Source organism: Pseudomonas sp. 22072 (genome assembly GCF_052046095.1).
Taxonomy (GTDB): Bacteria; Pseudomonadota; Gammaproteobacteria; order Pseudomonadales; family Pseudomonadaceae; genus Aquipseudomonas; species Aquipseudomonas paracarnis.
The window spans coordinates 1-49,811 of the sequence record NZ_JBQEQE010000032.1; the positions used below are offsets into that span (position 1 = coordinate 1).

Sequence of the window (49,811 nt, forward strand, 5' to 3'; positions counted from 1 at the left end):
AGTCCAGCGGGAGCATGCTCCCTCGCCACAGGGCAGCGCTTCTGCTTGACTGAATGGCATTAGGCAGTTGAACGTCGGCGCTGCCTCAGGGGTCTTTGAACTAACCCCTCCAGAGCGTCCGCTGCCGCATGGCAAAAACCCACGATTTCGCCAAACAATGGTTCGCCGCCAAAGGCTGGAAACCGTTCGCCTTTCAGAAAGAGGTATGGGCCGCGGTCAAGGCCGGCCAGTCGGGGTTACTGCATGCCAGCACTGGGGCGGGGAAAACCTATGCCCTCTGGTTTGCCGCCCTCAACCGTTTCGCCATCACCCGCCCGCCCGCCACAGGCAAACGCAAACCACCTGCCGAGCCGCTGACCGTGCTGTGGATCACGCCAATGCGCGCCTTGGCCGCCGACTCCGCACGCGCCCTGCAAGCCCCACTGGAGGCGTTGCAGATTCCCTGGAGCGTGGGCCTGCGCACCGGTGACACCAGCAGCAGTGAACGCGCGCGCCAGACCCGTCGCCAACCCACCGCCCTGGTCACCACCCCGGAAAGCCTGACGTTGATGCTGGCCCGTGCCGACAGTGAAACCAGCCTGGCGCACCTGCGCATGGTCATCGTGGATGAATGGCACGAACTGATCGGCAATAAGCGCGGCGTGCAGTTGCAACTGGCACTGGCACGCTTGCGGCGCTGGCATCCTGAATTGATGGTGTGGGGTATTTCCGCGACGCTGGGTAATCAGGCCCACGCTTTGGAGGTACTGGTTCCACAGGGCGGCGGCATCAATGTACAGGGGCAAACGGCCAAGGCACTGAAGGTCGACACCTTGCTGCCGCCCGTCACCGAGCGCTTTCCCTGGGCCGGGCATATCGGCTTGAAGATGTTGCCGCAAGTGGTCGCCGAGGTAGAGGCCAGCAGCAGTTGCCTGGTATTTACCAACACCCGGGCCCAATCGGAAATCTGGTATCAGGCGATTCTCGACGCCCGACCGGACTGGGCCGGATTAATTGCACTGCACCACGGCTCGCTATCGCGGGAGACCCGGGACTGGGTGGAGCGAGCGTTGAAAGACGGGCAACTCAAGGCGGTGGTGTGCACGTCCAGCCTGGACCTGGGCGTGGACTTCTTGCCGGTGGAACGGGTGCTGCAAATCGGCTCCGCCAAGGGCATAGCGCGGTTGATGCAACGCGCCGGGCGTTCCGGCCACGCGCCAGGGCGGCCCTCACGGGTAACGCTGGTGCCAACCCACAGCCTGGAGCTGGTGGAAGCCGCAGCCGCCCAGGATGCGATCGCCCAACGGCGCATCGAAGCGCGGGAATCACCTTACAAGCCGCTGGATGTGCTGGTCCAACACTTGGTCAGCATGGCCTTGGGCGGCGGGTTTACTCCGGCGGCACTGTTGGACGAAGTGCGCGGCGCCTGGGCCTATCGCGACCTCACCGAAGCGGATTGGGCCTGGGCCCTGGGGTTTGTGCGCCATGGTGGCCTGTCACTCACCGCTTATCCGGATTACCGCCGGGTGGAGCCCGATGAGCACGGCATCTGGCGTGTTCCGGATGCCCGCCTGGCACGCCGCCACCGCATGAGCGTCGGCACCATCGTCAGTGATGCCAGTATCCAGCTCAAGTTCTGGAGCAAGGGCGGCGGCGGCAAGAACCTGGGCAGTGTCGAGGAAGGGTTTATTGCAAGGCTCAAGCCGGGGGATGGGTTTCTGTTCGCCGGGCGCTTGCTGGAACTGGTGCGTGTGGAAAACATGACCGCCTATGTGCGCCGCAGCAACGCGAAAAAAGCCGCCGTGCCACGCTGGAATGGCGGGCGCATGCCCCTTTCCAACGAACTGGCCCAGGCGGTGGTCGAGCGTTTTGATACCGCCGCGCATGGGCACTTCGACGGCCCAGAGATGAAGGCGGTGCAACCGTTGCTGCACACCCAATTGCGCTGGTCCGGGCTGCCGACCCGCGAGCATTTGCTGGCTGAAACCCTGCGGTCGCGGGAGGGCTGGCACTTGTTTTTGTATCCGTTCGCTGGCCGCCAGGTACACCTGGGCTTGGCCAGTTTGCTGGCGTGGCGGGTCAGCCAGCAGCAGCCGCTGACCTTTTCGATTGCGGTGAATGATTATGGCCTGGAGCTGTTGAGCGCCACCGAGGTGCAGTGGCCCCAATTGTTGAATACTCGGTTGCTGAGCCCCCAAGGCCTGCTGGCTGACGTAATTGCCAGCCTCAATGCCGGTGAACTGGCCCTGCGCCGCTTTCGCGAGATTGCGCGAATCGCCGGGCTGGTATTTGCCGGGTATCCCGGCGCGCCAAAAAGCACGCGACAAGTGCAGGCTTCCAGTGGTTTGTTCTTTGAAGTGTTCAAGCAATATGACCCACAAAATCTGCTGCTGGCCCAGGCAGGAGAAGAAGTTCTGCGGGACGAGCTGGATATTCGCCGGCTGGAACAGACGCTGAATCATCTGTCGACATTGAAGCTGGACTTGCACAGGATCCAGCGGCCCACGCCCCTGGCCTTTCCGCTGCTGGTAGAACGGATGCGCGAAAGCATGAGCTCGGAAAAACTCTCGGAGCGCATCGCGCGGATGGTCAAGGACCTGGAAAAAGTCGCCGATAAAGGGCAAGGCTGATGCATTACCCACTGACGGTTGAAGGCGAAGAACTCTGGCTATTGCCGGACAAGGCCGTGTATTGGCCCGCACGCCGATGCCTGCTGATTGCCGATGCGCATTTTGGCAAGGCTTCGGCCTATCGCAGCCTGGGACAACCGGTGCCACAGGGCACGACTACGGCCAACCTGGAACGCCTGGACAGGCTCGTATCGGCCCTACCGTGCGCGCAGTTGATCTTTCTCGGTGATTTCCTCCACGGTCCCGGCTCTCACGCCAGCGGCACCCTGAACGCAATCAGGGCCTGGCGTGAGCGCAATCGCACATTGGCCTTGACCTTGATTCGCGGCAATCACGACAAAAGCGCCGGCGACCCACCGTTGGATCTGGGCATCGAGGTGATCCCCGAGCCCCTGCTGATGGGCCCTTTCGCCTTGCAACATGAGCCAGACGCCCACGCCAGCCATCATGTAGTGGCGGGGCATGTGCATCCGGTGTACCACCTGCGCGGCAAAGGGCGCCAGCGGCTACGCCTGCCATGCTTCCAGATCGGCACTCAGGTTAGCCTGCTGCCAGCCTTCGGCGCGTTTACAGGGGGTTATGCCGTGGAGCAGGCCCAGGACCAGCGAATCTTTGTGATTGGCGATCACCAGGTCTGGCCGATTCAATGAATCGAAACAAGCCTGCTCAGGTTTCAGGCAACGGGCGCGGGTGGCGGCTCGTCCGGTAAGGTCGGCTCACCCGGCTCGGTAGGCTGCGGGTAATCAGGTTCGGGTTGACCAGGGATGCCCCCCGCGTGCGCGGGGTTGGCCATCAAGGACCAGGCCAGAACACCAATCTGGTTGGGTTCAAGCCGGGCGAGTTCTGCGCTGATTCGCGGGTCGATCTTCATAGGGTACTCCTCAAGTATGGCCCGGCGCGTTTCACACGCGCCGAAGCAGTACACCTAGATAGAGTCACTTTCTGCAGACAAATTCCCTTTACCCGTAGGCGCTTTCGATCAAGCGCGTGGGAGAGTGACGCCGCGTTGGCCCTGATACTTGCCCGCACGGTCTTTGTAGGACACTTCACAGGCCTCATCGGACTGCAGGAACAGCATCTGTGCCACGCCTTCGTTGGCGTAGATTTTCGCCGGCAAGGTGGTGGTGTTGGAGAATTCCAGGGTGACGTGGCCTTCCCACTCAGGCTCAAGCGGCGTGACATTGACGATAATGCCGCAGCGGGCATAGGTGCTTTTACCCAGGCAGATGGTCAGCACGTCGCGAGGAATACGGAAGAACTCCACGGTGCGCGCCAGGGCGAAGGAGTTGGGCGGGATGATGCACACGTCGCTCTTGACGTCGACGAAGCTCTTTTCGTCGAAGTTTTTCGGATCGACGATCGCCGAATTGATGTTGGTGAACACCTTGAATTCATCGGCGCAACGCACGTCGTAGCCATAGCTGGAAACGCCGTACGAAATCACGCGCTCGTCGCCTTCGCCACGAATCTGGCGTTCGACGAACGGCTCGATCATGCCGTGTTCCTGCGCCATGCGGCGAATCCACTTGTCCGATTTGATGCTCATGGCGGTGTCCTGAATAGCGAGGCGAAAAAAATCTGTGGGCCATCTTACCGGGGCCAGCCTTGGGGTTCAAAGGCCACAAGGGTTTTCTTGATCAAAGCCCTGCGCGCTATAAGCCTCAGCCAACACGGCCGGGGGCGGGATTGCCGTGAGGGATGTCTGTAAATACCACCGCCAGTCACGAAAATAGAGAAACCTTCGGAAATACCATTGGCACGTTCCGGAAAAAGGGTTAAGGTGGCGCCACTGTGCTGCTTGTGTCACTGAGAATCTCTACACGATATGTTGAATTTCGATCCAACCATCTCCAAGAATTTTTCCTGCTCTTTGCACTCAGTCTCGGCCAGGGCTTTTCCTGAGTCGCAGTTAACTTTGTCCAAGGAGATACACCATGTCTAATCGCCAAACTGGTACCGTTAAGTGGTTCAACGATGAAAAAGGCTTCGGCTTCATCACTCCACAATCCGGTGACGACCTGTTCGTTCACTTCAAAGCTATCCAATCCGACGGCTTCAAAAGCCTGAAAGAAGGCCAACAGGTTTCTTTCATCGCTACCCGCGGTCAGAAAGGCATGCAAGCTGAAGAAGTTCAAGTTATCTAACTTGTACTGACTTAGTCGAAAAAACCCCGCCCTTAAAAGCGGGGTTTTTTTATGCCTGATCGTTCCCGCGCTCTGCGTGGGAACGCCTCTTGTGACGCTCGGCGTCGCGCTTTGGGACGCCGAGCGTCCAGAGCTGCATTCCCACGCAGAGCATGGGAACGATCAGGGCACAGCAAAACGCCCGGTGCATTCACATGCATCGGGCGTTTTGTGATCGCTGCCCTACCAATCGTTATTGGAACAACGACTCACTCGACAAGCCATTCTTCTCCAGGATCTCGCGCAAGCGCTTGAGGCCCTCTACCTGGATCTGCCGCACCCGCTCACGGGTCAGGCCGATCTCCAGGCCTACATCCTCCAGGGTGCTGCTCTCATGGCCGCGCAGGCCGAAGCGGCGAATCACCACTTCACGCTGCTTGTCCGTGAGCTCTGAGAGCCACTGGTCAATACTTTGGGAAAGATCATCGTCTTGCAGCAGCTCGCAAGGGTCTGTCGGACGATCATCGGTCAGGGTGTCCAGCAGGGTCTTATCCGAATCCGGACCCAGCGAGACATCGACCGAAGAGACACGCTCGTTAAGGCCCAGCATGCGCTTGACCTCCCCTACCGGTTTTTCCAGGAGGTTGGCGATCTCTTCAGGCGAAGGTTCATGATCGAGTTTTTGCGTCAGCTCACGCGCCGCCCGCAGGTAGACGTTGAGCTCCTTGACCACATGGATCGGCAACCGGATCGTGCGGGTCTGATTCATGATCGCCCGTTCGATGGTCTGGCGAATCCACCAGGTGGCATAGGTGGAGAAACGGAAGCCCCGCTCAGGGTCGAACTTCTCCACAGCCCGGATCAAGCCCAGGTTACCCTCCTCGATCAGGTCCAACAGGGAAAGCCCACGATTGACGTAGCGTCGGGCGATCTTCACCACCAGGCGCAGGTTGCTTTCAATCATGCGCTTACGCCCAGCCGGATCGCCCTTCTGCGACAGACGCGCAAAATGGACTTCTTCTTCGGGGGTCAACAGAGGGGAAAAGCCGATTTCATTGAGGTACAGCTGGGTCGCATCGAGCGCCCGCGTGTAATCAACGTACTTGTGCTGCTTCAAAGCGGCAGCATTTTTGGATTTGGTGCGAACTGAAGGTGGTGATACCCCTTCATTATCTGACATCGTTTCCAAATCGATGCCGGTCTCCATAAGGAGAACCTCATCGTCGATGTCAAACTCCGGCACTTCTTTACTGAGAGCCATTGTTATAGTCCTTTGGTGAGTTCGACCTCAAGCTCAAGCGACGCCTCTATCCTTGGCAACGCTGGAGCCTGTTCCTTCTACGTGAGGGAACAGGCTGTGCAACACATCAACGACGGGGCAGGAATTGCAGCGGATCTACAGGCTTCCCTTGGCGGCGAATCTCAAAGTGCAGTTTCACCCGGTCTGTGCCCGTTGACCCCATTTCGGCAATCGTCTGTCCGACCTTGACCTGCTGCCCCTCCCGAACCAACAACCTGCGGTTATGACCGTAGGCACTGACGTAGGTATCGCTGTGTTTGATGATGACCAGCTCGCCGTAGCCCCGCAAACCACTCCCGGCGTACACCACTGTCCCATCAGACGCAGCTAAAACAGGCTGTCCCAAATCCCCGGCGATATCAATGCCTTTATTCAAACTACCGTTTGAAGAGAATTTTCCAATCAACACTCCGTTTGAAGGCCATCCCCATCCGGTCGGCGCAGGCCCGGCAGGTGGCAACGGCGCGGGTGCCGGCTTGCTCGCAACCGTAGGCGCGGCGCTGCCTGCAGGCCGAGTGATGATGGTGGTCTTGCTCGAGGACGATGGCGAAGAACCCGACTTTGTCACAACTGCCGTAGGTGCAGAACCTGAGCGACCATCGAAACGAATGGTCTGCCCGGGATGGATCGTATACGGCACAGGAATGTTGTTACGGGCGGCCAGCGCCTTGTAGTCCCAGCCATAACGGAAGGCAATCGAGAACAGTGTGTCGCCTTTGCGCACCACGTATTGGCCGGTGGTGACCGTAGGTCTCTGGGGGGTTGCGTTGGTACGGTCAACGACCCGCGCACCGCCGGATGGCGTGCTCGAGCAGGCTGCCAATAAGGAACTCAAGACAAGGCCAAGCACCAGTCGCTGAAAGCTTGTTTTACTCATTCGCTGCGCAGGACCTGTGAGACTCACCCGCCGCTCCCTTTGTGGTGGCTGAACGTTAACGCCTGGATCAGGCTTGAAATATGACGCAAGTATAACTGGGCATTGGCTTTTTACTGGCACCTGACTGAAAGGAAAAATTCATCATGTTTAATCGTGGCTGCCAGGTGTGTTGATTCAATAGACCCCGCCGTAAGACACATCCCCGTCTACAGAATTCACTGCGCGCGAATAAATGATCAGGCCAGCGGGCCGTTGAGCAAGGGGACGAAACGCACAGCACCGAGTACATGCCGGGAAAAGCCTTCGTCTTCGCGGATAATAAGCATCAACTGTTGCACTTCGCCGGAGCCCACCGGGATGACCAAACGCCCGCCAGGCGCCAATTGATCCAGCAAGGCTTGCGGCACATCGGTGGCGACGGCGGTGACGATGATACCGTTGTAGGGCGCCAGCGCCGGCCAGCCCTCCCAACCATCGCCCCAGCGGAATACCACGTTGCGCAGGTTCAGCTCCACCAAACGCTCTTTGGCCCGGTCCTGTAGCACCTTGATGCGCTCGACCGAAAACACCCGCTCTACCAATTGCGACAGCACGGCCGTCTGGTAGCCGGAGCCGGTACCAATCTCCAGCACCTTGTCCAACGGCCCCGCCGCCAGCAGCAGCTCGCTCATGCGCGCGACCATGTAGGGCTGGGAGATGGTCTGGTTGTGGCCGATGGGCAACGCTGTGTCTTCATAGGCGCGATGTGCCAGCGCCTCATCGACAAACAGGTGCCGCGGCGTGCGCCGGATCACTTCCAGCACCTGCGCGTTGGACAAGCCTTCTTCATACAGACGCTGGATCAACCGCTCCCGGGTGCGCTGGGAGGTCATCCCAATCCCACGGCGCAACAGATCGTCTTGTTCACGAGCCATCAACGCAGTCCCTCCAGCCAGCCATCAAGGCCACTGAAGGCATCACTGAAGGTGCGATCAAACAGCAGAGGAGTAACGGAGACATAGCCTTGCATCACCGCATGAAAGTCCGTGCCTTCGCCGCCATCTTCGGCGTCGCCGGCGGCGGCGATCCAATACCCTTCCTTGCCGCGAGGGTCGACCACCTTCAAGGGCGCCGCCGCACGGGCGCGATGGCCCAGGCGCGTGAGTTGGATACCGCGAATATGGTCGAGGGGCAAGTTGGGGATATTGACGTTGAGCACCGTACGCGGCGGCAGGTCCAGGGAAGCATGGGCCTCCACCAACTTGCGCGCGTAGTAGGCCGCCGTCGCCAGGTTATCCAGTTGCCGCGAAGCAAAGGAAAAGGCAAAGCCGGTGCGGCCCAGGAAGCGCCCTTCAAGGGCCGCCGCCACGGTGCCGGAATACAGCACGTCATCGCCCAGGTTGGCGCCCAGGTTGATCCCCGAGACCACCAGGTCTGGCTGGTGCTCCAGCAAACTGTTGATTGCCAGGTGCACGCAGTCGGTGGGGGTGCCGTTAACGCTGATAAAGCCATTGGCCAGGACCCGCGGGTGCAGCGGACGGTCGAGCGTCAGCGAACTGCTGGCGCCGCTCTTGTCCTGGTCGGGGGCAACCACCACGCACTCGGCGTAATCCTGCAGCGCAGCATGAAGCGCAGCAAGACCGGGTGCGGTGGCACCGTCATCGTTTGATATCAGAATACGCATGGGCTGTCCGTCTGCCCCACCGGCACCAGATCAACAAGCTCGCGCACCAAGACAGTGGCGAAGCATCCGGCCGGCAGGACGAATTCCAATTGCAGAATGTCAGGCCCGGGATAATGCCACGTCAACCCGCCAATGGGCAGTCGCAGAATGCGACGTTCCTGGCTCATTCCCGCCTTCACCAACCAATCACGTAGGTCTGCTTCTCCAGCGGCGACAGATTGTTCCAACTCGTATGTAAGACCTTTCGCCGGCGAATCGCCTTCGCCCCACTGCGGGCCGGTGGGATGCAGGTCCAGGATCGCAAGCCGCGGGTCACTGCACTCAGCTTCCCCGGCCGGAAAAAAACTGCGACTGTCGGTAAACGCCAGCAGATCGCCAACTTGGGCACGCTGCCATGAACCGTCGGCGACGCGGGCCGCCAACACTTGGTTGAACAGGTAACTGCGAGCCGTGGACAGCAAGCGCGAGCGCACGTTGCGCTGCTCGGGCAGGGCCTTGCGGGCAGCCCACTCGCGAGCATCCACCACATTGCCGCCGTTGTGGCCAAAACGCTGGGTGCCGAAATAATTGGGGATGCCGTGCCGGGCAATCAACTGCAGACGTGCGTCGATGGCAGCGGTGTCGCCGGCCAGTTGGGTCAGGCGCAAGGTGAAACCATTGGCCGAATGGGCCCCACGCTGCAACTTGCGCTTGTGACGGGCGGTTTTAAGGATCTTGAGGGTGTCGTTTTCTGCGCCGCTCATGTCCGGGTCGGCCTTGCCGGGCAACTGCACGCTGAACCACTGGCGGGTCAGGGCCTGACGATCCTTGAGCCCGGCATAGCTGACGGTGCGCAATGGCACCCCAGCAGCCTTGGCGATACGCCGTGCGGCTTCCTCAGTGTTCAAACCGCGCTTTTCCACCCACAGCCACAGGTGCTCGCCATCGCCGGTCAGCGGGAGGTCCAGCACCTCATCAACCTGGAAGTCTTCGGCCGTGGCCTTCAGTACCGCGCTGCCCAGGGCCTCGCCATAGGCCCGCGGGCCCAGCAGTTGCAGGTCGTTCATGCGCGCAGCAACAAGGCGACGGAGTGCACCGCAATGCCCTCTTCACGACCGGTAAACCCGAGCTTTTCGGTGGTAGTGGCTTTCACGTTGACTTGATCCAATTCAATTTGCAGGTCTGCGGCGATCACTGCGCGCATCGCTTCAATATGGGGGGCCATTTTCGGCGCCTGGGCGACGATGGTGTTATCGACGTTGCCGACCTTCCAGCCCTTGGCATGGATCAGGCCGACCACATGGCGCAGCAACACACGACTGTCCGCCCCTTTGAAGGTGGGGTCGGTGTCCGGAAAGTGCTTGCCGATATCGCCTAATGCAGCCGCGCCGAGCAAGGCATCGCTCAAGGCGTGCAGGACCACGTCGCCGTCGGAATGAGCCAGCAACCCATGGTGGTGTGCAATGCGCACGCCGCCCAGGGTGATGAAATCGCCTTCAGCGAAACGGTGCACATCGTAGCCGTGGCCAATACGCATAAAAAAACGCCCCGATTTAATTCAGGGCGTGATTCTACCTACTTTTGCCTCAGATTAACCGAGCAAAGCACGCCCATGATGACGCAAATGGTCTTCGATGAAGCTGGCGATGAAAAAGTAGCTGTGGTCGTAGCCAGGCTGCAGGCGCAGTTCCAGCGGATGGTTGGCTGCCTTGGCCGCCTGCAGCAGGGCTTCAGGCTTTAGCTGAACGGCGAGGAAATCGTCGCGATCGCCCTGGTCCACCAACAGCGGCAGCTTTTCCGAGGCTTCGCTGATCAGCACGCACGCATCCCATTCACGCCACTTAGAGCGCTCTTCACCCAAATAACGGGAAAAGGCTTTCTGACCCCAAGGACAGTCCATCGGATTGTTGATCGGCGAAAATGCCGACACCGACAGGTAACGTCCAGGGTTGCGCAGCGCACAGACCAGCGCACCGTGACCGCCCATGGAGTGGCCGCTGATGCCGCGCTTATCCGACGCAGGGAAATGCGCTTCCACCAAGGCCGGTAACTCCTGTACCACGTAGTCATGCATCCGATAGTGCTTGGCCCAGGGTTCCTGGGTGGCATTGAGGTAGAAGCCGGCGCCGAGGCCGAAGTCCCAGGCATTGTCCGGGTCGCCCGGCACGCCGGGGCCACGGGGGCTGGTGTCCGGCGCGACGATAATCAAGCCCAACTCGGCGGCCATGCGCTGGGCGCCGGCTTTCTGCATGAAGTTCTCATCGGTACAGGTCAGACCGGACAGCCAATACAGCACCGGTAATTTACCGCCCTGCTCTGCTTGCGGCGGCAGATAGACCGCGAAGGTCATGTCGCAACCGAGCACATCCGAATGATGCTTGTAGCGTTTATGCCAGCCGCCGAAGCTCTTCTGGCATGACAGGTTTTCCAGACTCATGGCCGACCTCAGAAGTGAATGACGGTACGAATGCTCTTGCCTTCATGCATCAGGTCAAACGCTTTGTTGATATCTTCCAGGCCCATGGTGTGGGTGATGAAGGTGTCCAGCGGGATTTCACCGGACTGAGCCATTTCCACGTAGCTTGGCAATTCGGTACGACCGCGCACGCCACCAAACGCCGACCCACGCCAGACGCGCCCGGTGACCAGTTGGAATGGGCGAGTGGCAATTTCCTGGCCAGCACCGGCCACACCGATGATCACCGACTCGCCCCAGCCTTTGTGGCAGCACTCAAGAGCCGCACGCATCAGTTGTACGTTGCCGATGCACTCGAAGGAAAAGTCCACGCCGCCGTCGGTCAAATCCACGATCACATCCTGGATTGGGCGGTCGTAGTCTTTCGGGTTGATGCAGTCGGTAGCACCCAGTTGCTTGGCGATTTCGAACTTGGCTGGGTTGATATCGATGGCGATGATGCGCCCGGCCTTGGCCTTGACTGCACCGATAATCGCCGACAGGCCAATACCGCCCAGGCCGAAGACGGCCACGGTGTCGCCCGGCTTGACCTTGGCGGTGTTGATCACCGCACCGATGCCGGTGGTGACACCGCAACCGAGCAGGCAGACTTTTTCCAGCGGCGCTTCTTTAGGAATCTTGGCCACGGAGATTTCCGGCAGCACGGTGTACTCGGAGAACGTCGAGGTGCCCATGTAGTGGAAAATCGGCTGGCCCTTGTAGGAGAAACGCGTGGTGCCATCCGGCATCAAGCCCTTGCCCTGCGTGGCGCGAATGGCCTGGCACAGGTTGGTCTTGCCACTCAGACAGAACTTGCACTTGCCGCATTCCGGGGTGTACAGGGGGATCACGTGATCGCCCACAGCCACCGAAGTTACGCCCTCGCCGATGGCTTCCACCACTGCGCCGCCTTCATGGCCGAGGATCGACGGAAAAATGCCTTCCGGGTCGGCGCCCGACAAGGTGTAGGCGTCGGTATGGCACACGCCGGACGCAACTACCCGCAGCAGCACCTCGCCAGCCTTGGGCATGGCGACATCCACTTCAACAATCTCAAGGGGCTTCTTGGCTTCGAAGGCTACGGCGGCACGGGACTTGATCATCCGGGTTTCTCCATCGGGTTAAAAACTGAGGCCGTGAGTGTAAAACATCGCCCATTGATGAATAATCCGGACCAAAGCAAAACATTATTGCCGTACAGGGACAATCAGCATGCTGGAGAACCGCTGGGAAGGCATTGACGAGTTTGTCGCGGTGGCCGAATGCAGCCAGTTCACGGCGGCGGCCGAACGGTTAGGGGTGTCTTCATCCCATGTCAGCCGGCAAGTGGCGCGTCTTGAAGAACGCCTGCAAACCCGATTGCTGTACCGCAGTACGCGCAAGGTGACCTTGACCGAAGCCGGTCAGACCTTCCTGCAGCACTGCCAACGCCTGCAGGACGGTCGCGAGGAAGCGTTGCGGGCGGTGGGCGACCTGACCAGCGAACCCAAGGGCATGTTGCGCATGACCTGCGCCGTGGCCTATGGCGAACGTTTTATCGTGCCGCTGGTGACGCGGTTCATGGCGCACTATCCGCAACTGCGCGTGGACATCGAGTTGACCAACCGCTCGCTGGACCTGGTCCATGAAGGCCTCGACCTGGCCATCCGCCTGGGACGCCTGCAAGACTCGCGCATGGTCGCCAGCCGTCTTGCGCCTCGGCGCATGTACCTGTGCGCCTCCCCCTCCTACCTCGAACGGTACGGTCGGCCACACAGCTTGTCGGAGTTGAGCCGGCATAACTGTCTGATTGGCAGCTCGGATATCTGGCAAATGGCCCAGGATGGGCGGGAATTTTCCCAGCGTGTGCAAGGCAATTGGCGCTGCAACAGTGGGCAAGCGGTGTTGGATGCCGCGTTGCAAGGCATGGGCTTGTGCCAGTTGCCGGATTACTACGTGCTGGAGCATCTGCACAGCGGGGCGTTGGTGTCGCTGCTGCAGGCTCATCAACCGCCGAATACCGCCGTGTGGGCGCTGTATCCGCAGCAGCGGCATTTGTCGCCGAAGGTGAGGAAGCTGGTGGATTTCTTGAAGGTGGGATTGGCGCAGAGGCCGGAGTACAAGCATTGAATTGAGGTGGTCTGCACCGGCCTCATCGCGGGCAAGCCCGGCTCCCACAGTTGGACGTGTTGTTTGATGTGGCAGCGATCAAATGTGGGAGCTGGCTTGCCTGCGATGAAGCAGATTCGGTCTGACGGGTTACCGCCGGTTAGCCCAGCGCAACTTCAACCACTCCAGGTCTTCCGGCCGAGTCACCTTGATATTGTCCGAACGCCCTTCGATCAGGCGCGGTGCCTGCCCAGACCATTCCATGGCCGACGCTTCATCGGTGATCACCGCATCGGCCACCAGGCTGTCGGCCAAGGCGCGATGCAAGGCGCCCAGGCGGAACATCTGCGGCGTGTAAGCCTGCCAGATCAGGCGGCGATCAATGGTGTCCACCACACGGCCATGCTTGTCGACACGCTTGAGGGTGTCGCGTGCCGGTACCGCCAGCAGGCCGCCTACCGGATCGTCAGCCAGTTCCGCCAACAATTTGTCGAGGTCATCACGGCTCAGGTTAGGCCGCGCAGCGTCATGCACCAACACCCAGTCGTCATCACTTGCGCCCAGGGCGTTGAGTTGCAGCAGCGCATTGAGTACCGAGCCGGAACGTTCCGAGCCCCCGTCGGTACGCTGGATACGCGGGTCATTGGCGCATGCCAAGGTGGGCCAATAAGGATCGTCAATTGCAAGACTGACCACCAGGCCCTTGAGGCATGGATGGTCGAGAAAACAGCCGAGGCTGTGTTCGAGAATAGTGCGCCCGCCCAATTGCAGGTACTGCTTGGGACGGTCCGCAGCCATACGGGCACCGACGCCCGCGGCAGGAATCACGGCCCAGAAGGCCGGTAAATCGTGGCTCATTGGGCCAACTGGTAGAGGGTCTCGCCCTCCTTGACCATGCCCAACTCATGACGAGCCCGCTCTTCAACGGTCTCCGTGCCTTTTTTCAGCTCAAGCACTTCAGCGTCGAGGACACGGTTGCGCTCCAGCAGGCGTTCGTTTTCGGCACGCTGGTCGGCAATTTGCTGGGTCAACTCTTCCACCTGCGCAAAGCTGCCATTACCGACCCATAGGCGGTACTGCAGGCCAGCCAGCAACAAGAGCAAGACGAGGAACAACCAATTGGGACTGCGCATCGAAATCCGGGTATCCATTGAATAAAGACAGTCATGCAAACCTTTTGCAGCAACTGATAGCACAAAGCCTGGAAAACCCAGGCTTGCGCTTGCCAGTCAGCAGATTAGCGCCGAAATTCACATTTTCGTGAGATTTCCAACGCAATCCGCCGACTTTTTACCATTTACTGCTTAGCCGCGAAACTCGCCGCGACCGTTGTACTTGGCCTTACCTGCCAATTGCTCTTCGATGCGCAGCAATTGGTTGTACTTGGAGACGCGATCGGAACGGCACAGGGAACCGGTCTTGATCTGGCCCGCCGCAGTACCCACGGCCAGGTCGGCAATGGTGGAATCTTCGGTTTCGCCGGAGCGATGGGAGATCACGGCGGTGTAGCCCGCGGCCTTGGCCATCTGGATGGCTTCCAGGGTTTCGGTCAGGGTGCCGATCTGGTTGAACTTGATCAGGATCGAGTTGGCGATCTTCTTGTCGATGCCTTCTTTCAGGATCTTGGTGTTGGTCACGAACAGGTCGTCACCCACCAGCTGGATTTTTTCGCCGATCTTGTCGGTGAGGATTTTCCAGCCATCCCAGTCGGACTCGTCCAAGCCGTCTTCGATCGAGATGATCGGGTAGCGCTGGGTCAAGCCTTTGAGGTATTCAGCGAAGCCTTCGGAGTCGAACACCTGGCCTTCGCCGGACAGGTTGTACTTGCCGTCTTCATAGAATTCGCTGGCGGCGCAGTCCAGGGCCAGGGTCACGTCGGTGCCCAGCGTGTAGCCAGCGTTGGCCACAGCTTCGGAGATGACTTTCAGTGCATCTTCGTTGGAGGCCAGGTTCGGCGCGAAACCACCTTCGTCTCCCACGGCAGTGCTCAGGCCACGGGCCTTCAGTACAGCCTTGAGGTGATGGAAAATCTCGGTGCCCATGCGCAGGCCTTCGGAGAAGGACTTGGCGCCCACTGGCTGCACCATGAATTCCTGGATGTCGACGTTGTTATCCGCGTGCTCGCCACCGTTGATGATGTTCATCATCGGCACCGGCATCGAGTAGACGCCCGGAGTGCCATTCAGGTTGGCAATGTGTGCGTACAACGGCAGGTCCTGGTCCTGGGCTGCTGCCTTGGCGGCGGCCAGGGATACCGCGAGGATGGCGTTGGCGCCGAGGCTGCCTTTGTTTTCAGTGCCGTCGAGCTTGATCATCGCGTGGTCCAGGGCTTTCTGGTCCAGCGGGTCCTTGCCCAGCAACAGGTCACGAATCGGACCGTTGATGTTGGCTACAGCCTTGAGTACACCCTTGCCCAGGTAACGGCTCTTGTCGCCATCACGCAGTTCCAGCGCTTCGCGCGAACCGGTGGAAGCACCGGACGGCGCGCAGGCGCTGCCGATGATGCCGTTATCGAGAAGCACGTCGGCTTCGACGGTGGGGTTGCCACGGGAGTCGAGAACTTCACGACCTTTGATGTCGACGATTTTTGCCATTGTTGTAAACACTCCAAAGTTGACGAAAACGACGCAGCTGAAGGAAATCTTTTGACCGACCGCAAGGGTGGAACAACGGGGCAGGCTTGCAGACGACAAGGCTCAGGCCCGGGGGCCTGAGCGTAAAGCGTGGGAAATTCTACCGGAGAAATGCCAGTTACGCGGTCTCTACCGTCGGAAAACTCTTGACCAGCTCGTCCAACTGCTTGAGTTGGGCCAGGAATGGCTCCAGCTTGTCCAGGCGCAGCGCGCATGGGCCATCACATTTGGCGTTGTCTGGGTCCGGGTGAGCTTCAAGGAACAGGCCCGCCAGGGACTGGCTCATGCCCGCCTTGGCCAGGTCCGTCACCTGGGCACGTCGCCCGCCAGCGGAGTCCGAGCGACCACCGGGCATTTGCAGCGCGTGGGTCACGTCGAAGAACACTGGGTATTCGAACTGTTTCATGATGCCGAAACCGAGCATGTCCACCACGAGGTTGTTATAGCCGAAGCTCGAACCCCGCTCGCAAAGGATCAACTGGTCGTTACCGGCTTCCACGCATTTGCTCAGGATGTGTTTCATCTCCTGAGGAGCGAGGAATTGGGCTTTCTTGATGTTGATCACCGCGCCGGTCTTGGCCATGGCGACTACGAGGTCGGTCTGGCGCGACAGGAAGGCCGGCAACTGGATGATGTCGCACACCTCGGCGACCACGGCAGCCTGCTCAGGCTCGTGGACGTCGGTTATGATCGGCACGCCGAAGGCTTGCTTGATGTCCTGGAAGATCCGCATGCCTTCTTCAAGGCCCGGGCCGCGATAGGAGGTCACGGACGAACGGTTGGCCTTGTCGAAGCTGGCCTTGAAGACGTAAGGGATACCCAGTTTCTGGGTGACCCGCACGTACTCCTCACACACTTGCATCGCCATGTCACGGCTTTCCAGCACGTTCATGCCGCCGAACAGCACCATGGGCTTGTCGTTGGCAATCTCGATGTCGCCTACGCGAATGATCTTCTGGGCCATCAGGTTTACGCCTTCTTCTGATGTTGCGTCAGTGCTGCTTTGACGAAACCACTGAACAACGGGTGACCGTCGCGCGGCGTCGAGGTGAACTCCGGGTGGAACTGGCAAGCCACGAACCACGGATGATCCGGTGCCTCGACCACTTCAACCAGCTTGCCATCACCGGAGCGGCCGGAGATTTTCAGGCCAGCTTCTTTGATCTGCGGCAGCAGGTTGTTGTTCACTTCATAGCGGTGGCGGTGACGCTCGACGATCACATCCTTGCCGTAGCAGTCGTGTACCAGCGAGCCAGCTTCCAGCAGGCAATCCTGTGCGCCCAGGCGCATGGTGCCGCCCAGGTCGGACGTTTCGGTACGGGTTTCAACGGCGCCGGTGGCGTCTTCCCACTCGGTGATCAGGCCCACGACCGGATGGCCGCTGGTGTGATCGAACTCGGTGGAGTTGGCGTCTTTCCAGCCCAGCACGTTACGGGCGAACTCGATAACAGCCACTTGCATGCCCAGGCAGATACCCAGGTACGGCACCTTGTTTTCACGGGCGTACTGCACTGCGGTGATCTTGCCTTCCACGCCACGCAGGCCGAAACCGCCGGGAACGAGGATAGCGTCAACACCTTCGAGCAGCGCGGTGCCCTGGTTCTCGATGTCTTCGGAATCGATGTAGCGCAGGTTGACCTTGGTACGGTTGCTGATACCGGCGTGGCTCATCGCTTCGATCAGCGACTTGTACGCGTCCAGCAGTTCCATGTACTTGCCGACCATGGCGATGGTGACTTCATGCTCAGGGTTGAGCTTGGCGTCGACAACCGCTTCCCACTCGGACAGGTCGGCGCCGCCGCACTGCAGGCCGAAACGCTCGACCACAAAATCATCCAGCCCCTGGGAATGCAGGATGCCCGGGATCTTGTAGATGGTGTCGGCGTCTTCCAGGGCAATCACCGCACGTTCTTCAACGTTGGTGAACTGCGCGATCTTGCGGCGCGAGGAAATGTCGATCGGGTGATCGGAGCGGCATACCAGCACATCCGGCTGCAGGCCGATGGAACGCAGTTCCTTGACCGAATGCTGGGTAGGCTTGGTTTTGGTTTCGCCGGCAGTGGCGATGTACGGCACGAGTGTCAGGTGCATCAGCATCGCGCGCTTGGCGCCGACTTCGAAACGCAACTGGCGGATGGCTTCGAGGAACGGTTGGGACTCGATGTCACCCACGGTGCCACCGATCTCGACCATCGCCACGTCGGCATCGCCTGCACCCTTGATAATGCGGCGCTTGATTTCGTCGGTGATGTGCGGGATCACCTGGATGGTTGCACCCAGGTAGTCACCACGGCGCTCTTTGCGCAGCACGTGCTCGTAGACACGGCCGGTGGTGAAGTTGTTGTTCTGGGTCATGGTCGTGCGGATGAACCGCTCGTAGTGGCCCAGGTCCAGGTCGGTCTCGGCGCCGTCGTGGGTGACGAACACTTCACCGTGCTGGAACGGGCTCATGGTGCCCGGGTCAACGTTGATGTACGGGTCCAGCTTGAGCATGGTGACCTTAAGTCCCCGCGCCTCCAGGATGGCCGCCAATGAAGCGGAGGCAATGCCTTTCCCCAATGAAGAAACAACACCGCCCGTGACGAATATGTAGCGCGTCATGAAAAACCCTAGAAGTCTGCGTTAAAGCGGTCCGAGCCGCCGGGGAAAGCGAAGGAAGGCCGAAGCCCCCGATCACCTGCATTAATCACAGTGCACCTTTCAAAAAAACCGCCGCGTTGTGACAGACCAGCAATGAAGCACCGGTACGTTGATCGCTACACATTTTTTGGAATCGCCCAGCAAAGACTGCTTGGTAATCGGCAACGACTGCGATTCAGGCGAATCCACAGAAGTTGTATCAAGAAGGGAGCGTAGTCTACCGGAAAGGCGCTATCAGCTCAAACCTTGATCGCAGGTCTGTGGCAACCAATCCAATTGCACCTCACCCACCGACCTGGACCATGCCCCCGCAACGCTTGGCACAGCCAGCAATTGCTCGCCCCGATAGACCAGCGGCAATCTGCCACGGGCGAAGCCCGGCATGCCGCTTTCATTCAGCAGACGCTTGAGATCCCGCCGGCCTCGGCCCGCTACGTCGATGATTTCGCCACCCTGGCGATAACGCACCTCCAGCGGGCCTTCGGGGGCCTTGCCGATAAACCTCAGTTGACCATTGCCCGTTAACTCTAGTGGATCTTGCGGATCGGGCCAGCTCACCGATGCGTCGGAAAACTCCGACCAGGTCGAGGGCAACCACCAGATGCGTTCAACGCTACGCTGCATTTGGCCGTCGGCCAGGCGCCACAGAGGCTGTGCGTCGCTCTTGGCATCGCGCAGAGCATGCCAACCGGCCCAGTGGTCGCTGTCGGGTAAACGGGTCAGTGGCGTGAGCCAATGCCGCAGGGCGTTACGCTGGCGGGCATCGGATAGCTCGCGCAATGGTTCAAGCGCCAGGGACGGCAGAGGCAACCAGGGAAACGCAGAAGGCTGATCGGCGCGCTGCAGGTCCATCATCGCCAATTCGTCGAGCAGCCCTTGAGCCTCAGCCATGTGTTCAGCCGTGCGAGCCAGGTGGGTGATCGCCTGTGGCCAGCGTTTCGTCAGCGCGGGAAGTACGTGGTGACGCAGGTAATTGCGGGAAAACCGTGGATCAACGTTGGAGGGGTCGTCGATCCACTGCAACTGATGCTGATGGGCGTAGGCTTCCAGGTCGCTACGGGAAAATGCCAGCAACGGCCGCACCAAGCACCCCTGCGCCAAGGGGCGATGCTCAGGCATAGCCGCCAGCCCTCTTACACCGGCGCCACGCAGCAGGCGAAACAGCAGGGTTTCGGCTTGATCGTCGCGATGCTGGCCAGTGAAAAGCACCTCCCCCCCCCCTAGGACCTGCATGAACGCTTGGTAGCGCGCCTCGCGGGCCGCACGCTCAAGGCTCGCACCCTGACTGACCTGCACGCGCATGACGCGCAAAGGTACGCCCAGGCTGTCGCAGACCGATTGGCAATGAGAGGGCCAAGCATCGGCAGCAGCTTGCAGGCCATGGTGGACATGGACGGCGCTGACAGGAGGCAGATTTTCGATTTTGGCCAATGAGGCCAGGAGGTGCAGCAGAACGGTGGAGTCGAGACCGCCGGAGAATGCGATATGCCAGGCCGGCGCGTTGCGCCAGTCGGCCAGGGTGTGCAGGAGTGTGGCCGGCAGGGTTGGTTTCATCACACGTCACCGCCGCAAAGCTTGAATACGTTCGTCAGCATACACAAAGCAAATGTGGGAGCCGGGCTTGCCCGCGATGCAGGCACCTCGGTGTATCAGTGATACCAAGGTGATGCTATCGCAGGCAAGCCAGCTCCCACACAAGCCGGCTACTACATTGGGTACAGCGTCGGCTTAGAGGCCGTAGCTCATCAGGCGCTCATAACGACGAGCCAGCAGCGCTTCGTTATCCAGCTTCTTGAGCATCGCCAGTTGCGACCCCAACTCGGCACGGATGGTCGCAGCGGCGGCAGCCGGGTCACGGTGGGCGCCGCCCAGTGGCTCGGCGATGACCTTGTCCACGATACCCAGGCCTTTGAGGCGATCGGCGGTGATGCCCATGGCTTCGGCAGCGTCCGGCGCCTTTTCGGCGGTTTTCCACAGGATCGAGGCACAACCTTCCGGCGAGATCACCGCGTAGGTCGAGTACTGCAACATGTTCAATTGGTCGCAGACACCAATGGCCAGGGCACCGCCGGAACCACCTTCACCGATCACGGTGGCAATGATCGGAGTTTTCAGGCGCGCCATGACGCGCAGGTTCCAGGCAATCGCTTCGCTCTGGTTGCGCTCTTCGGCGTCGATACCCGGGTAGGCACCCGGCGTGTCGATGAAGGTCAGGATCGGCATCTTGAAGCGCTCGGCCATTTCCATCAGGCGGCACGCCTTGCGATAGCCTTCCGGGCGCGGCATACCGAAGTTGCGGCGTACTTTCTCGCGCACTTCACGGCCCTTCTGGTGACCGATCACCATCACCGGCTGGTCGTCCAGGCGAGCGATGCCGCCCACGATGGCTGCGTCGTCGGAGAAGTGACGGTCGCCGTGCAACTCGTCGAACTCGGTGAAGATGTGTTCGATGTAGTCCAGGGTGTAGGGACGGCGCGGATGGCGAGCCAGGCGCGCGATCTGCCAGCTGGTCAGCTTGCCGAAGATGTCTTCGGTGAGCGTGCTGCTCTTGTCTTGCAGGCGAGCGATTTCATCACCGATGTTTAGCGAATTGTCATTGCCGACCAGGCGCAGCTCTTCGATCTTGGCTTGCAGGTCAGCGATCGGCTGTTCGAAATCAAGAAAATTCGGGTTCATAAGCGTCCGTCTTGGGTCGACGGCCAAGGGGTGCCTGGCCAGCCGGTTGTCTATTCGCGCCCTACCTTAAGGGAGAGGCGCGTTTAGGTCGAGATTAAATGTTTAGTCGAGATCAGATCTATCTGACCGTCAACGGTATTGGAGGAAGACGTTGTCTCGCCCGAACTGGTCACGCAAAGCTTGAATCAAGCCATCAGCGGGATCAATTCGCCACGTCTCACCAAACTGCAACATGGCCTTGGCATCGCTGCCGGTGTACTCCATGGTCACCGGGCATGCGCCACGATGGCGTTTTAGCAGGTCACCCAACCAGCGTAGCTGATCGCCCTTAAGCGCTTCGGTCTTGACCTTCAGGCGCAGGCTTTCGGCCAGGTTGGTGCGGGCGTCTTCCATGCTCATCACGCGCTTGATGCGCAGGCGCAGGCCACCGGAGAAGTCATCATTGCTGACCTCCCCTTCCACCACCACCATGGCGTCGGTCTGCAACAGCGATTGGGCGGAGTGAAACGCGTCGGCAAACAATGACGCTTCGATACGGCCCGAGCGGTCATCGAGGGTGATGAAGCCCATCTTGTCGCCCTTCTTATTTTTCATCACCCGCAGGGCGATGATCATACCGGCGACGGTCTGGGTATCCCGCGCCGGTTTCAGGTCGATGATGCGCTGGCGGGCAAAACGGCGGATTTCGCCTTCGTACTCGTCAATCGGGTGGCCAGTGAGGTACAGGCCCAAGGTGTCTTTTTCACCCTTGAGGCGCTCCTTCAGAGTCAGCTCCTTGGCCTTGCGGTGATTCGCGTAGACATCCGCATCTTCTTCGACGAACAGCCCGCCAAACAGGTCGGCGTGGCCGCTGTCATGGGTACGGGCGGTCTGTTCGGCGGCCTTGATCGCCTCTTCCATGGCGGTCAGCAGCACCGCCCGGTTACGATCGATATTGGCCTGGTAAGCCTTCGGCTCATCATGAAAATACGGGCCAAGACGGTCGAGTGCGCCGCTGCGGATCAGGCCATCGAGGGTACGCTTGTTGATGCGTTTGAGGTCAACGCGTGCGCAAAAGTCGAACAGGTCCTTGAACGGCCCGTCCTGACGCGCTTCGGTAATGGCCTCGACCGGGCCTTCGCCCACGCCTTTGATCGCGCCGAGGCCATAGATGATGCGGCCTTCGTCGTTCACCGTGAACTTGAACTCCGAAGCGTTCACGTCCGGCGCGTCGAGGCGCAGCTTCATGGTGCGCACTTCCTCGATCAAGGTCACGACCTTGTCGGTGTTGTGCATATCCGCCGAAAGTACCGCCGCCATGAACGGTGCCGGGTAGTGAGCTTTCAGCCAGGCGGTCTGGTACGACACTAGGCCATAGGCTGCGGAGTGGGATTTGTTGAAGCCATAACCGGCGAACTTTTCTACCAGGTCGAAGATGTTACCGGCCAGGTCGGCATCGATGTTGTTGGTCGCGCAACCTTCAATGAAACCGCCGCGCTGCTTGGCCATTTCCTCGGGCTTTTTCTTACCCATGGCGCGACGTAGCATGTCCGCACCGCCGAGGGTGTAGCCGGCCATCACTTGGGCGATCTGCATCACCTGTTCCTGGTACAGGATGATGCCGTAGGTCGGCGCCAGTACGGGCTTGAGGCCTTCATACTGATAGTCGGAATGCGGGTAAGCCAGCTCGGCCCGGCCGTGTTTACGGTTGATGAAGTCATCCACCATGCCCGATTGCAGCGGGCCCGGACGGAACAGGGCCACCAGTGCGATCAAGTCTTCCAGGCAGTCGGGCTTGAGCTTTTTGATCAGTTCCTTCATGCCCCGGGATTCAAGCTGGAACACTGCGGTGGTTTCGGCTTTTTGCAGCAGGCTGTACGTCGGCTTGTCGTCCAGCGGGATAAACGCGATATCCAGCGGTTCTTCGCCGACCTTGGCACGGTCGCGGTTGATGGTCTTGAGTGCCCAGTCGATGATCGTCAGAGTCCGCAGGCCGAGGAAGTCGAACTTCACCAAGCCGGCGGCCTCCACATCGTCCTTGTCGAACTGGGTGACCAGTCCGTCGCCTTCTTCATCGCAATAGATCGGCGAAAAGTCGGTGAGCTTGGTCGGCGCAATAACCACACCACCGGCGTGTTTACCGACGTTACGCACCACGCCCTCGAGCTTGCGCGCCATGTCCCAGATTTCGGCGGCTTCTTCATCGACCTTGATGAAGTCGCGCAGGATTTCTTCCTGCTCGTAGGCTTTTTCCAGGGTCATGCCGACTTCGAACGGGATCATCTTCGACAGGCGGTCCGCCAAACCGTAGGACTTGCCCTGCACCCGCGCCACGTCGCGGATTACCGCTTTGGCGGCCATGGAGCCGAAGGTGATGATCTGACTTACCGCGTTGCGACCGTATTTTTCGGCCACGTACTCAATCACGCGGTCACGGCCATCCATGCAGAAGTCGACGTCGAAGTCGGGCATGGAAACCCGTTCCGGGTTCAGGAACCGTTCGAACAGCAGGTCATATTCAAGCGGGTCAAGGTCGGTGATCTTCTGTACGTAGGCCACCAGCGAGCCAGCACCTGACCCCCGACCAGGGCCTACCGGTACACCGTTGTTTTTGGCCCACTGGATAAAGTCCATTACGATCAGGAAGTAACCGGGGAACCCCATCTGGATAATGATATCCAGCTCGAAATTCAACCGATCGACATACACCTGGCGCTTGGCTTCGTAGTCCTCGGTGGTGTCCTTGGGCAGCAGGACGCTGAGGCGTTCCTCCAGGCCATCGAACGACACTTTGCGAAAGTATTCGTCGATGGTCATGCCATCGGGAATCGGGAAGTTGGGCAGGAAGTGTTTGCCCAGCTTCACTTCGATGTTGCAGCGCTTGGCGATCTCGACGGAGTTTTCCAGGGCCTCGGGCAAGTCGCTGAACAGCTCCGCCATTTCCTCGGCGCTTTTGAGGTACTGCTCTTCGCTGTAGTTCTTCGAGCGGCGCGGGTCATCCAAGGCACGGCCTTCGCCGATGCACACGCGGGTCTCGTGGGCTTCGAAATCTTCTTTCTTGATAAAGCGCACATCATTGGTCGCCACCAGCGGCGCACCCAGCTTATCGGCCAGGGCTACGGCAGCGTGCAGATGCTCTTCATCGTTGGGGCGGTTGGTGCGCTGGACTTCCAGGTAGAACCGGCCTGGGAACACCTGCATCCACTCACGCGCCAGCACTTCGGCTTCCTGAGGGTTGCCGCCCAGCAGCGCGATACCGATTTCGCCCTCTTTGGCCGCCGAGAGCATGATCAGACCTTCGCTGGCTTCGGCCACCCACTCGCGCTCGATGATGATCGAGCCGTTGCGCTGACCATCGATAAAGCCACGGGAGATCAGTTCGGTGAGGTTGCGATAACCCACGCCGTTCATCGCCAGCAGGCTGATGCGGCTCAGGGGGTTATCCGGGTCTTTGTTGGACAGCCACAGATCGGCGCCGCAGATCGGCTTGATGCCGGCGCCCATGGCGTTCTTGTAGAACTTGACCAGGGAACACATGTTGTTCTGGTCGGTAACCGCAACCGCAGGCATGTTCATGCCCACCAGGGTTTTGACCAGCGGTTTGATCCGTACCAGGCCGTCGACCAGGGAGTACTCAGTGTGCAGGCGTAGATGAACGAATGAAGCCGGCATAGTGATCCTGTCTTGATACATGAAAACAACAAGGCCCGGATTGTACCGGGCCTGGGTAAAAACATCAGCCTTGCTGCTATACCTCGATCAGACTTTCACGGGCCTCATAAGCCTGGCGCACCGGGGCAAACGAGCGGCGATGGATCGGGGTGGGGCCGAGCCGAGCCAGAGCTTCCAGATGAACGGGGGTCGGGTAGCCTTTATGGCCTCCAATGCCGTAGCCGGGATAGATCAATTCGAACGCGGCCATTTCACGGTCGCGGCTGACCTTGGCCAGGATCGAGGCGGCGGCAATGGCGGGAACCTTGCTATCGCCCTTGACCACCGCTTCGGACGGCATTGTCAGTTTGGGGCAGCGGTTACCGTCGATCATCGCCATTTTCGGGGTGATGTGCAGCCCTTCCACAGCGCGCTGCATCGCCAGCATGGTGGCGTGCAGGATATTCAGCTCGTCGATTTCTTCGACTTCAGCCCGGGCGATATGCCAGCTCAGGGCTTTCTCACAGATCTCGTCATAGAGCTTTTCGCGACGGGCTTCGGTGAGCTTCTTCGAATCGTTGAGCCCCAGGATCGGGCGGTTCGGATCAAGGATCACCGCCGCCGTGACCACTGCGCCACACAGCGGGCCGCGCCCGACTTCGTCAACACCCGCCACCAGTTCGTGGGCTTGGGCGACGAGACTGAAATCCAGGCCCATTTGCATGGTCATAAGGCTTCCTGTTTATGGCCGATCAGGGTCAACACGGCGTCGGCCGCCTGGTTCGAGGCATCACGGCGTAACGTGCGGTGAATATCGTCGAAACCACGGGTCTGCTCTTCGCCGCCGTCAATCAAGGGTAGTAGGGTTTGCGCAAGCGCTTCGGGCGTTGCATCGTCCTGCAACAACTCCGGCACCAGCAGGCGCTGGGCCAGCAGGTTGGGCAAGGAAATGTAAGGGCTCTTGACCATGCGCTTGAGGATCCAGAAGGTCAGTGGCGCCAGGCGATAGGCCACGACCATCGGCCGCTTGTACAGCAGGGCCTCAAGTGTGGCAGTGCCCGAGGCGATCAACACCGCATCGCAGGCTGCCAGGGCCAGGTGGGACTGGCCATCGAGCAGGGTCAACGGCAGGTTGCGGCCTTCCAGCAGGGTTTCGATCTGTGCACGACGTTGTGGACTGGCGCAAGGCAGCACAAAGCGGATTCCCGGCTTTTGCGCCTGAAGACGTTCGGCAGCATCAAAAAACAACGCCCCCAAACGCCCCACCTCACCGCCACGACTGCCTGGCATCAACGCTACCAACGGGCCATCGGGCAAGCCCAGCTCGGCGCGCGCAGCCGCACGATCAGCCTGCAAGGGAATGGCGTCAGCCAGGGTGTGGCCGACAAACCGCACCGGCACGCCCTTCTCCTCGTAGAACCGGGCTTCGAATGGAAGCAAGGTCAACATCAGGTCGCAGCCTTCGCGGATTTTCAACACACGCTTCTGGCGCCACGCCCACACGGATGGGCTGACGTAGTGCACGGTCTTGATCCCGGCCTGGCGCAACTTGAGTTCGATATTGAGCGTGAAGTCCGGCGCATCGATGCCGATAAAGACGTCAGGTTTTTCTTCGATCAGCGTCTTGATCAGCAGCTTGCGGCGAGCCAGCAGCTCACGCAGGCGCCCCAAGACTTCCACCAGTCCCATGACCGACAGGCGCTCCATGGGGAAATAGGAGGTCAGGCCTTCGGCCTGCATCAACGGGCCGCCGACCCCGATAAATTCCACCGCCGGATGCTGGGCCTTGAGCGCGCGCATCAAGCCAGAACCCAGGATATCGCCGGAAGCTTCACCGGCCACGAGCGCAATACGCAGAGTGGCCATGATCAGCGGGTGATGCCGCGAGTCGAGGTCTGGATAGAATCACGGAATACCGCGACTTCCGGGAACTGCGTGGCAGGCTCGGCCAACTCGGCCAGGGCCTGCTCCACGGTCAACCCTTGGCGGTAAACCGTCTTGTAGGCACGGCGCAGGGCGTGGATGGCTTCTTCGCTGAAACCACGACGACGCATGCCTTCAAAATTCATGCTGCGGGCTTCGGCAGGATTGCCGAACACCGTCACGAATGCCGGGACATCCTTGCCGATGGCGGTGCCCATACCGGAAAAGCTGTGGGCGCCGATATGGCAGTATTGATGTACCAGGGTGAAGCCGGAAAGGATCGCCCAGTCATCAACGTGCACATGGCCTGCCAACGCAGTGTTGTTGACCAGGATGCAATGATTGCCGATCACGCTGTCATGGCCGATGTGCGCATAGGCCATGACCAGGTTGTGATCACCCAAGGTGGTTTCGGCGCGATCTTGCACGGTGCCACGGTGAATGGTGACGCCTTCACGGATAATATTGTGGTCACCGATTACCAGGCGTGTTTCTTCACCCTTGTACTTCATGTCCGGGGTGTCTTCGCCTACCGAGGAAAACTGGTAGATGCGATTGTGTTTGCCAATGCGGGTCGGACCCTTGAGGATCACGTGCGGCCCGATGACAGTCCCCTCGCCGATTTCCACACCTGCGCCGACGATCGACCAAGGGCCGACCTCAACGTCGGCGGCCAGTACGGCCGACGGATCGATGATTGCGCGAGGGTCAATCAAACTCATAGTTTGCGTTCCGCACAGATGATCTCGGCAGAGCACACCGGCTTGCCATCTACCGAGGCCTGGCATTCGAACTTCCAGATCTGGCGTTTGCAACTGATGAACTTGGCTTCCAGGATCAACTGGTCACCCGGGGTGACCGGGTTGCGAAAACGCAGCTTGTCCGAACCCACGAAATAGTAAAGCGTGCCGTCAGCAGGCTTGAGGTCGAGCATTTTGAAACCAAGGATACCGGCAGCCTGGGCCATGGCTTCGATGATCAACACACCTGGCATGATTGGATGCGCAGGAAAGTGACCATTGAAGAATGGTTCGTTGATGCTGACATTCTTGTAGGCACGAATGCGCTTTTCCTCGACATTGAGGTCCACTACGCGGTCCACCAGCAGGAACGGGTAACGGTGAGGCAGGTATTCGCGAATCTCGTTGATGTCCATCATTTCGGGGGGAAGCCTGTAATAAAGATTGGGGGCGGGCGCACCAGGCGCACGCCCCGCTAGCAAATCAAGGAGGCCGTCTAGCGGCTGCGCACACTTGATATGGAAATGGTATCAGCCTTCTGATGAAGCATTACCGCCAGGGGTCACGTCCCCGACACGCTTTTCAAGCTGTTTGATACGTCGTGCCATGTCGTCGATCTTCCTCAAACGCGCGGCACTCTTGCGCCATTCGGCCGCAGGTTGCATCGCGGTACCGGACGAGTAGGCCCCTGGCTCTGTGATCGAGTGGGTCACCATAGTCATGCCGGTGATGAAGACGTTGTCGCAAATATCGATATGTCCCACCAGCCCAACGCCACCGGCGAGCATGCAATGCTTGCCGATCTTGGTGCTGCCGGAAATACCCACGCAGGCCGCCATGGCGGTGTGATCGCCAATCTGCACGTTGTGGGCGATCTGGATCTGGTTATCGAGCTTCACACCGTTGCCGATCACGGTATCAGCCAAGGCCCCGCGATCCACGGCGGTGTTCACGCCGATCTCCACATCATCGCCGATCAATACGCCACCGACCTGGGCGATCTTGTGCCAGACACCTTTGGAGTTGGCAAAGCCAAAGCCTTCGCCGCCGATAACAGCACCGGACTGAATGACCACACGCTGACCAATACGCACATCGTGGTAGAGGGTCACGCGGGGGGCCAGCCAACCATCGGCACCAATTTCACAGCGTGCACCGATAAAGCAGTGGGCACCCACGGTGACACCAGCACCAATACGCGCCCCGCTTTCGATCACGGCGAATGCACCGATGCTGGCGGCAGGATCAACCTGGGCATCATCGGCGATCACGGCAGACGGGTGAATACCGCCGGCCGCCTTCGGCTTGGGATCGAACAGGTGCGACGCCTTGGCGTACGACAGGTACGGATCGGCCACCACCAGCGCATCCCCGGTAAACCCTTCGGCGTCGGCGGCCTTCAGCAACACGGCTGCGGCCTGGCAGTCGACCAGGTATTTACGGTATTGAGGATTTGCGAGGAAGCTCAACTGAGCTGGGCCAGCCTCCTGCAAGGTGGCTAGCCCAGTGATTTCTTTCTCCTTGGAGCCACGCAAGGTGGCTCCCAGGAACTCGGCCAACTCGCCGAGCTTGATAGTCGCTGTCATGGTTTACTTCAGCTGGTTCATGCGCTCGATCACCTGGCGGGTGATGTCGTATTGAGGCTTGACGTCGATCACGGCGCCACGCTCGAACACCAGGTCAAAGGCACCCTTCTTGATGACTTCTTCCACAGCGCTGTCCAATTTCGGCTTGAGCTGCTTGAGCATTTCGCGGTCGGCCACAGCCTTGGCTTCGTTCAGCTCCTTGGATTGGAACTGGTAGTCACGGGCCTTTTGCTTGAATTCAAGCTCCAGACGCTCGCGCTCGCCTTGCTGCATCTTGTCGCCACCGGCTACCAGGCGGTCCTGGATGCCCTTGGCGCTGCTTTCCAGCGTCTTGAGCTTGGTCAGCTGCGGACCGAATTTCTTCTCGGCATCCACGGCGTATCGCTTGGCCGCATCGGACTCCAGCAGGGCCATCTGATAGTTCAGGACCGCGATTTTCATTTCGGCGAAGGCCGGGGTGGTGACCAGCACAGTGGCCAGCAAGACCAATTGAGTCAACTTACGCACGATGTACTCCTACAGAATCCGTTGTCGTTATCTTAGGTCAGACGCTTAGAACGTCTGGCCGAGGGAGAATTGGAAAATCTGGGTTTCAGCGTTATCCGGTTTCTTGATCGGCATGGCCAGAGCAAAGCTCAACGGGCCCAGCGCAGTCACCCAGGTCACACCCACGCCCACGGAGCTCGCCAGGTTGCTGAGGCTCACGTCGTTGCATTGAGTATTGGACTTCAAGCCACTTGGGTTTTTGATCTGTTCGCACTTGGAGTCGAACACGTTACCCACGTCCCAGAAGACCGAAGTACGCAGCGAACGCTGGTCCTTGACGAACGGCAGCGGGAACAGAATCTCCGCACCACCCTGGATCAGCACGTTACCACCGAATGGCAGCGGGTCGTTGTCCGAGTCAGCGACAGTGCCCTGGTTACCGGTCTGAGCAAAACCGCGGCTCGGCGTACCACGCGGACCCAGAGTGCTGTCCTTGAAGCCACGTACCGAGTTGAAACCACCTGCATAGTAGTTTTCATAGAACGGCAAGCCATTGGTCGAACCATAACCGTCGCCATAGCCCAACTCTGTGTGCAGGCGCATGGTGTAGTTATCGCTCAACGGCTGGAACAACTGGCCGCGGTAGTCGAGCTTGAAGAACGACAGGTCGCTGCCCGGCGTAGTGACTTCCGCGGTCAGGCTCTGGGAGTGGCCGCGGGTTGCCAGTACGCCTTTGTTCAGGGTCGACTCGGACCAGCCGGCAGACGCCTTGAAGTTCAGGAACTTGTCGCCTTCACGACGGGTGAAGTCGAAGATTTCGTCCACGGTATAAATACCGGTCTTGATCTCATCCTGCTGGGCGGTAAGGCCGAAGGTCAGGCGCGAAGTCTCGCTGATCGGGTAACCCACGTTGACACCGGCACCCAGGCTGTCGATCGCATAGCTTGCAACGTCAACATCGAGGTCTTTGTAGTCGGTGGTGCGGTAGAAGGCGTTGTAGCCCAGGCTCACACCGTCTGCAGTCCAGTAGGGGTCGGTATAGCCGAAGTTGTATCGGCTCTGGTATTCGCTGCGGGTCAGGCCGATGGACACACGGTTACCGGTACCCAGGAAGTTGTTCTGCGTGATGGAACCACCCAGGATCAAACCGGCACTCTGGGCGAAACCGACGCTGGCGGTGATCGAACCCGAGGCTTGTTCTTCCACGGCGTAGTTCACGTCAACCTGGTCATCCACACCCGGTACGGCCGGGGTTTCGACGTTGACTTCCTTGAAGAAGCCCAGGCGCTCGAGACGGGTCTTGGACTGGTCGATCAGGTAGGTCGAAGCCCAGCCACCTTCCATCTGACGCATTTCACGACGCAGCACTTCGTCCGCGGACTTGGTGTTGCCGCGGAAGTTGATACGGTTGACGTAGGCACGCTTGCCCGGATCGACGACGAAGGTGATGTCCACGGTGTGGTCTTCATCATTCGGGGTCGGCACGCCGTTGACGTTGGCGAAGGTATAGCCTTCGTTACCCAGGCGGCGGGTGATCAGTTCTGAGGTGGTGGTCATCAGCTTGCGCGAGAACACCTGGTCCTTCTGCACGAGCAGCAGGGACTTGACCTGGTCTTCAGGCACTTTCAGGTCGCCGCTGAGCTTGACGTCACGAACCTTGTACTTCTCGCCTTCGTTGACGTTGACGGTGATATAGACGTGCTTCTTGTCCGGGGTGATGGACACCTGGGTCGAAGCGATGTCCATGTTGATGTAGCCACGGTCCAGGTAGTAGGAGCGCAGGCGTTCCAGGTCACCGGAGAGTTTTTCACGGGCGTACTTGTCATCGTTCTTGAAGAACGACAACCAGTTGGTGGTCTTGAGTTCGAACAGGTCGACCAGGTCTTCATCAGGGAACTTGGTGTTGCCCACGACGTTGATGTGCTGGATGGCGGCCACGGTGCCTTCGTTGATGTTGACCTTCAGGCCCACACGGTTACGAGGCTGGGGGATCACTTCGGTTTCCACGGTCGCGGAGTAGCGGCCCTGGGCAACGTACTGGCGTTGCAACTCGTTACGCACACCCTCAAGGGTTGCGCGCTGGAAGATCTCGCCCTCGGCCAGGCCCGATTGCTTCAGGCCCTTCATCAGGTCTTCAGTGGAGATGGCCTTGTTACCTTCGATCGCGATACTGGCGACGGAAGGTCGCTCGACGACCGTGATGACCAGGACGTTGCCTTCGCGACCCAGTTGGATATCTTGAAAGAACCCGGTTTTGAACAGCGCACGAGTGGATTCCACCAGGCGACGATCATCCGCCTGTTCCCCGACGTTCAACGGCAAGGCACCAAAGACGCTACCCGCGGAGACCCGCTGGAGGCCATTGACGCGAATATCGGAGATGGTGAAGGACTCGGCGTGAACTTCGGCGATCATCAATACGGTGAGAACCGCAGTTAGCAGCAGACGTTTCATGAAGTCCTTTCTTATTCCAACTGGCAATAAACAAACTGCCGCAAAATGCGGCAGATTCGCAATTCAGCGAAGCGTTACAGACGTCCCAGATCGTTGACCAGGGCTAACAACATCACCCCGACCACCAAACTGATACCAATCTGTATCCCCCAACCCTGCACCCGATCCGACAAGGGGCGACCACGCACCCACTCGACCAGATAAAACAGCAGATGCCCCCCATCCAATACTGGAATGGGCAGCAAATTCAGAACCCCAAGGCTAATACTCAGATAAGCCAGGAAATTCAGGAAATCCGCGACACCCGACTGGGCAGAAGCGCCCGCCACTTTAGCAATGGTTATCGGTCCACTCAAGTTTTTTACCGAGAGCTCACCGAACAACATTTTCTTGAGGGATTCGAGGGTCAGCACGCTCATGGTCCAGGTGCGTTTCGCGCCCTCTGCAATCGCTGCCAAAGGCCCGTAGCTGACCTCTCGCACCATCGATGGCGGCCATTCGACACCTTTGACCCCTGCCCCCAGGTAGCCCCCGGCCGCCTTGGCTTCGCCTCGCACCGACAGGGTCACGGGGACGTCGATTTGAGCACCGTCGCGCTCAACTTTCAGCACAATTTTGGTATCAGGGCGCACACGCACCAGGTCGACCACCTGCTGCCAGTCATCCAGCGCCTGGCCATCAAGGGCCAACAGGCGATCACCGGTTTTCAGGCCAGCAGCCTGGGCCGGCCCTTTTGGATCCAGCTCGGCCAGCACCGGCGGCAAAGCCGGACGCCAAGGGCGGATCCCCAGGGATTTGATCGGATCGGGCTCATCGGCGCCCTTGAGCCAATGGTCCAGCGCCAATGCCCGCGGGGTTTCAGCGCTGGAGTCCTGGTTACGCACCACCACATTGACGGTGCCGCTTTCACCCAGGCGACGCACCAACTGCAAGTTGACCGCGCCCCAACCTGTGGTGGGTTCGCCATCAATGGATACAATTTCCTGCCCTGCCGTCAGGCCCGCCTTGGCCGCGATGCTGTCGGCTTCGACCGCGCCAATGACCGGGCGCACCTGCTGGCTGCCCAGCATGGCCAAGACCCAGAAGAACACCATCGCCAACAGGAAGTTGGCGATCGGTCCCGCCGCGACAATCGCAATACGCTGACGAACGGTCTTGCGATTGAAGGATTGGTCCAACTGGTCCGCAGGCACTTCGCCTTCGCGCTCATCGAGCATCTTGACGTAGCCGCCCAACGGGATAGCAGCAATGACAAACTCAGTGCCTCGGCGATCATGCCAGCGCAACAACGGCATGCCGAAACCGACGGAAAAGCGCAATACCTTGACGCCGCAACGACGCGCCACCCAGAAGTGGCCGAATTCGTGGAAGGTCACCAACACACCCAGAGCAACCAGGGTGCCGACAATCATGTAGAGCGCACTCATCTAATTTCTCCGCATTTCAATCCAATGCCTGAAGACTCAAACCTGCCCGCGGCCTAACCCGCATTGCGATCCAACCATTGCCCGGCCAGGGCTCGGGCCTTGTTGTCGGCCTCGAACACCGCCTCCAGGTCATTCACTGCCACTACCGGCTCAAGCGCCAGGACGTCCTCGATGATACTCGCGATCTGCGGAAAGCGGATGCGCCGCTCAAGAAACGCCGCCACGGCAACTTCGTTGGCCGCGTTAAGCATCGCCGGGGCACTGTTACCCGCCTCGGCCGCTTGCCGCGCCAGGCGCAAACAAGGGAAACGCTGCTCGTCCGGGGCTTCGAAGTCCAGGCGCGCGATTGCAAACAAGTCCAACGGTGCTACGCCGGAATCAATCCGCTCAGGCCACGCCAAGGCGTTGGCGATCGGTGTGCGCATGTCCGGGTTACCCAATTGCGCCAACACCGAACCATCCACGTAATCGACCAGGGAATGGATCACACTTTGTGGGTGAATGACCACCTCAACCTGGTCAGGCCGCGCATCGAACAGCCAGCATGCCTCGATCAACTCCAGGCCCTTGTTCATCATGCTCGCCGAATCCACGGAGATTTTGCGCCCCATGGACCAGTTCGGGTGAGCGCATGCCTGATCGGGAGACACATGGTCCAGCTCGGCCGACGGAGTCTGGCGGAATGGGCCACCCGATGCCGTCAGCAGAATCCGGCGCACGCCGACCTGGCTCAAGCCGCGGGCAAAATCACCGGGCATGCACTGGAAGATGGCGTTGTGCTCGCTGTCCAGAGGCAGCAGCACCGCTCCGCTCTTACGCACCGCTTGCATAAAGAGTGCGCCGGACATGACCAAGGCTTCTTTGTTGGCCAGCAGGATTTTCTTGCCAGCATCGACTGCCGCCAAGGTCGGGCGCAAACCTGCCGCACCGACAATCGCCGCCACCACCGTATCCACGTCCGCATCGGCCGAGACCTGGCATAAGCCTGCCTCGCCAACCAATACCTGAGTAGCCAGCCCGGCAGCCCGCAGATCATCCTGCAGATTGCGAGCCGCAGCAGCTTCCGGCACCACGGCAAAGCGCGGCGAGTGACGCACGCACAAGGCCAGCAACTCGCGCAAACGCGTGAAGCCGGTCAGGGCGAAAACCTGATAGCGATCGGGGTGACGCGCGATGACATCCAGGGTACTGAGCCCGACCGAGCCGGTCGCACCCAGCACCGTAACCTGCTGCAGGCGGCTCACGAAGCGATCATCCACAACAGCACGGCAAAAATAGGCAGCGCGGCGGTGAGGCTGTCGATACGGTCAAGCACACCGCCATGGCCTGGCAGCAGGTTACTGCTGTCCTTGATGCCCGCCTGGCGTTTGAACATGCTCTCGGTAAGGTCGCCCACCACCGAGATGAAGACGACAATAGCCGTCCCCAGCAAGGCCAGAAGCACTTCCTTTACTGACCAGTCACGCACCACACCGACCACCAGGGTGATCAGCAGCGTCAAGGCCAAGCCGCCGTATACGCCTTCCCAGCTCTTGCCGGGACTTACGGCCGGGGCCAGCTTGCGTTTGCCAAAAGCTCTACCCGAGAAGTAGGCACCAATGTCGGCGCCCCATACCAACACCATCACAGCCAGGATCAATTCGTTGCCCAGCGGGTAACGCTTTATCTCCACCAGCCCTTGCCAGGCCGGCAAGAGGATCGCCAGGCCAATCACCAGCTTGCAGGCCACGCTGGACCACTGGCTACTGGTGCGCGGATAGGTGAGCACCAGGAAAGTCGCCAACGCCCACCACAACACTGCAGCCCCCAGCACCCAGGGCGCGATGTCCGGCAGGATGTACATGAAGAACAACAACAGCGCGACCAAGGCGGCATAGGCCATACGCGGCAACTGGTTGACAAAGCCTGCCAGGCGCGCCCACTCCCACGCACCAAGGGTCACAACCAGGCCGATGAACAGCGCAAAGCCGGAACCGTCGAGCAGGAAAAAACCGCACAAGGCAATCGGCAGCAGGATCAGCGCCGTGATGATTCGTTGTTTAAGCATTTAAACCCGGGCTCCAGCTTCGATCTGCTCGCTCGTTTTACCGAAGCGACGCTGACGGGAAGCGAAATCAGCCAGTGCATTACGCATGGCTTCGTGTTTGAAGTCCGGCCAGAACAGGTCGGAGAAGTACAGCTCGGTGTAGGCCAGCTGCCACAGCAGGAAATTGCTGATGCGATGCTCGCCACCGGTGCGAATGCACAAGTCCGGCAACGGCAGGTCGCCGGTCACCAGGCAGGTTTGCAACAGTTGGGGCGTGATGTCGTCCGGGCGCAGATGGCCGGCCTGCACTTCGCGGGCCAGCCGCTGCGCAGCCTGGGCAATATCCCACTGGCCACCGTAGTTGGCTGCGATCTGCAACACAAAACGGTTACTACCGGCAGTGATGGCCTCGGCTTCGCGCATGGCAGCTTGCAGCTCCGGATGGAACCGCGAGCGATCACCGATGATACGCAGACTGATGTTGTTGTCGTTGAGGCGCTTGGCCTCACGACGCAGAGCCTTGAAGAACAGGTCCATCAAGGCACTGACTTCATCGGCGGGTCGCTGCCAGTTCTCACTTGAGAACGCGAACAAGGTCAATACTTCGACCTTGGCCTCGGCGCACACCTCAATCACCGCCCTTACCGCGTCAACACCCGCTTTATGCCCGGCAACACCCGGCATAAAGCGTTTTTTCGCCCAGCGATTATTCCCATCCATGATGATCGCGACATGGCGCGGCACCACGGAGGGCACAGTCTGCTTGGTCTTTTCCATGAAGGCGTCCTGACCCCTTATACGGCCATCAGGTCCTTTTCTTTTTCTTCGGTCGCCTTGGTGATCTGGGCTTCGGCGTCCTTGGTCAGCTTGTCGATATCAGCGACGGCGCGGCGCTCTTCGTCTTCGCTGATTTCCTTGTCCTTGACCAGCTTCTTCAGATCGCCCAGTGCATCGCGGCGGATGTTACGCACTGCAACGCGCGCATCTTCAGCAGCACTGCGCGCCTGCTTGGTGAAGCCCTTGCGGGTTTCTTCGGTCAGGGCTGGCATGGAGATCAGCAGCAACTCGCCCAAGTTGGTCGGGTTGAGGTTCAGGCCGGCACTCTGGATAGCCTTGTCGACGGCGGCGAGCATGTTGCGCTCGAAGGCAACAACTTGCAGGGTACGCGAATCCTTCACGGTCACGTTGGCCACGCCGCTCAGCGGGGTGTCGGAACCGTAGTAAGGCACCATCACGCTGCCCAGGATGCTTGGGTGCGCCTTGCCAGTACGGATCTGGCCAAAGGCATGACTCAAGGATTCCAGGGATTTCTGCATACGCGCCTGGGCGTCTTTCTTGATTTCGTTGATCATTGTTGGCCTTCCTCGATCAGAGTCCCTTCTGCGCCGCCATGTACGATATTCAGCAGGGCGCCGGGCTTGTTCATGTTAAATACGCGCAGCGGCATCTTGTGGTCGCGGCACAGGCAGATAGCGGTCAGGTCCATGACACCCAGCTTGCGATCCAGCACTTCATCGTAGGTCAGATGATCGAACTTCTCGGCATGCGGGTCTTTGAATGGGTCTGCAGTGTATACGCCATCCACCTTGGTCGCCTTCAACACCACGTCGGCATCGATTTCGATAGCACGCAGGCATGCGGCCGAGTCGGTAGTGAAGAACGGGTTACCTGTGCCAGCAGCAAAGATCACCACTTCCTTGGAGTTCAGGTGGCGCATGGCTTTGCGGCGATCATAGTGATCGGTCACGCCAACCATGGAAATTGCCGACATCACGATGGCCGAGATGTTGGCGCGCTCCAGGGCGTCGCGCATGGCGAGGGCGTTCATCACAGTGGCCAGCATGCCCATGTGGTCGCCGGTAACCCGGTCCATACCGGCCGCACTCAGTGCCGCACCGCGGAACAGGTTGCCACCACCAATCACCAGGCCGACCTGCACGCCGATACCGACCAACTGGCCGACTTCCAGCGCCATGCGGTCAAGCACCTTGGGATCGATCCCGAACTCTTCCGAGCCCATCAGGGCCTCGCCGCTGAGCTTGAGTAGAATGCGTTTATAGCGAGCCTGATAACCACTGCCCTGCTGAGCCATTGCGAATCTCTCCTGCGGCGTATTTTTTAAAAAATTCTTGGCGAGCCGTTTACGGCTTGCGTTCACTCTAGCTGGACGCTGTCACAGCGCCATCGGAACACGGCTTTGTAAGCCAGTTCCGAGAGGAAACCAAATAAAATTGGCCTTCCCATTTGAAAAGAGGCTGCGCGCGTGAGCGGGCAGCCTCTTTCGGCGACAGTTTGGAACTGTCTTATTGCTTGGCGGCAGCCAGCTGGGCAGCAACTTCTTCAGCGAAGTTGTCGACCGGCTTCTCGATGCCTTCGCCTACTTTGAAGTAAGTGAAGGAAACGATTTCAGCACCGGCTTTCTTGGCCAGTTCGCCAACCTTGATTTCAGGGTTCTTGACGAACGCCTGCTCAACCAGGCTTGCTTCGGCCAGGAACTTGCTGATACGGCCTTTGACCATGTTCTCAACAATGTTTTCTGGCTTGCCTTTGATTTTTTCTTCGTTCAGCTGCAGGAACACAGCTTTTTCACGCTCGATCGCTTCGGCCGAAACTTCCGAAGGCAGCAGGAACTCAGGGTTGCTTGCAGCAACGTGCATCGCGATGTCTTTGGCCAGCTCAACGTCGCCGCCTTTCAGAACAACTGCAACACCGATTTTGTTGCCGTGCAGGTAGCCACCAACTACGTCACCTTCAACGCGAACCAGGCGACGGATGTTGACGTTTTCGCCAACCTTGCCGACCAGTACCAGGCGAGCTGCTTCTTGAGCTTCGATCAGAGGCTCAACAGTGGTCAGCTTGTCAGCGAAAGCTTTTTCGACGCTGGCAGCAACGAATGCCTTGAAGTCATCCTGCAGAGCCAGGAAGTCGGTCTGGGAGTTCACTTCCAGCAGAACGGCGGATTTGCCGTCTTCTTTCAGAGCGATAGCGCCTTCAGCAGCCACGTTACCTGCTTTCTTGGCAGCCTTGATGGCGCCGGAAGCACGCATGTCATCAATGGCTTTTTCGATGTCGCCGCCGGCCTTGGTCAAGGCCTTTTTGCAATCCATCATGCCTTCGCCGGTACGCTCACGCAGTTCTTTAACCAACGCTGCAGTAATCTCTGCCATTTCAAAATCCTCTTGGATAGGTTTTCAACCATTCCACCCGATTAAACGGGCGATCAATTCTTCCCGAATTTCCGTTGTAGGCCGCTGCACGTTACAAATAATGTAGCTGCGCTGCCGACAAATGGTTTTCGAGGTGGCAAAAAGGGGGCCAAGCCCCCTTTTTGCTTACTGAGTCAACGCCAGGGCGTCAATTACTCAGCGGCAGCTACCGGAGCTTCTTCAACGAACTGCTCGGTACCACCAGCAACGTGGTTGCGACCACGGATTACAGCGTCAGCCATCGAACCCATGTACAGCTGGATAGCGCGGATTGCGTCATCGTTGCCTGGGATGATGTAGTCAACGCCTTCCGGGCTGCTGTTGGTATCGACTACGCCGATAACCGGGATGCCCAGCTTGTTGGCTTCGGTGATCGCGATGCGCTCGTGATCAACGTCGATAACGAACAGTGCGTCAGGCAGACCGCCCATGTCCTTGATACCACCCAGGGAACGATCGAGCTTTTCCAGGTCACGGGAGCGCATCAGCGCTTCTTTCTTGGTCAGCTTGGCGAAAGTACCGTCTTCGGCTTGTACTTCAAGGTCACGCAGACGCTTGATGGAAGCACGGATGGTTTTGAAGTTGGTCAGCATGCCGCCCAACCAGCGGTGATCCACGTACGGCGAACCGCAACGTGCTGCTTCTTCAGCAACGATCTTGCCAGCGGAACGCTTGGTGCCAACGAACAGGATCTTGTTTTTGCCCTGGGCCAGACGCTCTACGAAAGTCAGCGCTTCGTTGAACATTGGCAGGGTTTTTTCAAGGTTGATAATGTGAATCTTGTTACGCGCGCCGAAAATGTACTTACCCATTTTCGGGTTCCAGTAACGGGTCTGGTGACCGAAGTGCACACCGGCCTTCAGCATATCGCGCATGTTGACTTGGGACATGATAGTTCCTTAATAAGTCGGGTTTGGCCTCCACGTATCCCAATGACCAACCAGCGGCATCAAGGCCTCCGGCACCCAGGTCATCGTGTCGACACGTGTGTGGATTTAAGCTTTGCGGGGTATCCCCGGAAAGCGGCGCATTTTATACCACAGCATCGGCAAAAACGAAACCCGCAATCACACTTGCCGGTCGTCGTCTTTGCGTAACCCCTTGAATACAGCCAACATGCCTCTACCTCATAGAGAGAAGCGATCACCAGACGCGCATGATTTGCCAGCATCGTCTGTTAGAATCGCGTTTTTTGGGACTTGCGCGAATGCTGTACCCCTTTGTCGCGCTCCCCGTGAACCGTATTGATTTCAGCGCGTCGCGCTAGAGAGAGCCTGTATGACCGTTACCTTGAAAACCGCCGAAGACATCGCAGGCATGCGCGTTGCCGGCAAACTGGCTGCCGACGTGCTGGAAATGATCGCCGAACACGTCAAGCCCGGCGTCACCACCGAAACGCTGGACCGCATTTGCCACGACTATATAGTCGACGTGCAAAAAGCCATCCCTGCCCCGCTGAATTACAAAGGCTTCCCCAAGTCGATCTGCACCTCGATCAACCACGTGGTCTGCCACGGCATTCCCGGTGACAAGCCACTGAAAGACGGCGACACCCTGAACATCGACGTCACGGTGATCAAGGATGGTTACCACGGCGACACCAGCCGCATGTTCCACGTCGGTAATGTGCCGGTATGGGCCGAGCGTCTGTCCCAGGTCACCCAGGAATGCATGTACAAGGCCATCGAGATCGTCAAGCCCGGCTGCCGCCTGGGTGACATCGGTGAAGTGATCCAGAAGCACGCGGAAAAGAACGGCTTCTCGGTGGTGCGCGAGTTCTGCGGCCACGGTATCGGCAAGGTGTTCCACGAAGAGCCGCAGATTCTGCATTACGGCCGCGCCGGCACCGGCATGGAACTCAAGGCCGGCATGACGTTCACCATCGAACCGATGATCAACCAAGGCAAGGCCGACACCAAGGTGCTGGGCGACGGCTGGACCGCCATCACCAAGGACCGCAAGCTCTCGGCCCAGTGGGAGCACACCCTGCTGGTCACCGACACCGGCTACGAGATCTTCACCTTGCGCGCTGACGACACCATCCCACGCGTTTCTGCCTGAAGGTCGCCCAGGTTTTCCCGCAACGTGTTGTGACTGACTGATAGATAGAAAGGAAAGCCGAACGATGCCCCAGGTGGATCCCGAACTCTTCGACCGTGGCCAATTCCAGGCCGAGCTGGCACTGAAGGCAAGCCCCATCGCCGCCTTCAAGAAGGCCATCCGCCAAGCCCGCGAGGTGCTCGATGCGCGCTTTCGCAGCGGCCGGGATATTCGCCGCCTGATCGAAGACCGCGCCTGGTTCGTCGATAACATCCTGCAAAAGGCCTGGGAGCAGTTCAATTGGAGTTTCGACGCCGATATCGCCCTGGTGGCGGTCGGCGGCTACGGTCGCGGCGAACTGCATCCCTACTCCGACATCGACCTGCTGATCCTGCTGGACCAGGCCGATCATGAGACCTTTCGCGATTCCATCGAGCGCTTTCTGACGTTGCTGTGGGACATCGGCCTGGAAGTCGGCCAGAGCGTACGCTCGGTGGACGAATGCGCCGAAGAAGCCCGTGCCGACCTGACGGTGGTCACCAACCTGATGGAAAGCCGCACCATCTGCGGCCCCGAGCGCCTGCGCCAGCGCATGCTCGAAGTCACCAGTACCGCACACATGTGGCCAAGCAAAGACTTTTTCCTGGCCAAGCGCGCCGAGCAAAAAGCCCGGCACCACAAGTACAACGACACCGAATACAACCTGGAACCCAACGTCAAAGGCTCACCCGGTGGGCTGCGGGATATCCAGACAATCTTGTGGGTGGCGCGCCGTCAATACGGCACGCTGAACCTGCGCGCCCTGGCCGGCGAAGGCTTTCTGGTGGAGAGCGAAAATTCCCTGCTGGCCTCGTCCCAGGAATTCCTGTGGAAGGTGCGCTACGCCCTGCACATGCTGGCCGGTCGTTCCGAAGACCGCCTGCTCTTCGATCACCAGCGCTCTATCGCTACCCTTCTGGGCTTTGAAGGCGAAGATGCGAAGACCAGCATCGAGAGCTTCATGCAGCAGTATTACCGGGTAGTCATGAGCATTGCCCAGCTCAGCGACTTGATCATCCAGCACTTCGAAGAAGTGATCCTGGCCCCCGAAGACGAAGCGCCACCGCAGCCGATCAATGCGCGTTTCCAGTTGCACGACGGCTATATCGAAGCACGCAACGACAACGTGTTCCGCCGCACCCCGTTCGCCATGCTGGAAATCTTCGTGTTGATGGCCCAGCAGCCGGAGATCAAAGGCGTGCGCGCCGATACCATCCGCTTGCTGCGGGAAAACCGTCACCTGATCGACGACGATTTTCGCAACGACATTCGCAATACCAGCCTGTTTATCGAACTGTTCAAGTGCCGCATCGGCATCCATCGCAACCTGCGGCGCATGAACCGCTACGGCATTCTCGGGCGCTACCTGCCGGAGTTCGGCTTTATCGTCGGGCAGATGCAGCACGACCTGTTCCATATCTATACCGTCGATGCCCACACCCTGAACCTGATCAAGCACCTGCGTAAGTTGCAGTACACCCAGGTGTCAGAGAAATTCCCGCTGGCCAGTAAGCTGATGGCCAAGCTGCCCAAGCCCGAGCTGATTTACCTGGCCGGCTTGTACCACGACATCGGCAAAGGCCGGCATGGCGACCACTCGGAGATCGGCGCGGTCGATGCCGAAGCCTTCTGCCAGCGCCACCAGTTGCCGTTGTGGGACAGCCGCCTGATTGTCTGGCTGGTGCAGAACCACCTGGTGATGTCGACCACGGCCCAGCGCAAGGACTTGTCTGACCCGCAGGTGATCCACGACTTTGCCGGCATCGTCGGCGATGAAACCCGCCTGGATTACCTGTATGTGCTGACCGTCTCCGATATCAACGCCACTAACCCCACGCTGTGGAACTCCTGGCGTGCCAGCCTGTTGCGCCAGCTGTACACCGAAACCAAGCGCGCCCTGCGCCGTGGCCTGGAGAACCCGGTGGACCGCGAAGAGCAGATCCGCCGCACCCAAAGCGCAGCCCTGGATATCCTGGTGCGCGGCGGTAACGACCCGGACGACGTCGAGCAACTCTGGTCGCAACTGGGTGATGATTACTTCCTGCGCCACACCGCCGGCGACGTGGCCTGGCACAGTGACGCAATCCTGCAGCAACCCGCCGATGGCGGCCCGTTGGTCTTGATCAAGGAAACCACCCAGCGCGAATTCGAAGGCGGCACGCAGATCTTCATTTACGCGCCCGACCAGCACGACTTCTTCGCCGTGACCGTGGCGGCCATGGACCAGCTCAACCTGAACATCCATGACGCCCGGGTCATCACCTCCAGCAGCCAGTTCACCCTCGACACCTACATCGTGCTCGACGCCGACGGCGACTCGATTGGCGACAACCCGGCGCGCGTGAAAAAGATCCGCGAGGGCCTCACCGAAGCCCTGCGCAACCCCGACGACTACCCCACCATCATCCAGCGCCGGGTGCCGCGCCAGCTCAAGCATTTTGCCTTTGCGCCTCAGGTGACCATTTCCAACGACGCACAGCGCCCGGTGACGGTGCTGGAGCTCAGCGCACCGGATCGCCCAGGCCTGCTGGCGCGTATCGGCGGGATTTTCCTGGAGTTCGACCTGTCATTGCAAAATGCCAAGATTGCGACCCTGGGCGAGCGGGTGGAAGACGTGTTCTTTATCACCGATGCCGACAACCAGCCACTGTCCGACCCGGAGCTGTGCCTGCGTTTACAGGCGGCAATCGTGGAGCAGTTGAGCGTGACCCAGGAACCCGGTGTCGAGCTGACCAGACTGACTATTTGAATTCTTAACTTTGTGAACACGAGTCATGTGGGAGCCGGCTTGCCTGCGATGCAGACACCTCGGCCCGTCCGATCGACCGCAGATCGCAGGCAGGCCAGCTCCCACAGATCCGCGCTCACCGTGATAGAGGCTTATATGAACAACGCCCTTAACCAGTTGCAGCCCTACCCCTTCGAGAAGCTGCGCGCCCTGCTCGGCAGCGTGACGCCGAACCCGGACAAACGCCCGATCGCACTGTCCATCGGCGAGCCCAAGCACACGTCACCGGCCTTCGTTGCCGAGGCCTTGAGCAATAACCTCGATCAAATGGCGGTGTACCCCACCACGTTGGGTATCCCGGCACTGCGTGAAGCCATCGGCGCCTGGTGCGAACGCCGCTTCAACGTGCCCAAGGGCTGGCTGGACCCGGCGCGCAACATCCTGCCGGTCAACGGTACGCGCGAGGCGTTGTTTGCCTTCACCCAGACCGTGGTCAACCGTGGCGACGATGCACTGGTTGTGAGCCCCAACCCGTTCTACCAGATCTACGAAGGCGCCGCGTTCCTGGCCGGGGCCAAGCCGCATTACCTGCCGTGCCTGGATAGCAACGGCTTCAATCCAGACTTCGATGCTGTCTCTGCGGATATCTGGAAACGTTGCCAGATCCTGTTCCTGTGCTCCCCCGGTAACCCGACCGGTGCGCTGATTCCAGTCGCCACGCTGAAAAAACTCATCGCCCTGGCCGATAAATACGATTTCGTCATCGCCGCCGACGAATGCTACAGCGAACTGTACTTCGACGAACAAACCCCACCCCCGGGCCTGCTCAGCGCCTGCGTCGAACTGGGCCGTCAGGACTTCAAGCGTTGTGTGGTATTCCACAGCCTATCCAAGCGCTCCAACCTGCCAGGCCTGCGTTCAGGCTTCGTGGCCGGCGACGCCGAGATCCTCAAGGCCTTTTTGCTGTACCGCACCTACCATGGCTGCGCGATGCCGGTGCAAACCCAGTTGGCCAGCATCGCCGCCTGGCAGGACGAGGCCCATGTACTGGCCAACCGTGACCTGTACCGCGAGAAGTTCGACGCAGTGCTGGCGATCCTCAAGCCGGTGCTGGACGTGCAAAGCCCGGACGGCGGCTTTTACCTGTGGCCGAATGTACAAGGCGATGACGCCGCCTTCTGCCGCGATTTGTTCGTGGAAGAACATGTGACGGTGGTGCCGGGCTCTTACCTGTCGCGGGAAGTGGACGGCTTTAACCCAGGTGCGGGGCGTGTGCGCCTGGCATTGGTTGCGCCATTGGCCGAATGCGTGGAAGCGGCTGAGCGGATTCGCGACTTTATCCAGCGTCGCCGTTAAGGGCTTACGGGTCACTTCATGTGACCCAAATTCGCCTCGCTCATATCCAATTCCGCCAGCACCTCCCTCAATACGTCATCACCAATCTGGTGGTGACGGCTCAAGCTGTACAACTCCAACCGTTGCGCGCGCAGAGCCTTGAGCCGCAGCTTGCGCTCAAGCAGGTCCATTTGCTGCGCCAGCGCCTGAGCTTCAGCCGAATCGTTGAAGACTTCCAATTGATGGCGATATTCCGACATCAGCCGTGCCTTCAGTTCGGTAGCCAATGCCGCCTGGGCGGCGTCCGGCGTGTCGGCCTCGGCTGGCTCGTCGGCCTCCAGTGCATGAATCGCGGCCACGGCGGTCTTTTTCCAGGCTTCGCGCACTTCTTTGTGGCGTTTTTCATCCGGGCTATTCTCGACGCCGCGTAACAGCAGCGGCAGCGCGATACAGGCAGCGACCAGTGATAACAGGATCACACCGGCAGCGATAAAGATCAGCAGGTCACGCTCAGGGAAATCCTGGCCAGGCGCCAACAGCAAGGGCACCGACATGACGCCCGCCAGGGTCACCGCACCGCGTACACCGCCGACGGTCAACAACCAGCAGGAACGGGCCGTCGGCACCAGGGTCAGCGCGTTTTTGCCACGTAGCCTGCGCAGCAACCCCGACAGCCGCCAGATGCTTTGCACCCAGATGAAGCGCAATACCACCAGCACCAGGAAGATCGCCACCACATCCAGGCAGCGATACATCAAGGTGGGCCACAGCGTGGTTTCATGGCTGACCACGGCCTTGATGATGTCAGGCAGTTGCAGACCGAGCAGCAGGAAGATCAGGCCGTTAAAGGCAAACTCCACCAACGACCACACGCTGCGGTTGAGCAAGCGCGTGCTGGTCTGGCGCGGCAGCAGGTCGAGCCAGCTTTGCATCATGCCCGCTGCCACCGCCGAGAGGATGCCGGACGCGCCCAGGCGTTCAGCCAGTACGTACGCAGCAAAGGGCAGCAACAACATGAACACCACATGGGTCGCCGGGTCATCCCACCCGCGCGCGATCATCCAGGCGCGCAGGCGGCCGACCAACCAGCTCAACGCCACGCCGATCGCCAGCCCGCCCACCGCCACCAACACAAACGTCAGGCTGGCATCCGCCAGGGAAAAGACCCCGGTCAACGCCGCGGCCAGGGCGAACTTGAAAGTCACGAGGCCCGACGCGTCATTCATCAAGGCCTCGCCCTGGAGCATGTGCATCAGCGGCTTGGGCAAACGGTTCTGGGAAATGGCCGACACCGCCACGGCGTCCGTCGGCGAGAGCACCGCTGCCAGGGCAAAGGCCACCGGCAAGGGGATCGAGGGCAGCAACCAATGAATGAAGTAACCGGCGCCCACCACGGTGAACAGCACCAGCCCCACCGCCAATGTCAGGATCGGGCCACGCAGGCGCCACAACTCGCGCTTGGGCATGCGCCAACCATCGGAAAACAACAGTGGCGGCAGGAACAGAAACAGGAACAGCTCAGGGTCCAGCGCCACATGCAGCCCCAACGTGGGCCAGGCCAACAAGGCGCCGGCGGCGATCTGCACCAGGGGCAAGGGCAGTGGGATGATGCGCCCGATCAGGCGCGAAAAGCTGACCAGCATCAGCAGGATAAGAACGGTGTAGGCGGTTTGCATAACGCGGGTTTCCCGGACAATCGGCTTGCAAAGACACATAAGGCAACAACTGGCCGTTGAAGTGCCATATTACCCGGCTATGTTACCTGGCTATGTTACTCGCCTATGCTGCGCACTGGCACTTTGCACAAAAGTCGCACGCTGTTGACGAGCGGCGCCGAAACCCGCTGGTCGTGGCATAATCGGCGATCTTTCATTTTCATACGTCCAAAGGGGGGCAATTCCTTGAGTGCTTCAAGCAAAACCTTGCACCTTTTCGGCATCAAAGCCTGCGACACCATGAAAAAGGCGCGCACGTGGCTCGATGAGCACGGGGTGAGCTATGCGTTCCATGACTACAAAACGGCCGGTATCGACCGCGAACACTTGACCCAATGGTGCAACGAGCACGGTTGGCAGGTGGTTTTGAACCGTGCGGGCACCACCTTTCGCAAACTCGAAGACGAACGCAAAGCCGATCTCGATCAGTCGAAAGCCATTGAATTGATGCTCGCACAACCCTCGATGATCAAGCGCCCGGTGCTCGATCTCGGTGACAGAACCCTGATTGGCTTCAAGCCAGATAGTTATTCGGCGGCCCTCAAGTAGGCCAGCCTTCCATTTTTGTAGAGGTAACAGCATGTCCAATTCCCTGTTCAGCCTGGGCTTCGGCGTCGGCACTCAGAACCGCCAAGGTGCTTGGCTGGAAGTGTTTTACGCACAACCCTTGCTCAATCCATCGGCTGAAATCGTTGCCGCCATCGCACCGATCCTCGGTTACACCGAAGGCAACCAGGCGATCACCTTCACCGTGAGCCAGGCCCTGCAACTGGCCGACGCGCTCAAAGGCGTCGATGCTGCCCAGGCCGCCCTGCTCAGCCGCCTGGCTGAAAGCCACACGCCGCTGGTCGCGACCTTGCTGGCCGAAGACGCCGCACTGACCTCCACGCCTGAGGCCTACCTCAAGCTGCACCTGCTGTCCCATCGCCTGGTCAAGCCCCACGGCCTGAGCCTGGCCGGTGTGTTCCCGCAGTTGCCGAACGTGGCCTGGACCAGCCAGGGCGCTATCGACATCAATGAACTGGCCGAGCGCCAACTGGAAGCGCGCCTGCGTGGCGACCTGCTGGAAGTGTTCTCGGTGGACAAGTTCCCGAAAATGACCGACTACGTCGTACCCGCTGGCGTACGTATCGCTGACGCTGCACGTATCCGCCTGGGCGCGTACGTGGGCGAAGGCACCACCGTGATGCACGAAGGCTTCGTCAACTTCAACGCGGGCACCGAAGGCCCGGGCATGATCGAAGGCCGCGTATCGGCGGGCGTATTCGTCGGCAAGGGCTCGGACCTGGGCGGCGGTTGCTCCACCATGGGCACCCTGTCGGGCGGCGGCAATATTGTGATCAAGGTGGGCGAAGGCTGCCTGATCGGCGCCAACGCCGGTACCGGTATCCCATTGGGCGACCGCAACACCGTGGAGTCGGGCCTCTACATCACCGCCGGCACCAAGGTTGCCCTGCTGGACGAGCAGAACCAACTGGTCAAGGTGGTCAAGGCACGCGAGTTGGCTGGCCAGCCGGACCTGCTGTTCCGTCGTAACTCCGAGACCGGTGCCGTGGAGTGCAAAACCCACAAATCGGCCATCGAACTGAACGAAGCGCTGCACGCTCACAACTAAGCAGCCACTCGATGCCACTAGCGGGCCGCACCCTCGGGGGCGGCTCGCTTATACGAGTCTTGATCACCATGCTTGTGCCCTCCCCCTGGCGCGCCGACTTCCCGGCCATCGCCACCCTGCAACGGCAAGACCAGATCTATCTGGACAGCGCCGCCACCACGCAAAAACCCCAAGCCCTGCTGGATGCCATCAATCATTACTACGCCAATGGCGCAGCGAATGTGCACCGTGCCCAGCATTTGCCCGGGGCCCATGCTACCCAGGCCTTTGAAGACAGCCGCAGCAAGGTCGCGCAGTGGTTGAACGCAGGTGACAGCGGGCAGGTTGTGTTTACCCACGGCGCAACGTCTGCGCTGAACCTCCTGGCCTATGGCCTGGAACACTTATTCAATGCGGGCGATGAGATTGCCATCAGCGCCCTGGAACACCACGCCAACCTGTTGCCCTGGCAGCAATTGGCCAAACGCCGCGCGCTCACGCTGGTGGTATTACCCCTGGACGATGAAGGCGTAATCGACCTGGACGCCGCGGCCCGCTTGATTGGCCCGCGCACGCGCCTGCTGGCGGTGAGCCAGTTGTCCAACGTGCTCGGTGCCTGGCAGCCGCTGCAAGCCTTGCTGGCGCTGGCCCAGGCACATGGCGCCCTCACGGTGGTGGACGGCGCCCAAGGCATCGTCCATGGCCGCCACGACGTACAGGCCCTGGGCTGCGACTTCTACGTGTTCTCCAGCCACAAACTCTACGGCCCGGACGGCGTCGGCGTGCTGTATGGCCGTAATGAGGCCCTGCACCACCTGCGCCACTGGCAGTTCGGCGGCGAGATGGTGCAACAGGCCGACTACCACAGCGCCAGCTTTCGCCCCGCGCCGCTGGGCTTTGAAGCCGGCACCCCACCGATTGCCAGCGTGATCGGCCTGGGCGCGAGCCTGGATTACCTGAGCTCGCTGGATGCCTCGGCGGTGATCGCCCACGAAGCCGCCCTGCATGACTACCTGCTGCGTGGGCTTAAGGCACGCAATGGCGTGCGCGTGCTGGGATCGCCGCAGGTGGCGCTGGTGAGTTTTGTGGTGGAGGGCGTGCACAACGCCGACCTCGCCCACCTGCTGACCGAGCAAGGCATTGCAGTGCGTGCCGGTCATCACTGCGCGATGCCATTGTTGAAGGCAATGCATCTGTCAGGCGCTATCCGCGTTTCCCTGGCGCTCTACAACGATTCCGACGACCTGGAACGCTTTTTTGAAGCGCTGGACCAGGCGCTGGACATGCTGCGATGAGCTTGCCGCTGGAGGCACAAGCCGCGCTGGAAGCCTTCCAGGCCGTGGGCAGCTGGGAGCAGCGCGCACGGATGCTGATGCAATGGGGTGAACGCTTGCCCGCCCTGGCTGATGACGAAAAGGTCGATGCTAACCTGGTGCAAGGTTGCGAAAGCCTGGTGTGGCTGGTGGGGCGCTTGCAGGATGGCCATTGGCAGTTTGCTGCGAGCAGCGAGGCACGGATGATTCGCGGGTTGGTGGCGTTGCTGCTGGCACGGGTCAATGGGTTGTCGGCTGATCAATTGCAAGCGGTCGACCTGCCTGGCTGGTTCAATCAACTGGGCCTGTCGCGCCAACTATCGCCGTCGCGCAGCAATGGCTTGAATGCCGTACTGCAACGCATGCGAGACCTGACGCGTACACAGAAATAATGTGGGAGCTGGCTTGCCTGCGATAGCCATAGGTATCTACATAACTCTGTTAGCTCAACGGTAACCACGATGCGAAGCGAGCCGCTCTTGATCTGCTTTTGATCTTAGGCGCCCCGTTAAACCACGCTGGCCGG

The 49,811-nt window shown here is 59.8% G+C and carries 45 protein-coding genes; 11 read left to right on the top strand and 34 right to left on the bottom strand.

Annotation, left to right across the window (positions count from 1 at the left end; all coding sequences use genetic code 11):
* The first annotated feature begins 128 nt into the window (after positions 1 to 128).
* Both ACTJLA_RS23680 and pdeM read left to right on the top strand, forming a co-directional pair.
* Positions 129 to 2,609, top strand: coding sequence for a ligase-associated DNA damage response DEXH box helicase (locus ACTJLA_RS23680; RefSeq protein WP_314549179.1), 2,481 nt, complete (start codon positions 129 to 131; stop codon positions 2,607 to 2,609).
* Complete coding sequence (gene pdeM / locus ACTJLA_RS23685) at positions 2,609 to 3,259, top strand: ligase-associated DNA damage response endonuclease PdeM (RefSeq protein WP_259285014.1); 651 nt, start codon at positions 2,609 to 2,611, stop codon at positions 3,257 to 3,259. Before ACTJLA_RS23680 ends, pdeM begins: the two co-directional genes overlap by 1 nt.
* A gap of 23 nt (positions 3,260 to 3,282) precedes the next feature.
* Here the strand turns inward: pdeM and ACTJLA_RS23690 are convergent, their stop codons facing one another.
* Complete coding sequence (locus ACTJLA_RS23690) at positions 3,283 to 3,480, bottom strand: hypothetical protein (protein ID WP_005785769.1); 198 nt, start codon at positions 3,478 to 3,480, stop codon at positions 3,283 to 3,285.
* Positions 3,481 to 3,588: 108 nt separating this feature from the next.
* Entirely contained in the window at positions 3,589 to 4,155 is a 567-nt protein-coding gene (dcd, locus tag ACTJLA_RS23695) for a dCTP deaminase (RefSeq protein WP_003189215.1), read from the bottom strand.
* Positions 4,156 to 4,543: 388 nt separating this feature from the next.
* On the opposite strand from dcd, the gene ACTJLA_RS23700 reads away from it, so the two are divergent.
* Positions 4,544 to 4,753 carry a cold-shock protein gene (locus ACTJLA_RS23700; RefSeq protein WP_002554837.1) on the top strand — a complete coding sequence of 70 codons (210 nt, stop codon included), beginning with the start codon at positions 4,544 to 4,546 and terminating at the stop codon, positions 4,751 to 4,753.
* 232 nt (positions 4,754 to 4,985) lie between these two features.
* Here ACTJLA_RS23700 and rpoS read toward each other — a convergent pair whose 3' ends face one another.
* From rpoS to ACTJLA_RS23740, 8 genes are all read right to left on the bottom strand, one after another.
* Positions 4,986 to 5,993 carry an RNA polymerase sigma factor RpoS gene (rpoS, locus tag ACTJLA_RS23705; protein ID WP_034126846.1) on the bottom strand — a complete coding sequence of 336 codons (1,008 nt, stop codon included), beginning with the start codon at positions 5,991 to 5,993 and terminating at the stop codon, positions 4,986 to 4,988.
* Positions 5,994 to 6,099: 106 nt separating this feature from the next.
* Positions 6,100 to 6,936, bottom strand: coding sequence for a peptidoglycan DD-metalloendopeptidase family protein (locus ACTJLA_RS23710; protein WP_032893170.1), 837 nt, complete (start codon positions 6,934 to 6,936; stop codon positions 6,100 to 6,102).
* Between the two features lie 209 nt (positions 6,937 to 7,145).
* On the bottom strand, positions 7,146 to 7,781 hold the full coding sequence (locus tag ACTJLA_RS23715; RefSeq protein WP_169850588.1) for a protein-L-isoaspartate(D-aspartate) O-methyltransferase: 636 nt from the start codon (positions 7,779 to 7,781) through the stop codon (positions 7,146 to 7,148).
* Positions 7,782 to 7,822: 41 nt separating this feature from the next.
* Positions 7,823 to 8,572, bottom strand: coding sequence for a 5'/3'-nucleotidase SurE (gene surE / locus ACTJLA_RS23720; RefSeq protein WP_003189210.1), 750 nt, complete (start codon positions 8,570 to 8,572; stop codon positions 7,823 to 7,825).
* On the bottom strand, positions 8,560 to 9,618 hold the full coding sequence (gene truD / locus ACTJLA_RS23725) for a tRNA pseudouridine(13) synthase TruD (RefSeq protein WP_200582778.1): 1,059 nt from the start codon (positions 9,616 to 9,618) through the stop codon (positions 8,560 to 8,562). The genes surE and truD overlap by 13 nt, the downstream gene beginning before the upstream one ends.
* A complete protein-coding gene (gene ispF, locus ACTJLA_RS23730) occupies positions 9,615 to 10,088 on the bottom strand; it encodes a 2-C-methyl-D-erythritol 2,4-cyclodiphosphate synthase (RefSeq protein ID WP_034126843.1) in 474 nt (157 codons plus the stop codon). Before ispF ends, truD begins: the two co-directional genes overlap by 4 nt.
* Positions 10,089 to 10,142: 54 nt before the next feature.
* Positions 10,143 to 10,988: an S-formylglutathione hydrolase gene (gene fghA / locus ACTJLA_RS23735; RefSeq protein ID WP_058410376.1), complete on the bottom strand. Its 846-nt coding sequence runs from the start codon at positions 10,986 to 10,988 to the stop codon at positions 10,143 to 10,145.
* Positions 10,989 to 10,996: 8 nt separating this feature from the next.
* Complete coding sequence (locus ACTJLA_RS23740; RefSeq protein WP_014717243.1) at positions 10,997 to 12,109, bottom strand: S-(hydroxymethyl)glutathione dehydrogenase/class III alcohol dehydrogenase; 1,113 nt, start codon at positions 12,107 to 12,109, stop codon at positions 10,997 to 10,999.
* A 109-nt stretch (positions 12,110 to 12,218) separates the two neighbouring features.
* Between ACTJLA_RS23740 and ACTJLA_RS23745 the strand changes: the two genes are divergently transcribed.
* Positions 12,219 to 13,115, top strand: coding sequence for a LysR substrate-binding domain-containing protein (locus ACTJLA_RS23745; RefSeq protein ID WP_034126841.1), 897 nt, complete (start codon positions 12,219 to 12,221; stop codon positions 13,113 to 13,115).
* Between the two features lie 129 nt (positions 13,116 to 13,244).
* On the opposite strand, the gene ispD is transcribed toward ACTJLA_RS23745, so the two are convergent.
* From ispD to rpsB, 23 genes are all read right to left on the bottom strand, one after another.
* On the bottom strand, positions 13,245 to 13,952 hold the full coding sequence (ispD, locus tag ACTJLA_RS23750; RefSeq protein ID WP_198791117.1) for a 2-C-methyl-D-erythritol 4-phosphate cytidylyltransferase: 708 nt from the start codon (positions 13,950 to 13,952) through the stop codon (positions 13,245 to 13,247).
* Positions 13,949 to 14,227 (bottom strand): cell division protein FtsB, encoded by a 279-nt coding sequence (gene ftsB / locus ACTJLA_RS23755; protein WP_003189195.1) that lies wholly within the window; start codon positions 14,225 to 14,227, stop codon positions 13,949 to 13,951. The genes ispD and ftsB overlap by 4 nt, the downstream gene beginning before the upstream one ends.
* 171 nt (positions 14,228 to 14,398) lie before the next feature.
* Entirely contained in the window at positions 14,399 to 15,688 is a 1,290-nt protein-coding gene (eno, locus tag ACTJLA_RS23760) for a phosphopyruvate hydratase (protein WP_198791118.1), read from the bottom strand.
* A 157-nt stretch (positions 15,689 to 15,845) separates the two neighbouring features.
* Positions 15,846 to 16,691, bottom strand: a complete 846-nt coding sequence (gene kdsA, locus ACTJLA_RS23765) for a 3-deoxy-8-phosphooctulonate synthase (protein ID WP_003189190.1) — start codon at positions 16,689 to 16,691, stop codon at positions 15,846 to 15,848.
* Between the two features lie 5 nt (positions 16,692 to 16,696).
* Positions 16,697 to 18,328, bottom strand: coding sequence for a CTP synthase (locus ACTJLA_RS23770; RefSeq protein ID WP_034126838.1), 1,632 nt, complete (start codon positions 18,326 to 18,328; stop codon positions 16,697 to 16,699).
* 273 nt (positions 18,329 to 18,601) lie between these two features.
* On the bottom strand, positions 18,602 to 19,921 hold the full coding sequence (gene tilS / locus ACTJLA_RS23775) for a tRNA lysidine(34) synthetase TilS (protein ID WP_314549152.1): 1,320 nt from the start codon (positions 19,919 to 19,921) through the stop codon (positions 18,602 to 18,604).
* Between the two features lie 174 nt (positions 19,922 to 20,095).
* On the bottom strand, positions 20,096 to 21,043 hold the full coding sequence (locus ACTJLA_RS23780; protein ID WP_003189182.1) for an acetyl-CoA carboxylase carboxyltransferase subunit alpha: 948 nt from the start codon (positions 21,041 to 21,043) through the stop codon (positions 20,096 to 20,098).
* Positions 21,044 to 21,172: 129 nt separating this feature from the next.
* Positions 21,173 to 24,694: a DNA polymerase III subunit alpha gene (gene dnaE / locus ACTJLA_RS23785; RefSeq protein ID WP_003189180.1), complete on the bottom strand. Its 3,522-nt coding sequence runs from the start codon at positions 24,692 to 24,694 to the stop codon at positions 21,173 to 21,175.
* A gap of 76 nt (positions 24,695 to 24,770) precedes the next feature.
* A complete protein-coding gene (gene rnhB, locus ACTJLA_RS23790) occupies positions 24,771 to 25,397 on the bottom strand; it encodes a ribonuclease HII (protein ID WP_161793220.1) in 627 nt (208 codons plus the stop codon).
* 2 nt (positions 25,398 to 25,399) lie between these two features.
* Positions 25,400 to 26,539, bottom strand: coding sequence for a lipid-A-disaccharide synthase (lpxB, locus tag ACTJLA_RS23795; protein WP_072446902.1), 1,140 nt, complete (start codon positions 26,537 to 26,539; stop codon positions 25,400 to 25,402).
* A 2-nt stretch (positions 26,540 to 26,541) separates the two neighbouring features.
* The gene (gene lpxA, locus ACTJLA_RS23800) at positions 26,542 to 27,318 is read right to left on the bottom strand and encodes an acyl-ACP--UDP-N-acetylglucosamine O-acyltransferase (protein WP_032893181.1); all 777 of its coding nucleotides are present in this window, start codon (positions 27,316 to 27,318) and stop codon (positions 26,542 to 26,544) included.
* Positions 27,315 to 27,755: a 3-hydroxyacyl-ACP dehydratase FabZ gene (gene fabZ, locus ACTJLA_RS23805; protein ID WP_003172281.1), complete on the bottom strand. Its 441-nt coding sequence runs from the start codon at positions 27,753 to 27,755 to the stop codon at positions 27,315 to 27,317. The genes lpxA and fabZ overlap by 4 nt, the downstream gene beginning before the upstream one ends.
* 111 nt (positions 27,756 to 27,866) lie before the next feature.
* On the bottom strand, positions 27,867 to 28,922 hold the full coding sequence (gene lpxD, locus ACTJLA_RS23810) for a UDP-3-O-(3-hydroxymyristoyl)glucosamine N-acyltransferase (protein ID WP_034126835.1): 1,056 nt from the start codon (positions 28,920 to 28,922) through the stop codon (positions 27,867 to 27,869).
* A 3-nt stretch (positions 28,923 to 28,925) separates the two neighbouring features.
* Positions 28,926 to 29,429 carry an OmpH family outer membrane protein gene (locus ACTJLA_RS23815; protein ID WP_003189173.1) on the bottom strand — a complete coding sequence of 168 codons (504 nt, stop codon included), beginning with the start codon at positions 29,427 to 29,429 and terminating at the stop codon, positions 28,926 to 28,928.
* A gap of 45 nt (positions 29,430 to 29,474) precedes the next feature.
* Complete coding sequence (gene bamA, locus ACTJLA_RS23820) at positions 29,475 to 31,862, bottom strand: outer membrane protein assembly factor BamA (protein WP_054917864.1); 2,388 nt, start codon at positions 31,860 to 31,862, stop codon at positions 29,475 to 29,477.
* A gap of 74 nt (positions 31,863 to 31,936) precedes the next feature.
* Positions 31,937 to 33,289, bottom strand: a complete 1,353-nt coding sequence (gene rseP / locus ACTJLA_RS23825) for a sigma E protease regulator RseP (RefSeq protein ID WP_054899099.1) — start codon at positions 33,287 to 33,289, stop codon at positions 31,937 to 31,939.
* 53 nt (positions 33,290 to 33,342) lie between these two features.
* Entirely contained in the window at positions 33,343 to 34,533 is a 1,191-nt protein-coding gene (gene ispC / locus ACTJLA_RS23830; protein WP_314549130.1) for a 1-deoxy-D-xylulose-5-phosphate reductoisomerase, read from the bottom strand.
* Positions 34,530 to 35,336, bottom strand: coding sequence for a phosphatidate cytidylyltransferase (locus ACTJLA_RS23835; RefSeq protein WP_034126832.1), 807 nt, complete (start codon positions 35,334 to 35,336; stop codon positions 34,530 to 34,532). The genes ispC and ACTJLA_RS23835 overlap by 4 nt, the downstream gene beginning before the upstream one ends.
* Complete coding sequence (gene uppS / locus ACTJLA_RS23840) at positions 35,337 to 36,092, bottom strand: polyprenyl diphosphate synthase (RefSeq protein WP_054899097.1); 756 nt, start codon at positions 36,090 to 36,092, stop codon at positions 35,337 to 35,339. It abuts the gene before it with no gap.
* Positions 36,093 to 36,109: 17 nt separating this feature from the next.
* Entirely contained in the window at positions 36,110 to 36,667 is a 558-nt protein-coding gene (frr, locus tag ACTJLA_RS23845) for a ribosome recycling factor (protein ID WP_003189163.1), read from the bottom strand.
* Complete coding sequence (gene pyrH / locus ACTJLA_RS23850; protein WP_003189161.1) at positions 36,664 to 37,407, bottom strand: UMP kinase; 744 nt, start codon at positions 37,405 to 37,407, stop codon at positions 36,664 to 36,666. Before pyrH ends, frr begins: the two co-directional genes overlap by 4 nt.
* 211 nt (positions 37,408 to 37,618) lie before the next feature.
* The gene (gene tsf, locus ACTJLA_RS23855) at positions 37,619 to 38,482 is read right to left on the bottom strand and encodes a translation elongation factor Ts (protein ID WP_005785711.1); all 864 of its coding nucleotides are present in this window, start codon (positions 38,480 to 38,482) and stop codon (positions 37,619 to 37,621) included.
* A gap of 191 nt (positions 38,483 to 38,673) precedes the next feature.
* Positions 38,674 to 39,411 (bottom strand): 30S ribosomal protein S2, encoded by a 738-nt coding sequence (gene rpsB / locus ACTJLA_RS23860; protein WP_003189158.1) that lies wholly within the window; start codon positions 39,409 to 39,411, stop codon positions 38,674 to 38,676.
* Between the two features lie 388 nt (positions 39,412 to 39,799).
* On the opposite strand from rpsB, the gene map reads away from it, so the two are divergent.
* The 3 genes from map (at position 39,800) to dapC (ending at position 44,684) form a co-directional block, all read left to right on the top strand.
* Positions 39,800 to 40,582, top strand: coding sequence for a type I methionyl aminopeptidase (map, locus tag ACTJLA_RS23865; protein ID WP_054917857.1), 783 nt, complete (start codon positions 39,800 to 39,802; stop codon positions 40,580 to 40,582).
* 64 nt (positions 40,583 to 40,646) lie between these two features.
* Positions 40,647 to 43,349, top strand: a complete 2,703-nt coding sequence (locus ACTJLA_RS23870; protein ID WP_054917855.1) for a [protein-PII] uridylyltransferase — start codon at positions 40,647 to 40,649, stop codon at positions 43,347 to 43,349.
* Positions 43,350 to 43,484: 135 nt separating this feature from the next.
* A complete protein-coding gene (gene dapC / locus ACTJLA_RS23875; protein ID WP_034126829.1) occupies positions 43,485 to 44,684 on the top strand; it encodes a succinyldiaminopimelate transaminase in 1,200 nt (399 codons plus the stop codon).
* An 11-nt stretch (positions 44,685 to 44,695) separates the two neighbouring features.
* Here the strand turns inward: dapC and ACTJLA_RS23880 are convergent, their stop codons facing one another.
* Positions 44,696 to 46,339, bottom strand: coding sequence for a Na+/H+ antiporter (locus tag ACTJLA_RS23880; RefSeq protein WP_236281392.1), 1,644 nt, complete (start codon positions 46,337 to 46,339; stop codon positions 44,696 to 44,698).
* A gap of 279 nt (positions 46,340 to 46,618) precedes the next feature.
* On the opposite strand from ACTJLA_RS23880, the gene ACTJLA_RS23885 reads away from it, so the two are divergent.
* The 4 genes from ACTJLA_RS23885 to ACTJLA_RS23900 all read left to right on the top strand — a co-directional run bounded on the left by ACTJLA_RS23885 (position 46,619) and on the right by ACTJLA_RS23900 (position 49,677).
* Positions 46,619 to 46,927, top strand: coding sequence for an arsenate reductase (locus ACTJLA_RS23885; RefSeq protein ID WP_259285226.1), 309 nt, complete (start codon positions 46,619 to 46,621; stop codon positions 46,925 to 46,927).
* A gap of 31 nt (positions 46,928 to 46,958) precedes the next feature.
* The gene (gene dapD, locus ACTJLA_RS23890) at positions 46,959 to 47,993 is read left to right on the top strand and encodes a 2,3,4,5-tetrahydropyridine-2,6-dicarboxylate N-succinyltransferase (RefSeq protein ID WP_034126827.1); all 1,035 of its coding nucleotides are present in this window, start codon (positions 46,959 to 46,961) and stop codon (positions 47,991 to 47,993) included.
* Between the two features lie 68 nt (positions 47,994 to 48,061).
* Positions 48,062 to 49,267 (top strand): aminotransferase class V-fold PLP-dependent enzyme, encoded by a 1,206-nt coding sequence (locus tag ACTJLA_RS23895; protein ID WP_197900957.1) that lies wholly within the window; start codon positions 48,062 to 48,064, stop codon positions 49,265 to 49,267.
* Entirely contained in the window at positions 49,264 to 49,677 is a 414-nt protein-coding gene (locus ACTJLA_RS23900) for a SufE family protein (protein WP_054899095.1), read from the top strand. Before ACTJLA_RS23895 ends, ACTJLA_RS23900 begins: the two co-directional genes overlap by 4 nt.
* Positions 49,678 to 49,811: the final 134 nt, after the last annotated feature.

Excerpts from the sequence above, each read along its gene's own strand:
- ACTJLA_RS23885 (WP_259285226.1), top strand. The coding sequence starts at position 46,619 with ATGAAAAAGGCGCGCACGTGGCTCGATGAGCACGGGGTGAGCTATGCG.
- lpxD (WP_034126835.1), bottom strand. The coding sequence starts at position 28,922 with ATGACAGCGACTATCAAGCTCGGCGAGTTGGCCGAGTTCCTGGGAGCC.
- surE (WP_003189210.1), bottom strand. The coding sequence starts at position 8,572 with ATGCGTATTCTGATATCAAACGATGACGGTGCCACCGCACCCGGTCTT.
- tilS (WP_314549152.1), bottom strand. The coding sequence starts at position 19,921 with ATGAAACCAACCCTGCCGGCCACACTCCTGCACACCCTGGCCGACTGG.
- kdsA (WP_003189190.1), bottom strand. The coding sequence starts at position 16,691 with ATGGCCCAGAAGATCATTCGCGTAGGCGACATCGAGATTGCCAACGAC.
- map (WP_054917857.1), top strand. The coding sequence starts at position 39,800 with ATGACCGTTACCTTGAAAACCGCCGAAGACATCGCAGGCATGCGCGTT.
- lpxA (WP_032893181.1), bottom strand. The coding sequence starts at position 27,318 with ATGAGTTTGATTGACCCTCGCGCAATCATCGATCCGTCGGCCGTACTG.
- fghA (WP_058410376.1), bottom strand. The coding sequence starts at position 10,988 with ATGAGTCTGGAAAACCTGTCATGCCAGAAGAGCTTCGGCGGCTGGCAT.
- pyrH (WP_003189161.1), bottom strand. The coding sequence starts at position 37,407 with ATGGCTCAGCAGGGCAGTGGTTATCAGGCTCGCTATAAACGCATTCTA.
- truD (WP_200582778.1), bottom strand. The coding sequence starts at position 9,618 with ATGAACGACCTGCAACTGCTGGGCCCGCGGGCCTATGGCGAGGCCCTG.
- dcd (WP_003189215.1), bottom strand. The coding sequence starts at position 4,155 with ATGAGCATCAAATCGGACAAGTGGATTCGCCGCATGGCGCAGGAACAC.
- ACTJLA_RS23835 (WP_034126832.1), bottom strand. The coding sequence starts at position 35,336 with ATGCTTAAACAACGAATCATCACGGCGCTGATCCTGCTGCCGATTGCC.
- ACTJLA_RS23770 (WP_034126838.1), bottom strand. The coding sequence starts at position 18,328 with ATGACGCGCTACATATTCGTCACGGGCGGTGTTGTTTCTTCATTGGGG.
- bamA (WP_054917864.1), bottom strand. The coding sequence starts at position 31,862 with ATGAAACGTCTGCTGCTAACTGCGGTTCTCACCGTATTGATGATCGCC.
- tsf (WP_005785711.1), bottom strand. The coding sequence starts at position 38,482 with ATGGCAGAGATTACTGCAGCGTTGGTTAAAGAACTGCGTGAGCGTACC.
- fabZ (WP_003172281.1), bottom strand. The coding sequence starts at position 27,755 with ATGATGGACATCAACGAGATTCGCGAATACCTGCCTCACCGTTACCCG.
- ACTJLA_RS23690 (WP_005785769.1), bottom strand. The coding sequence starts at position 3,480 with ATGAAGATCGACCCGCGAATCAGCGCAGAACTCGCCCGGCTTGAACCC.
- dapD (WP_034126827.1), top strand. The coding sequence starts at position 46,959 with ATGTCCAATTCCCTGTTCAGCCTGGGCTTCGGCGTCGGCACTCAGAAC.
- ACTJLA_RS23740 (WP_014717243.1), bottom strand. The coding sequence starts at position 12,109 with ATGATCAAGTCCCGTGCCGCCGTAGCCTTCGAAGCCAAGAAGCCCCTT.
- ispD (WP_198791117.1), bottom strand. The coding sequence starts at position 13,952 with ATGAGCCACGATTTACCGGCCTTCTGGGCCGTGATTCCTGCCGCGGGC.
- ACTJLA_RS23680 (WP_314549179.1), top strand. The coding sequence starts at position 129 with ATGGCAAAAACCCACGATTTCGCCAAACAATGGTTCGCCGCCAAAGGC.
- lpxB (WP_072446902.1), bottom strand. The coding sequence starts at position 26,539 with ATGGCCACTCTGCGTATTGCGCTCGTGGCCGGTGAAGCTTCCGGCGAT.
- ACTJLA_RS23780 (WP_003189182.1), bottom strand. The coding sequence starts at position 21,043 with ATGAACCCGAATTTTCTTGATTTCGAACAGCCGATCGCTGACCTGCAA.
- eno (WP_198791118.1), bottom strand. The coding sequence starts at position 15,688 with ATGGCAAAAATCGTCGACATCAAAGGTCGTGAAGTTCTCGACTCCCGT.
- ACTJLA_RS23895 (WP_197900957.1), top strand. The coding sequence starts at position 48,062 with ATGCTTGTGCCCTCCCCCTGGCGCGCCGACTTCCCGGCCATCGCCACC.
- ACTJLA_RS23880 (WP_236281392.1), bottom strand. The coding sequence starts at position 46,339 with ATGCAAACCGCCTACACCGTTCTTATCCTGCTGATGCTGGTCAGCTTT.
- rnhB (WP_161793220.1), bottom strand. The coding sequence starts at position 25,397 with ATGCAAATGGGCCTGGATTTCAGTCTCGTCGCCCAAGCCCACGAACTG.
- rpsB (WP_003189158.1), bottom strand. The coding sequence starts at position 39,411 with ATGTCCCAAGTCAACATGCGCGATATGCTGAAGGCCGGTGTGCACTTC.
- ACTJLA_RS23715 (WP_169850588.1), bottom strand. The coding sequence starts at position 7,781 with ATGACCTCCCAGCGCACCCGGGAGCGGTTGATCCAGCGTCTGTATGAA.
- ACTJLA_RS23700 (WP_002554837.1), top strand. The coding sequence starts at position 4,544 with ATGTCTAATCGCCAAACTGGTACCGTTAAGTGGTTCAACGATGAAAAA.
- dnaE (WP_003189180.1), bottom strand. The coding sequence starts at position 24,694 with ATGCCGGCTTCATTCGTTCATCTACGCCTGCACACTGAGTACTCCCTG.
- dapC (WP_034126829.1), top strand. The coding sequence starts at position 43,485 with ATGAACAACGCCCTTAACCAGTTGCAGCCCTACCCCTTCGAGAAGCTG.
- ACTJLA_RS23870 (WP_054917855.1), top strand. The coding sequence starts at position 40,647 with ATGCCCCAGGTGGATCCCGAACTCTTCGACCGTGGCCAATTCCAGGCC.
- pdeM (WP_259285014.1), top strand. The coding sequence starts at position 2,609 with ATGCATTACCCACTGACGGTTGAAGGCGAAGAACTCTGGCTATTGCCG.
- rpoS (WP_034126846.1), bottom strand. The coding sequence starts at position 5,993 with ATGGCTCTCAGTAAAGAAGTGCCGGAGTTTGACATCGACGATGAGGTT.
- uppS (WP_054899097.1), bottom strand. The coding sequence starts at position 36,092 with ATGGAAAAGACCAAGCAGACTGTGCCCTCCGTGGTGCCGCGCCATGTC.
- ispF (WP_034126843.1), bottom strand. The coding sequence starts at position 10,088 with ATGCGTATTGGCCACGGCTACGATGTGCACCGTTTCGCTGAAGGCGAT.
- rseP (WP_054899099.1), bottom strand. The coding sequence starts at position 33,289 with ATGAGTGCGCTCTACATGATTGTCGGCACCCTGGTTGCTCTGGGTGTG.
- ACTJLA_RS23900 (WP_054899095.1), top strand. The coding sequence starts at position 49,264 with ATGAGCTTGCCGCTGGAGGCACAAGCCGCGCTGGAAGCCTTCCAGGCC.
- ftsB (WP_003189195.1), bottom strand. The coding sequence starts at position 14,227 with ATGCGCAGTCCCAATTGGTTGTTCCTCGTCTTGCTCTTGTTGCTGGCT.
- frr (WP_003189163.1), bottom strand. The coding sequence starts at position 36,667 with ATGATCAACGAAATCAAGAAAGACGCCCAGGCGCGTATGCAGAAATCC.
- ACTJLA_RS23745 (WP_034126841.1), top strand. The coding sequence starts at position 12,219 with ATGCTGGAGAACCGCTGGGAAGGCATTGACGAGTTTGTCGCGGTGGCC.